We start from the raw sequence: 57,671 nt of genomic DNA, 5'->3' as shown, positions 1-57,671 counted from the left end.
TTGTAGTTGGCTATGGAACACAAAAGAAAATGCACGTGACCGGCTCTGTGGCACAAGTGGACGCTAAAGACATTATACGCGCACCATCTGGTGAGTTGACAAGCGCATTAGCCGGAAAATTACCAGGCTTAGTTGCCACACAAAAATCAGGACAGCCTGGAGCGGATGGTTCAACTCTCCGGATTCGCGGTATCTCTACGTTAGGCGATGCTGCTCCTATGATTATTGTGGATGATGTTCAAAGATCATTCAACAATTTAGATCCTAATGAAATAGAGAGTATCACAATACTAAAAGATGCTTCTTCAGCCGCAGTATATGGTATGCAAGGAGCTGGTGGGGTTATTCTGATAAAAACTAAACGAGGTCGTATACAAAAACCGCAAATTACTTATACAGGGAAAATTCAGTATAATCAGAATACAAACTATCCTAAATTTTTAAATGGACCAGATTTTATCAAATGGTATAATAAAGCCCTTGAAATGGATGGAATGGAACCTCTCTTCACGGAATCCGTATATGATAAAGTATTAAATGGAGATCCGGAAGGTAAATATGCAAATACTAATTGGTTTAATGCCTTGATGAAAGATGGCGCTATGGCAACCCACCACAACATCTCAGTAAATGGAGGCAATGAAACCACAAACTATTTTCTCTCCATTGGATATTATGATCAAGACGGAATTCTTGACAAATTCTCATTCAAAAGATATAATCTCCGGTCAAATATTGATGTCAACCTTAAGAATGGTTTTAAATTAGGGTTGGACCTGGGAGCTCGACAGGAAGACCGCAAAGGGGGATACTACTCTGTGGGAAATCAGGCATGGAATAATCCTATCAACATGGCACAACGTATGGTTCCAATAACTCCTACCGAATATGAGGGATTACCTGTGGCAGCGAATATAAGTGAGTCCGACAAATCCAATCCTATTGCCTATAATAACCTCACAGGATATAACAACTCAATTCTGAATGTATTGCTTTCTTCATTGACGTTAGCGTGGGATGTACCTTGGGTCAAAGGTTTAAATCTTAAACTAAAGACATCGTACGATAAAGATTATACTACTTCAAAATCATGGAGAGAGCAGTTCAAAATGAACAGCTACAATATAAGAACTGAACAATACGAGGTTGTAGAAGCTAATCACGGGGATCCAAAAGAAGCTGTATTGGCCAACAACAGTTCTCAGGCTGAACGATTAACAGTTCAACCATCTATAAGCTATACCGCCACATTTGGGAAACACAACATATCGGCTTTATTCTTATATGAACAATCCTCACACAAAAGTGAAAACGTTGGAGCAACCGTACAAGGTTTCGACCTGACCACATTACATGAAATAAATTTAGGAAAAGACATATTATTAGGGAAAAAGTCAGAAGGTGTCAGGGGTGGAAGTTATAAATTCAATCGTGCCGGCTACGTAGGACGTATCAATTATAGTTATGAAAACAAGTACTTGGCAGAACTGGTTGCTCGTTATGACGGATCAGTCCGATTTCCACCGGAAAACAGATGGGGCTTCTTTCCCGCAGCATCTTTCGGATGGAGAATATCGGAAGAATCTTTTTTCGCTCCCTACAAGAATAAAATTGAAAATCTGAAATTACGTGCATCTGTAGGGATATTAGGTAACGACCGTATTGGCGATTTCCAGTATTTAAATTTGATGAATCCAAATCCACCTACACTTTATATAGGAGATAAAGAGTATATCTCAATCTATACGGCGGGAAATATCAACCGGAATATTACCTGGGAAAAAACTGCGACCTATAATATTGGGTACGAGTTAATGCTAAACAAAGGTATTTTTGGAATGGAATTTGATTTATTCTATAAATTAACTAAGGATATCCTAATTTCGAGTAGTGCTATCTATCCACCCTCTCTGGGAGGAAACCATCCGAGCACTATTAACGGAGGAAAAGTCAGCAACAAAGGATTTGAATTGGTATTGACACATCAGAATAACATTAACGAATTCCAATATAATATAAAAGGAAATGTTGGCTGGTCTCGCAATAAGATATTAAAAATGAATGAAAGTCCAAATACTCCTGATTATCAAAAAAGGACAGGTCGGAAAATGGGAGAAAAGATAGGATTCATAACAGATGGCCTTTATCAGAATAAAGAAGATATCATCAATAGTGCGACTTTGGGACACTTAAGTAAAGATCAAATCCGGCCAGGAGACATCCGATACAAGGACTTGAACAGTGATGGAAAAATTGATCGGGCGCAAGACTATACATTCATAGGGAACAGTAATTTACCGGAACTCATGTATGGCCTTAATATAGGAGCAGCATGGAGGGATTTCGATTTTTCTATTTTCTTCCAGGGAGCTGCCATCACCGATGTATTTTTAAGTGGTGTATATGGCAATGGACATGTGGATGCTACAATACTTACCCGCCCCTTCTTCGGTAATGGAAATTCTCCTAATTTTCTGATCGAGAATAGTTGGACTCCGGACAATCCCAACTCAGAATTCACCCGATTGACAACAATTGCCGCAGAAATGGGAAACACAAATGGCTGGGCTTCCGACTGGTGGATCCGTAACGGTAGTTATCTACGCTTAAAAAATATCCAACTGGGATATACATTAAAAAACAATTATGTCCGCAACATTGGAATTGACAACATTAGATTTACGCTTACCGGAAGTAATCTCTTCACTTGGTCTGAATTGACAAAATACAATATAGACCCGGAAATGCCTGAGATTACAAATGGATATTACCCGCAACAGCGGACGTATGAATTCGGAATCAATCTAACTTTTTAACAGGTAAAACAATGAAAATCTTGAAAATAACAACACTCATTGCAATTGTTTTGATATTTACACGTTGTGCTGACTTCTTAGACCCTGATCCGCGTGAAAAATATACAGAAATGGACGCATGGAAATCGGTGGAAAACACCTATTTGTACATAAATGGATTTTATAAACCCATTTATGAATATGGCCCTTATGGACTCAAATATGCAGAAGTGAGTATGCATGATGGATTCTCCGATATTCTCCGTTATAACACTAACGTAATGGGAGGAGCCGGGGGAGATGTGAATAAGGTTGTTTACACCGGCGGCATCAGTCCTTCAAGCAATATTCTAAGTGACTACTCCTACGAATATAACCGAATACGGCGTATCAATGAATTTTTGTATGGTCTGAAAACATACACAAAATATGATGAAAAAATAGTAGCGTTAATGGAGGCTCAAGCTCGGTTTTTCAGGGCTTACCTACACTTTATGTTGGTAAGAAATCACGGAAGTATTGTCATTCGTGATTATATTGATGGTCCGAATGAAGCATTTAAAGCTCGAAGTTCAGAGAGTGATTGTTGGGATTTTATTGAGAGTGACTTAGATTTTGCCGCTGAAAATCTACCGGACGAATGGGATAAAGACAATTATGGACGCATAACCAAGGGTGCGGTATATGGATTTAAATCCAGAGTAATGCTTTATGCACGACGTTGGGAAAAAGCCGCAGATGCCGCCCAAATGGTCATTGACAAAGAAGAATCGCTATATGATCTATTGCCCGAATACGCAGAAGTATTCAAGCAATCCGATTTGTGCAAAGAAACCGTGTTGGGATACAGATTTCATGGTCAACTCAATCACTCAATTCAATTTGACAAGTTATATAGTCCCAGTGGTGATTTTGATCCAGAGAACAAAGAAATAAAAAGTATAGCTGTGCCCACACAAGAGATGATAGATTCATATTACATGGCTGATGGCAGTAAGTTTGACTGGGACATTCCTGAACATGCAGCAAATCCCTATCAAAACAGAGAACCCCGTTTTTATGCTTCCATACTATATAATGGAGCGCCATGGAAAGGTCGCACAATAGAAACATTTGTTGGAGGTAAAGATGGATTTAAAGAATTTGGGACGGAAAATCATCCTAACTCAACTACCACAGGATATTATATCCGTAAACTGCTGGATGAACAGGTTACAGATATGACAAAAAAAGGAACAACGGCATGGTCTGAAGTGCGTTATGCGGAAGTACTTCTAAATCAATCAGAAGCATTAAACGAATTGGGAAAATCAAGCGAAGCTTTGGCTCCCTTGAATAAAGTACGGAAAAGAGCCAAGCTGCCCAATATAACCGAAACAAGCCAACCAAATTTGAGGCAAATTATCAGGGAAGAACGTAAAATTGAGTTGGCTTTTGAAGGACAACGCTACTGGGATCTAAGGAGATGGAGGATCGCACTGGATGTATTAGGAGGAAAACGCATGCATGGGATGAAAATCACAAAAAATACAGACAACACCTTCACCTACGAAGTTGTGGATTGCGACGGGAAAAATCGTTTTTTCGAAGAACGCTACTACCAATTTCCTATACCATTATCCGAACTCCAAAATAATCCGGAATGTAAACAAATAGACAAGTGGTAACAAAAACAAAAGATAAAATGAAAAATATATTTAAGGTCATTGGAATCCTGGTGTTGGCCTTGGCATTTTCGTGTGAAAAAGCAGAGGAACTAATACCTACTTTAGGAAATGAAATAACCGGAATCCGTATTATGCTACCAAATGATAGCAATACCGATTTTGCCGTAACACCCAACGAAAATAATGAAATTTATCTGGAAGTGGATGGGGCTCGGAATACAGATCTTACTAAAATACGTATGTCGGTTAGTATTCCGAATAATGCAACTGTTGAATCAGAGGTGCCACTGGGAGAATACATGGATTTTTCTCAACCGGTGACCATCGGAATTATTGGAGCTGATGGTGAAAAAAGAACATATACGATCAAATTAAAAATCATCCCGACAGCCATCAAAGTATCAGAGTTATGGAAAAAAACAGGTTCAGAATTGGGATTTTCAGCCCATAATAACGGTGCTATCGGCATCAGCGGAAATTACATTGTTGTTCATGACAGATCCGGGTTCTCCTATTTCAACTTAACAGATGGAGCTAAAGCTGGTAATATGTCTTGGGAAGGAATCGACTGGCAAGACTTGGGATTCAAAATGCCACTTCATATGACGACTGATGATGCCGGCAACATTGCATCTTGCAATGCAGCCACTGCAGTGGGACAGGAAATTCACATGTTTTGGTGGAAAGGAGTTACCGCCAAACCTGAACTTCTCTTTAAATATGTACTTGAAAACATGCCAGGCGCCCAAATCGGCAGAAAAATATATGTCAAAGGAGACCTGACACAACATGCTTTCGTATATCTTGCAGTATCTAATAATAACACGATATTGCGATGGGAAGTAAGAGATGGGAGAACGGTTTCTGAAACACCTAAAAAAATCGATTTTGATATCGATTATACCATGGGAGTGCAAGCAAAAGTTGTTCCCATAGAGCTCGGAGAAAATACCAATTATTTTATCAATCGTTTTGTGAATGGGGTAGCTCAAGTGGCAATAACCTATATGGATGGGGTAACAAATACACCTATATATGAATCGGAGCATCATATCCAGGATGTATTCCATCAATGGTTAGGCGGGGGACACGCTTTTGATTATGCTGACATGAACGGGGCAAGATATATTTTTCTAATTGAACAGAATGCCAGCAGTTGGATGAGAGAAATCTTCACCGTAAGAGCTATGATGAAAGACCCCTCAAGTATAAACAACATTACAAGCCTGATACATACACGTGTATGGAATGATTGGGAAAAATTTCCACTTGATCCGTCACTTGGTTCAAACGGCAATTCTACGGGAGAAGTAAAAATTCTTGTAGCACCCGATGGAAACTCTTGTACCGTAGCTTTCTTATGCACCAATAGCGGCGTTATAGTATGGAATGTTGAATTAGAATAAATGACTTTTTCATACCTTAAAGAGGGAAACCAGTTTTCCTCTTTAAGGTATGATCAATGAGAAAAATCAAACCTAATGACAACAACTTATTCACGCAGGAATTTTTTAAAAACGGTATCGGCGGGTGGAGTACTGCTAGTCACACCCTCCGGATTACAAAGCATGTCGAAAGATAATGCACTGCAACGGGTATCCATTACCCAAAGAGAAGAGACACTAACGGCAGACATCGTCATTATCGGAGGAGGATTGGGAGGCGTGGCAGCGGCACTTTCATCGCTCAGAAACGGGAAAAGAGTGATCCTTACCGAGGAAACGGATTGGTTGGGAGGGCAACTCACACAACAGGGAGTTCCTCCGGATGAACACCGCTGGATAGAACATACGGGATCGACGAAGACATACCGGGAACTGAGGAACCATATCAGGGAATATTACCGGAGTAATTATCCTTTAAAAGAGAGTGCAAGGAACAACCCTTATCTGAATCCCGGTAACGCATCCGTATCCCGGTTATGCCATGAGCCGAAAGTCGCTTTGACAATTATTCTTGAAATATTGGCTCCTTATATAAGTTCCGGAAAACTGACGGTACTATATCAATACAAAGCCATAAAAAGTTCCGTAAACAAGGATACCGTTGAGGACATAACCGTAAAAAGCAGTGTAACAGCAGACATCAAAATATTGAAAGCTCCCTATTTTGTGGATGCCACGGAATTAGGAGATTTGTTACCACTAACGGGGACGGAATTTATTACCGGTTCGGAATCACGTAAAGATACCGGAGAGCTGCATGCTCCGGAGGAAGCCAACCCCAACAATATACAGGCTTTCACTATATGTTTTGCAATTGATTATCTACCTGAAGAAAATCATGTTATTGAGAAGCCTTCGGATTACACATTCTGGAGGGATTTCACGCCTCAGTTAAAACAGCCATGGCCTGGCAAACTCCTGGCAATGCATTATTCCAATCCCCGGACGCTGGAGAAAAAAGCACTTTGTGTGGATCCTACGAATAAAGGATGCGGAGATATCTTCAATCTTTGGAGTTACAGGCGGATCGTGGACAAGAATAATTTTGAAGATGGGTTCTATTCCGGCGATATTTCATTGATAAACTGGCCACAGAATGATTATTTCCTGGGGAACCTCATCGGAGCGTCCGACAGGGATTTTAACAAGTTTGTCGAGGAAGGAAAACAATTAAGTTTATCATTATTGTATTGGTTACAGACAGAAGCCCCTCATCCCGACGGAGGAAAAGGATGGCCAGGGTTGCGATTGCGGAAAGATATCCTGGGAACGGATGACGGGTTGGCAAAATACCCTTACGTGAGGGAAGCAAGGCGCATTAAATCTCTTTTTACTGTAACAGAAGAGCATGTAGGATGTGACAATAGGGCTTTGGTAGCTACAGAGAACAAAGATAAAGCGGCCTTTTTCCATGACAGCATCGGCATCGGATATTACCCTATCGACTTGCATCCAACAACAGCAATGGATAATTATATCGATATGGATGCTTTGAGATTTCAAATTCCGTTGGGAGCGTTGCTTCCGGTGAGAATGAAGAATCTTATTCCGGCAAATAAGAACATAGGCACTACCCATATTACAAACGGCTGTTACCGCTTGCATCCTGTAGAATGGAATATCGGGGAAGCAGTAGGAGAATTGCTGTCATTTTCACTGGACAATAACTACTCGCCGCATCAGATCCGGAAAGAGAAAAATGTGCTGAATGATTTTCAATTGAGGATCCGATCCCGTGGAATTGAAACTGAATGGCCTTCGGATGAAGAGCTGGAAAAAATGTAATTTCCAGATGAAACCGTTCAAAAACAGACCTAAATGAAACGACGATTTTTTTTACAATCATGCGGGGCAGCACTCCTGGCAGGGAGTCTCTCCCCTGAAATACAGGCTGTAATCCGACACAATCCGGGTAAAATAAAACCGATAGAGGGATCATGGTTCGAATTCCAACACCATAACATGGCTGAAGGAAAATATTGGGATGCGACTTTGAAGTCATTCACGGCAAAACAATGGGACATGAAGGTGAAAGAAATTGCCGATTGCGGTATCCGTTACATGGTTTTACTTGATGTGGCCATCAACGGCAAGACCTTTTATCCTTCCTCATTGCAGCCTCAACACGAAATGAATTGCGACGACTCGTTGGAAACGATTTTAAGCGCGGCAGATAAATATGACGTGAACTTTTTTATCAGCAACGACTACTTCGGGGACTATAAGAATCCTTATTTCCTGATGACGGATCCGGAAATCAACAAATTGCGGTTAAAGGGGATGGATGAAATTGCGGAAAAGTATGCGCACCATAAAAGCTTTTACGGTTGGTATTATCCCAATGAAACCGGCATCACAGGTTATTATGATGATTTCTTTATCGATTATGTGAACGCATCTTCCGCCGAGGCCGCGAAATTAACCCCTAAAGCAAAAACATTAATCGCTCCTTACGGTACAAAGAATGTGAAAGCCGATGACCAGTTTACACGTCAACTGGAGAAGTTGGATGTTGATTTTATAGCCTATCAAGATGAAATAGGAGTGGAAAAAACACAAGTGGAAGAAAGTGCCAAATATTTTGAACAGTTATACCGTGTTCATAAGAAAGCTTCACATGCACATTTGTGGGCGGATGTGGAAATATTCCGGTTCGAAGGAGAGGTATATCGAAGCGCTCTCTTACCTGCGCCGGCCGAACGCGTTATCCGCCAATTGGAGGCTGTATCACCGTTTGTGGAAAAAATATTGATTTACCAGTACACCGGTCTACTGAATAAGCCGGGCAGTCAAGCTTTTGCCGGCCACCCCGACTCTGAGATACTCTATAAAGAACTGGATAAACATAAAGTACTGGATAACAAATAGAATATAGAGAGTATGTCATCAAAAATATCAAGAAGAAAATTTATCGGAGCTGCCGTAACTGCCGTTGCGGGGCTGACGGTCGTGCCTTCCCCGGTGCTCGGGAAACGCACGGGACATATAGCCCCTACCGATCGATTAAACATTGCGGGTGTGGGCATAGGAGGAAGAGGCTTCGCCGTACTCAAAGAGATGCAAAGTCAAAATATTGTAGCGCTCGCCGATGTCGATTGGAAATATAGCAAACCTGCTTTTGATTACTTTCCAAAAGCAAAAAGATATTACGATTATCGTAAAATGTATGATGAGGTAGGTAAAAGCATTGATGCTGTTATGGTTGCCACTTCCGACCATACTCATGCAATCATTGCTGCAGATGCGATCACCATAGGCAAACATGTGTATGTAGAAAAGCCACTGACCCACAGTGTTTATGAGTCCCGTCTGCTGAATAAATTAGCAAAAAAGCATAAAGTAGCCACTCAAATGGGCAACGGGGGCGCTTCATCCCCGGGAATCCGTCAAATCATTGATTGGATATGGGATGGACAAATTGGGGAAGTGGGTAAAGTAGAAGCATTTACCGACCGTCCGATCTGGCCGCAAGGATTATCCCGTCCATCTGGGACAGAGAGAAAGCCGAACACATTGGACTGGAACCTATTTATTGGACCGACTTCCATGAGACCTTATCAAAGCATCTATACACCTTGGAATTGGCGGGGTTGGTGGGATTTCGGTACCGGAGCTTTAGGAGATATGGCCTGCCATATCCTGTTTCCTGTATTCAAGGCCCTCAATCTGCGATATCCTGCAAAAGTACAGGGATCTTCCTCCATGTTGATGTCGGAGAGTTGCCCTACGGCACAGATGTTCAAGTATGTTTTTCCGGCCCGTGACAATATGCCTAAAGCAGGTATGCCCGAAGTGGAGATCACATGGTATGACGGTGGCTTACAGCCGCCTCGCCCAGACGGGATACCGGCCGGTAATGAATTGAATATACAAGGTGGAGGGGTTATTTTCTATGGTTCGAAAGACACTTTGATTTGTGGAAGTTCGGGAGCTGAACCCTATTTACTATCCGGAAGAAATCCCCATTCACCGGAAACGCAGCGAGAGGTAGCCCTTTCCCATCAAATGGACTGGGTACGTGCATGCAAGGAAAGCTATGAAAACAGGATTGAACCTGCTTCCGATTTTGAAATTGCAGGACCATTCAACGAGATGATTGTCATGGGGGTTCTTGCAGTGCGGCTTCAAGGATTAAATCAGGAATTGGCATGGGATGGGGAAAAAATGGAATTCACTAACATTCCGGCAGATGCAACCATCAGTGCCGTGGTCGAAGACGGATTCAAAATCAAAGACGGGCATCCCGCATTCGATAAGACCTGGACAGAGCCTCAGAATGCACGGGAATTTGCGCGGGAGTTGATCAACCATACCTATCATAATGGTTGGAAATTACCACCAATGCCTTAAAAAAATGGAAGTAATTATGAAAAAAATGACACGGAGAAATTTTTTCGAAAAATCATTGATGATTGGAGCCGGAAGCTTCATTGCACCCTCGCTTCTGCAGCTTCAAACAGTTGAGGCTGCTCAAGGCCCCCGTTGGATCGGGAAGAACGACATCTCGCTTGCCCAATGGTCGTTGGTTGATGAGATAAATGCCGGTAAATGGAAAACCCTGGACTTTCCCAAGATAGCACGTCAGGACTTTGGATTGAATGGGATAGAATTTGTCAATACCCTTTTTGAAGTACCCACGTTTACTTATTTAAATCAGCTGAAAAAAAATGCGGAAGATAATGGGGTAGAGATGGTATTAATCATGATCGATCTGGAAGGTGAAACCTGTACCCCGTCAAAGGAAGAAAGAAAACAGACAGTGATAAACCATCGTAAATGGATCGATATAGCGAATTACTTGGGATGCCATGCGATCCGCACCAACTGCCGAGGAGCTGACGGTATCTCAAAAACAGAAGCATTGAAATGGTCCGCGGAGACTTATAATATGATGCTGGACTATGCCATCCCTGCCAATATCAGCATATTGATTGAAAACCATGGGGGCGTTTCCGACGATGCCGATTGGTTAGTCTCCCTGATGAAAGAGGTGAATAACAAATATCTCGGCATTCTCCCCGATTGGAGGCAACCGGGAGGAGAGATAGACAATATGGAATATCTACGCAAAACCCTTCCTTATGCAGGGGGAATGTCATTCAGGAATCAACCGACGGACAAGTTAAATGAACAGATGATTAAAATGACATACAAAACGGGCTTCAGAGGATGGTATGGAGTTGAATCCAATGGAAGAGAAAATATTCACAAGAGCATAGAATTATTGAACAAGTATCTCCTTAAGTAGATATTTATAAATTTCTCACAAACATTTCAAAGATGAACAGGATAATTTTCACTCTACTTGCAATTATCTTATATTTAGACACATCCCAAATTCGGGCACAAACGGCATATTATGATGCGGATCAATTTCCGTTGATAGGAAAAGCATCAGACGAGACCGAAACCCGGTATGAGCGCCTTCCGGCATATCTGAAAGATGCATGCCGACCACCGGTATGGGACTTAGGGAAAAACACATCAGGGCTGGCGATCCGCTTCAGGACAAACAGCACAGCTATTTCTGCCAAATGGGAAGTGGCAGGTGACAACCGAATGAATCATATGACCGAAACGGGGATCAAAGGTGTCGATCTATATACATGGGAAGGATATCATTGGCAACCCGTAAAAGCCGGGCTCCCCTCAGGGAAAGTGAACGAACAAACCATTATCTCCAATATGACGTCCCAGGAACGGGAATATATGCTATTTCTTCCGCTTTACGACGGAGTGGTTTCACTTTCGGTAGGAGTAGATTCCTCGGCTTACATTAAAAAGCCGGCACTTCCCTACCCTGACACGACTCATCCAATTCTTGTTTACGGAACCAGCATCACCCAGGGAGGGTGTGCCACAAGACCCGGAATGTCATATACCAATATCCTCGCCCGCCGGCTAAACAGGGAGGTAATCAATCTGGGATTCAGTGGTAACGGACAACTCGATTATGAGATTGCTGAACTGATGGCAACCCGCCGGGATGCGTCGCTGTTCATCCTTGATTTTATTCCCAATGTCAATGCCAAGCAATTGACCGAAAAAACAAAGCCTTTTTTCGATATCTTGCGCAAAGCAAACCCCGAGACTCCAATCCTTTTTGTGGAGACAGTTATTTTTCCCCATTCGTATTATGATAAAAACATCTATGGGGTAATAACAGAAAAGAACCGACTCCTGCGGGAAGAATATGAAAAGATAAAACGTGAAGGAGATAAAAATATATATTATCTGGCAAATGATGAGCTGATCGGCAATGACGGGGAAGCGACAGTGGATGGTATTCATTTTACCGACTTGGGTTTTCTTCGTTTCTCCGACAAGCTGCATGACACTATCCAACACATTAATATTCAATAATCCATAAAACAGAAAACGATATAAAATAACAAAAGAGGCTTTATATAAAAATCTATGACAACTTATTCACGCAGGAATTTTTTAAAAACCGCTGCCATAGGGGCTGCGGGTCTTACGATTGTACCCACTACCGTACTGGGAAAAGCAGGGGGTTATACATCCCCGAGTGACAAACTGAACATTGCCGGCATCGGTGTAGGAGGAATGGGACGGCGTAATCTGGCGAACATGAAGACAGAGAATATCGTTGCGTTATGTGACGTCGACTGGAAATATGCCTCCAAAACGCTTAACGATTATCCTAAGGCCAAACAGTTTAAGGATTGGCGGAAAATGTTCGACCAGATGGAAAAATCCATCGATGCCATTATGGTGGCAACCCCTGACCATACCCACGCCGGAGTAGCAGCGCATGCCATCACATTGGGTAAGCATGCTTATGTCCAGAAACCATTGACTCATTCAGTCTATGAATCGAGATTACTCACCAAGCTCACTGAGAAATATAAAGTAGCAACCCAGATGGGGAACCAGGGAAATTCATTCGACTGGTGCCGACAGGTGGCCGAATGGATACAATCAGGCGTAATCGGCGATGTATATGAAGCACATTGCTGGACAGACCGTCCTATCTGGCCACAGGGATTGGGTGAACCCAAAGGAGGTGTGCCTGTACCTTCGGCATTGGATTGGGATTTATTCATAGGTCCGGCAAAGAAGCGTCCTTACGATCCGGCATATACGCCCTGGAACTGGCGTGGATTCTGGGATTTCGGAACCGGTGCATTAGGAGATATGGCTTGCCATATCATGGATCCACTCTATTGGGCACTGGATTTAAAATACCCCGTGAGCGTTTCTGCAAGTTCTACATTGTCAAACTTATATTCTCCACCACAGGCACAAATAGTGACTTATAAATTTCCCGTGCGTCCGGCAAAGGGGAACGTCAACATGCCCGAACTCACCGTACATTGGTACGACGGGGGACTGCTTCCCGACAGGCCGGAAGAACTCGAAGACGGAGAAATGATGGGTGATTCCAATGGAGGGATCATACTGGTGGGAACCAAAGGAAAGATCATGACCGGCTGCTATGGAATGAATCCCACATTAATCCCCACAGCCAAGATGGCTGATTTCAATCAACCTGAGCCTACAATACCCCGTATCAAAGGGGGAAATGGTAATATCTGGGATACCAACGCCCATGAACAGGACTGGATCAGGGCATGCAAAGAATCTCCCGAAAACAGGACCGAAGCATCGTCGAATTTCCGCTTTTCAGGGCCTTTCAATGAGATGGTGGTGATGGGAGTATTGGCTGTACGCCTTTCCGGCTTACAGGGACTGCACCGCGAACTACAATGGGACGGCGAAAAGATGCAATTCACCAACATTTCCCCCAGTGACAAGATCAGTATTGTCACGCACGATGAATATGCGGTGATTGACGGTGATCCGAAATTCGACAGGCGGTTTGCTGAATTCAATGCGTTCGAAATGGCCAATGAATGGATTAGACATACCTATGAAAATGGTTTTACTTTACCGGACATGCCGAAGTAAATAGTCAAATGCACATTATACTAATTATTAAATAAAATGAAAACAATAAAAACAGGACTCATCGCAGTATGCTGCTTCTTATTCAATATCGGCTGCACGCAAGGCAATGTGGAAACAAAAGCGGAAAAGCAAGGATGGCATTTATCCATGCAATCTTACACGTTCCATCTTTTTACAGTGATGGAGTCGTTGGATAAGTCAAAAGAACTGGGGCTCCGTTTTATCGAAATCTATCCCGGACAACGATTAGGAGAAGGGTTTGGTGATGCCACATTCGGTTATCAGATGGATAGTGACCAACAGAAAAAACTGAAAGAAGAAGCAGCCGCCAGAAACATAAAAATCGTCTCTTCAGGCGTATGGACTGCCCAAAGAGAGGAATGGGAACAAATCTTTCCGTTTGCAAACAATATGGAAATGGAATTTATCAGTGCCGAACCGGCACGTGAAGATTGGGATATAGTGGAAAAACTGTCAAAAAAATATCATATCAAAGTGGCTGTCCATAATCATCCAAGTGAAAATTCCTACTGGAATCCAGAGGTGTTGTTAGGTAGTATCGGGGAACGAGAGGCCTTATTGGGAGCATGTGTTGACGTGGGACATTATAAAAGGATGGGATTGGATCCTATTTCCTCCATGCAGCAACTCGACGGCAGGATCATAGCATTACATTTCAAAGATATTGCACCTCAAGGCGAAGAACAAAACCTCGAAGATGTGATCTGGGGGAAAGGCATCCTCAATGTGAAAGCCATGATGGAGGAACTGAAAAGACAGAACTTCAAGGGATATTTCACGATTGAATATGAAGCTGACTGGGAAAACAATCTGCCACAAATAAAACAATCCATCGACTATTTCAACCAGGTGGCGGAAGAAATATTGTAAAACGGTCGACATGAGTTCTAAAAAACTTCATTACCTTTATTAAATGGTTAATTTTTCAAACTAAAACAATGCAAAAAAACAGAAGGGATTTTATAAGGAAAGCGGCACTTGCCGGTGCTTCAGTAGCGGCGATTCCCGCCTTATCAGCATGCAACGGTGCCGGGCAACAATCCTCAACAGATAGTAATTATCCCAGCATATACAAAAACAATGAACTGAAAAGTAAATTGATTGTACCGGAAAATAACGGGATACAAATTAGCGGCACGTTCCTGGATGAGATCTCCCATGATATCCCCCATCAGAATTGGGGAGAAGCGGAATGGGATCTGGATTTCCAGTATATGAAAGCCATTGGCATCGATACGGTGATCATGATCCGCTCCGGATATAAAAAGTTTATTACCTACCCGTCGGAATATCTATTGTCTAAAGGATGTTTTATGCCGTCGGTCGATCTGGTGGACATGTACCTGCGACTTGCGGAAAAATATGGTATGAAGTTCTATTTCGGCCTGTACGACTCCGGTCACTATTGGGCAACCGGTGATATGTCCCATGAAATTGAAGATAACAAGTATGTGATCGACGAAATATGGAAGAACTACGGTGAAAAATACAAGAGTTTCGGGGGATGGTATGTAAGCGGTGAAATAAGCCGTGCCACCAAAGGGGCGATCAATGCTTTTTACGCGATGGGCAAGCAGTGCAAAGATGTTTCCGGAGGATTGCCAACGTTTATCTCTCCATGGATCGACGGTAAAAAGGCGGTGGCTGCAAGCGGAACAGCTCTTAGCAAAGAGGAGGCGGTCTCGGTCCAACAGCATGAGAAAGAATGGGATGAAATATTCTCGGGAATCCATGAAGTGGTGGATGCTGTAGCTTTTCAGGATGGGCATATCGATTATGACGAGTTGGACGCTTTCTTTACGGTAAACAAAAAACTGGCCGACAAATACGGGATGCAATGCTGGACAAATGCAGAGACGTTCGACCGTGATATGCCGATCAAGTTCTTGCCGATCAAATTCGATAAACTGCGGATGAAACTGGATGCAGCCAAACGATGTGGCTACGACAAGGCAATCACGTTCGAGTTCTCCCATTTCATGAGTCCGCAATCAGCCTACATTCAGGCCGGGAATTTATATAACCGGTATAAGGAATATTTTAATCTCTAATATTTAATTCAAATTCCGCAGATAAACTGATATAGATATTCAATTAGAATACAACCTCTTATCAGTTATCATGTGACTTGCGGAAGTTGAGCATTCAATTTTTAACTGACAATGCAGAAAGCAGAGGGTATTAGCAGCTATGTGATTTTTCTTTCGGTAGTAGCAGCATTAGGCGGTTTCCTTTTCGGATATGATACTGCGGTGATTTCAGGAACAGTATCCCAGGTGACAGGACAATTTGGGCTTACCACACTTCAAAGTGGATGGTATGTGGGCTGCGCACTTGTAGGTTCAATCAGCGGTGTGATTTTTGCAGGAGCTTTGAGCGATTATATTGGACGTAAAAAAACGATGTTGCTGTCAGCGGTACTGTTTACCTCTTCCGCGTTGGGATGCGCCATTACCCCGGACTTTAATCAATTGGTTATTTGGCGTATTGTAGGAGGTATCGGCATCGGTATCGTATCGATTGTTTGCCCACTCTATATTTCAGAAATCTCACCTGCTTCCCACCGGGGCAGAATGGTATCACTCTACCAACTCGCTGTCACCGTAGGTTTTTTAGGCGCCTACCTGATGAATTGGCACCTGTCAAATTTATCCGGTGATTTTTCTTCTGAGAACTCCTTGCTACTTAAAATATTCGGTACTGAAAACTGGCGCGGGATGCTGGGAGCCGAAATATTACCTGCCCTGTTGTTCTTCATTATCATCTTCTTTATCCCGGAAAGTCCCCGTTGGTTGATCGTGAAAGGCAAGGATGACATGGCTACTGGGATATTCTCTAAAATTTATGTCACTGCATCGGAAGTTTCTTACCAAGTCAATGAAACCAAACAAATGTTGCAGTCGGAAGCAAAATCAGATTGGAAACTCCTATTTACACCGGGTATCTTCCGGGCGGTACTGATCGGCTCCGCCATCGCCATACTGGGGCAATTCATGGGTGTGAATGCCGTGTTGTACTATGGTCCCTCTATTTTCGAGACAAGCGGATTATCAAGCGGCGACTCATTGTTTTATCAGTCCCTAATTGGATTGGTCAATATGGGAACTACGGTACTTGCACTTTTGATCATCGACAAGATTGGACGAAAAAAACTGGTTTATATCGGTGTTTCCGGGATGATCGTCACCCTGGTCCTTATTGGCATCTACTTCCTGACAGGTGAATCATTGGGCATGTCGAGCATATTCTTATTGGGATGCTTCTTAGCTTATATTTTCTTCGCCGCAGGCTCCATCAGTGCGGTGATCTTCGTGTTCCTATCCGAGATGTATCCCACCAAGATAAGGGGGTTGGCCATGTCCATCGCCGGATTCTCTCTATGGGTGGGTACCTATCTTATCGGGCAGCTTACGCCCTGGATGCTCGAGAACGCCACCCCGGCCGGCACCTTCTTCCTGTTTGCCTTCATGTGCATCCCTTATATGCTGATCGTATGGAAACTGATGCCGGAGACCGCCGGTAAATCGCTGGAAGAGATCGAACGGTTCTGGTTGAAGAAGAAATAAGTTGCTACTTACACTGCATATTTCTTACCTAAAAAAGTTTTTTCATTAGACCAAATTCTGGTACGAAATAAATTGAATTGAGACAGGTAAGCGGCTCCATTTTATTTTATCTCTCTATGGGTTGGAATCCCTTCCACTCCAATGGAATAGAAAGATTGAATCCACTTTGCCTTAATTGTATTGTATCGGAAAATACAGATTGCTTCAACCGGGCTTCGTACTGCTGCAACTGTAATGGTTTACTAAAAAAGAATTTTTTGCATTTATCACTTTTTCGCTAAATTTTCCTGTTCAAACTCCAGTAATTTTTTCTTCCGCCAGATACCGCCGCCATAGCCTGTCAGCGTGCCGTCTGCGCCGATAACCCGGTGGCAAGGCAGAATGATGGAGATTTTATTTTTCCCGTTAGCGTTGGCAACGGCTCTCACCGCAGAGGGCTTGCCCAACAGTTCGGCTTGCCTTGCATAGTTTGTAGTACATCCATACGGTATTTTTAACAAACTTAGCCATACTTGTTTTTGAAATTCCGTACCCGCCAAATCCAGTGGAATGTCAAATTCCCGTCGTGTTCCCTTGAAATATTCATCCAATTGACTTCTAAGCGTGTCGAAATGGGGATTATATCCCTGTACGAGCGGAGCTTTAAACAGACCAATTAACTGTTTATACTCCAAGTCAATCAATTTATAATCAGAAAATTCGAGCATACAGATACCTTTATCGGTTGCACCTGCCACCATCAATCCCAAATCTGTTTCGATATGGGTAATATTAACAATACGCTTGTCCTTGCTATTCTGTGGAGACGAACCGATAATATTTTTGAACATGCTGTTGAAACCGCTCAGCGAATCGTAGCCTGAATCAAACGCGACATCCGTCACACTTTGGTTCGACTGAAAACGTTGAAAAGCATTGTTCGCCCGGTACATTCGTTGATAGGCATGAAATGTCTGTTTGTAGTTTTTCAGAAACCACCGGCGAACCTGATTGGGTTCCAAGCCCATCTTTTCCAAGTCGGTATCTTTCAATTTGATCGTTGAATTATCTTCCATGTACTTTAACAACTGTTTGATCTCCTGCGGCGGATCGCCTATTTTTTCTAATGGCTTGCAGATCTTGCACGGCCTGTAACCATTTGCCATTGCTTCGCCGGGAGAGAGGTAAAACTCCACATTTTCCTTTTTAGGTTCTGTAGGACAGGTCGGACGACAAAATATACCTGTTGTCTTTACCGCAACCACGAACACCCCCTCGAAAGAAGGATCCCGTTCCATAAATGCCTTATAAAATATCTCTTCCTCCATTTTAGACATATATAGCGCTGTTTTATTAAAAACAAATTTTCGTATTGATTTCACAGCAAAAGTAATACTATATACGCCCAAATGCAACCGAAAAATTGACAGTCTCTTTTTTGGTTTTGTTCAGTTCGGTTATTCTTCCTGAACTTTCTTCAACAGCACATCGTATGCTCCGGAGAAGTACTTACCGGAAAATGTTTTAAAGCAAGTATCTATAAAGCGTTGATGGATCTCCCCAGATCGTCCTTGCTATGCTCGGCCAGGGATATTCGATACAAAGGTTTCCGACCTGTTGATTACCTTCAATTTCATTCCGTAGCTCATCCATCTATACCCGTTTGATCCCGGGAAGGGGCAATGAGGCGTAAGTGGGCTTGGTCGGCGTGACAAAAGGGATGGCTGATATCACGATAATGCCATTCTCATCACCCCTATTCGCCAGATGGCGGTCGATATAATTTGGGGTGATATTGAGTTTGGCATTCCTGAACCAGGTGAATTCTGCCTTCTCCATATCAAATTCCACCACCTTATCCCATTTACGGTACCAGGTGAAATTATTCTCGGCTATTTTCGCCCAGAATTTTTTGGGCTTACGGATTGATTTGCGGTAAACCTTAAAATATTGCTCTAAGGATTTGATTGAATAACTACTTATCGTAAGCTGGATTTTCAACAGCTGCAAATAACTAAAAAAAATCCATTTACACTTTCATTCTATTATATTTTATCCATTTTAGCTATAATTTATATTATTTAAGAGTATATCTACTTTTATGGATGAGAATATAGGTCTAAAAAGGTCACTTTTTTAGCAGATTCCTAAAATTAACTATACGATGAAAAGTCAGAAAATTAGCATCGTGATTATTATTTGCCCCTTCGGAGTCATCATCGTATGCCGTTCGGGAAAGAAAGATGATATCATCCCCCTCGAACAACCAATCGACGTATTGAAATCCATGTTTCTCCACATCGGGATGATCAAGAACTACCTGATGAACCATCCATTCCCTCAAATCAGAAGAACTGCACAACGCTTGTTTATTCCTTACTCCGGCCGGATGCCTCTCTTTATATTCAGGAGAAATATAGTTAGTCAACATCCAATATCTTTTCGATCTTTCGTCATAACGGATGGTGAATTTTTTACTCCCACCCGGAAGCTGAATAAAATCCCTGTCCGGGTCAAAGGAAGCGGTCTTGCCATCCTGAGAGATCCTTACTACGGCTGCCTGCTCCTCAATTCCCGCGGGAATATCCACACGCAATATATCCACTACATTGCCATCAGGATCTACCACTGCATTTCCTTCCAGCCAGGCCCTGAAATTTCCGTTCAAATAGTCAGAGTTAAAAGAAAGATAATTGGTTTTCTGCCAACTTTCAGCATCCAAAAGATCGGCGTCGACCGGTGCCGAGACGACCATGGCACTATATCGCTTTCCCCATTCGGATGTGGGTGCCGTGGCATATTCAACCGCTCTCCAGATACGGCCATTCTGGTAAACCATAGGCATTGGGGCGGTATGGTATTCACCTTCCAGAATCAAGCCATTGGATTTCAGGTAGGGTATTGTCCATGTATATCCATCATCATCCGATTTGCGGATGATCAGGTTCCCATGATGTTTGTTTGTCCCCATCAAATATAAACTACCGCGATGAAAGAAGAGATTAGACCAGAACTGCCCGTCAATTTGAGTTATCTTTTCCCATGTCATTCCTTTGTCTTTCGATTGAAAGACGAGCGTCTGTGCAGAGCGGAACTCCGAAGAGCGGGGACCGAACTCATCGTGCGTAGCGATATAAGTGCCGTTGGGGAGGACGCACAAGCTCGGCGAACCAATATAACGTCCTGTTTCCTTCCCAATATGATTGACCACAACACCCGGCGGTTTAGCGGTTTCCTGTGCCAAAGCCGGGAGAGCAACCGACAATACTAAAATCAAACCATTTATTTTAGCTTTCATCGTCCAATCCAATTTTATTCATTACAAAGATATCTTATATTGTCCATTTATCAGCATGATTCCATACCAAACCGCTCCATCATTTCCATGCACATGCGCCCATTGTGGTAAGGGCATTTCCAAAACCCCGCCTTATCGTCTCTCCGGTTAATACTCCCATCGGGAAGACGACTCCAATACCATTCTCCTCCCTCTTTATCGACGATGTGGGTGCGGATATATTCCCACACGCGGGCGGCTTTCTCCTTGTAACGGACATCTCCCGAATTCTCATATGCGTACATATACCCGACCACGGCTTCTGCCTGTACCCACCAATGTCGCTCGCCATCAGTATGGTCTCCCACCCGTTCGTATGCCATGCTTCCGTCGATCTCCAATCCTTCCGATGCCGCATCCGCAATTTTCAGGGAAATTCCTTTGATCCTTTCCAATAGCTCCTTGTCACCCAACACCTCCGCAGCTTCGAATAACAGCCAGGAAGCCTCTATGTCATGCCCGTAGGAAATAGCCTTGTACCTGGCATTCCACTCCTCGTCGAAGAACAGGTCCAGGTGATTTGTTTTCCGGTCGAGAATTTTGGTCGCGAAGATGTCTATCAACCGCCGCTGGGCAGCGACCAGCTCTTTGCCCTTCCATATCCTGAGCAGGTTGGAATAAGGTTCCAACACATGCAGATGGGTATTCATCGTCTTTTTTTCATTCGCATCCTTCTCACTCAGGCGCATATCTTCTATGGGTTGCCAATCCCGGGTATATGCCTCAAGATATCCTCCCAACCTGTCGTCATGACATTTTTCGATCAGCCGGAAAAAATCTTTCGCCAGTTCCAATGCCTGCGGATTGCCCGTCGCCCGGTAAAACTCGGAAAAGCCATACAGCATAAATCCCTGCACATAGGTTTGCTTTTTCCTGTTCACCGGGTTTCCCTTATAATCCAGTTCCCAATAAGCGCCGCCATATTCCTTGTCGATGAAATGATCGATAATATAATCGAATGCCCTTTGCGCAATCGACAGATACTGTGCATCTTTCAATAGCCGGTAGGCTGTAGAGAAGGTCCATAGTATGCGGGCATTGAGGATAGCTCCTTTGTTCGCTTCGGGATGTAACTGATCACAACCATCTATCTGTCCGTAGAAACCACCTTGCTCATCATCCTGCATCTTGTCAATCCAGAACGGCAATATATTTTCTGTCAGTTCTCTTTTAAAACCGTTCATAGTGGATGCCTCCTCTTTTCCAGCTCATTCGTAATGGTTTTCACCCCCTTTTCGGTCAAAGGATAAAAGTAGATGAATATCACCGAGAGGAGAGCGCCCACAGCCGGAAAAATACTCATGAACAACTTGATCCCGTTGATGGTTTCTGTATTTTGCAGCTGATTGGCTTCAAATCCGAAGTAAGCCAGCAGCCAGCCCGTCAAGGCCGTACCGATGGCCCATCCCAGTTTCTGGCTCATTGAAGACGAACTGAAAATCAGTCCGGTAGCGCGGTTGCCTGTTTTATATTCCGAGTAATCGGCGCAATCGGCGTACATCGACCATAACAACGGAAAAATACTTCCTGCACAGATACTGATCAAAGCCTGAAGGGTAAATATCAAAGCGAGGCTATGGCTGCCCAGTCCGTAGAAAATGATACTGAGTGCCGTAGCGATTGCCATCGCCCCCATATAGGTGTAGCGTTTACCTATCCGGTTGCTCACCGGCGCGGCAAGGATAACGCCAAGCAGGTTGGCGGCCTGTCCCAGTGCAAGGTACAATCCGCTAAGGACAAAGGGGATATTCAAGAGTTTCACCGCACCGAATATATCCTCTTCCACATAATACTTGAAGTAATAGATGGTCGCACCGTCGCGGATGGAATTGAAGATAAGGGCTGAAATCCCGGCTCCCAGCAGTATCCACCACGGCCTGTTCCGGAGAAGATCCCTCAGGTCGTCTTTCAATGGGGCCTGTTTCTCCCGGATGGGCTTCACCCGCTCCTTCGTAAATGCAAAGCAGAGCAGGAACAGGATGGCACAGGCAATGGCGACCACTATCACCGCCATGAACCATCCGTGCTGCTGGGCTTCCACCTCTTTGCTGTGACCGCTGAAATGATTGACCATCGGCATGAACAGGAGCAACGTCACAAAACTACCGATGTAGGCAAAGGCCATACGGAAGGTAGAGAGCACATTCCTGTCCTTCGGATCGGGGCTCATCACGCCCAGCAGGGAAGCATAAGGCACATTAATTCCAGAGTAAACAATCATCATCAGCGAATAGGTGACATAGGCATAGATCACCTTATCGGCAGAAGAGAAGGCCGGCGTGAAAAAGGTAAACACCCCGATCACCGCGAACGGAATGGCCAAAAACAGCAGGTAGGGCCTGAATTTACCCCACCGTGTCTCGGTGCGGTCCGCTATCACCCCGACCACCGGATCGAAAAACGAATCCCATACGCGTGTGATCAGGAACATCGTCCCCACTGCCGCGGCTTCCATCCCGAACACATCGGTATAGAAAAACAGGAGGTACATCCCGAATAATTTCCAGAACATCGACGATGCCGCATCGCCAAATCCGTATCCTATCTTCTCTTTGAGTGTTATCATTTCTCTTATTTCGATTTATTTAAAAACCGCAGGTTTTTGTCGATTTGTTTATGCAACGTCTGTACCGACGCAAAGGAGAACAAGCCATCTTCGGGCGTCCGGAGGCAATAATCAACCAGCCGGTCCACGGTGGATGTGGCTACGTGCATCCGCGTATCGCACGAAGCATAATAGATAAATACCGTCCCGTCGCTATCGGCAATCCACCCATTACTGAACAGGACATTCGACACGTCCCCCACACGCTCTTCACCCTCGGGCGCCATGAAATAGCCACCCGGAGAAGCAATCAATAGCGAAGGGTCTTCCAACGAAGTCATATACAAATATAATACATATCTCAAACCCGCGGCACATGCCCTTACGCCATGTGCCAGATGAAGCCATCCTTTCGGTGTTTTAATGGGTGCCGGCCCTTCCCCGTTCTTCAACTCTTTAATCGTATGATAAAAGCGCCGGTCTACAATTTTTTCTTCGGTAATCACGGCTTTTGTCATATCGTCCACCAACGCCCATCCGATACCCAATCCGCTGCCGGCATTGATAAAGCCATCTTGGGGACGGGTGTACAATGCATATTTCCCGTCCACAAATTCGGGATGAAGCACCACATTGCGCTGCTGGCTTTTCGACTCCACATCGGGCAACCGTTCCCAATTCACCATATCTTTCGTGCGCACCACCCCTGCCGCTGCTTTCGCTTTCGACAGGTCGCCCGGCTCGGCCGTATCATCGAACCGCTCCACGCAGAATAACCCGTAAATCCATCCATCCTCGTGATGTGTCAGCCTCATATCATATACATTGGTGGCAGGATCATCATTCTCGGGAATTAATACAGGATAGTCCCAAAAACGGAAATTATCAATGCCGTTGGGACTTTCGGCGATGGCAAAAAATGATTTCCGGTCGACGCCTTCCACACGAGCCATAAGCAGGTACTTCCCATTCCATTTGATGGCACCGGCATTCATCACCCCGTTCATCCCTATACGTTCCATCAGGAAAGGGTTTGTCTCCGGATCCAGGTCATACCGCCAAAGGGGAGGGGTATGGGCCGCCGTGAGTGCCGGATTCTTATATCGCTCGAACCAACCGTTGCTATCCTGTAACGGTTCGTTTTTCAATATAACCAGTTTCTCGTAAGCAGCCGCTATCACCGCCCAACGTTTTGTATAAAGATCGTCCATTTCTTATTTCTAACTTCTTATTTACAACTTCCCCATTATTACTTCAGATCAGGCATCTGATCCCGGGTAATCACTCTTTCGTCGCCCAACAACCCCGACAGATAGGAGGCTCCGTTGTGGTTGTCCGAGCGGGTATAATCACCGTTCCATGGCATAAACCACGACCAGATATCACCATTCTCGAACATAGCATCTACCATAGGAATGGAACCACATTCACTGAGTGCCAGTATCTTTTTCCCGGTGTATATCTCTTTCACCTTGTCGAAGTTCACATATTGCGAACCGTGTTGCTTTTCTCCGGGATAGATATCCATACCGATGATATCCACGTATTCATCTCCCGGGTACCAGTCAAGTGCATTATCTGCTGCATCGCTGGTCCATACCCAGATCAGGTTATTCAACCCATGATGCTCCGTGAGCCTGCTGAACATCAATTTCCATAATACTTTACATGGCGCTGCACCTTTCGCACCCCACCAGAACCATCCGCCGGAGGCTTCATGCAGCGGACGCCACAGGATGGGAATATTGGCATCCTTAAACTGTCTCAAATAAAGAGCTACCGCATCGATATCCTCTACCATGGCCTTATATTCGTCAGAATTGCTGTCACTGATTTTGGATATGTCGAACGATGTCTTTTCAGTATAGAATTCATTGGACTGTTTCAATGGATCCCTCCAGTGCCACATGATGGAAACGATTCCGTTGTTCTCCCACCAGTTTTGCACGTTGACAGCCATCTGGGTATAACTACCCAGCCCTCCGGTAGTGGTGTAATTGATCAGGTCGAAGCCTGCCAACGCCGGCCATTTACCCGTATTATCGAACATCCATTGGGCTTCTTCGATGCCCGTACTATAATTGGCCATCGCACCGGAGATTACTTTTTGTCCAAAATTATCTTTCAGGAAATCATAAAGCTTCACTACCTCGTCGGATGGATTATCCGTAACAAGTTTTTCAGTAATGTTGAATGGGGTATCCTCTGAGGCTTCGATAATTTCAATATAGTCTACGAAAATCCATCCCCAGTCTTTACGAATCGCAATCGTATTTTCTCCTGCATTGAGGTTTATTTTATTGACAGATACTGTTTGCCATTCTTCACTTCCGCCAAAATGAATCTTGGATATCTGTTTCCCGTTCACTTCAAGGTTGTTTTCTTTGGATCCTTCCTTCGCTGCATAACCGATATTTATTCTGTATTTTCCAGCTTCGGACATCACCACCTTGAATAATATATCTCCATTTTTCATGTCAACGTACCCACTCCCGGAAAAACCGGCAAAATTGCTCGCTTTTTCAGCACCCCCGCTGAGGGTTGCCTCTTCCGCCTCATATCGTTTATTGTTGGAAGGAGTCGAAAATGAAAAAGCAGCTGCCGGTGCACCTACACCCGACAAATTGGTAACAGCTCCTTCGGCAACAGAAATCTGGTAGGTTTTGAAATTTTTTTCTATGTCGATGCTGAATATCAGTTTGCGTTCCGTTACCGTCACCTCCGCTTGCTGGCCGTTTACGGTAATCCCGCTGTTATCGGCAATCTTTATTCCGGTATTGTATACCATACTGACTTCCGCGCCAGACAATACATTTTCGGCTTTATCTTTCGGTGTGGAGTAAAGGAACTTGGGCGCCCTTTCCGGGGCTTCCACTTCCGGCTCTTTATTATCGCATCCTCCTGCCACAAGCAAGAGCGCAGGCATCAATACTAAAAAGATCTTCTTCATGTTGTCCTATATTAAGTTTTTATTTCTTTGCCAGCACCTTAATCTCCCAGATGGAAATATGGGCCGACTTGGCTTCTGCCCTTTTTACATTCACCCGGATATAGCGGGCTGTCGCCTCTTTTTCCGAGATCCTTGTCTGGTAAGCCTTTTTGGCTTGTTTGGTGTAATCAGCGTAAGTCGACCATTCATCATTGTCGTCCGAATACTCTATCTTATAGAGGTAATACTTGTCGAAGTACTCGAAATCGACCTGTATTTTGCTGATTTTTTCCCGTTTGCCCAGATCTATTGTGATCCATTTGTCTTCTCCCAGTTCTGCCTCCCAACGGGAATCATTGCGCCCATCCACTGCCATCGTCGGTGGAAAGTCGGTTGTCAACGAGTTGGTGATGACGGTTTTATTCAGTGCAATATTTTTGAATTCCGATTGATCGAGTCCCAATGAGCTGAGATCGTCCAAGGGTTCTACCCTTGTGATTGCACCTTCATTGTCGAAGAACAGTTCGGCCACGCAGGAAAAACGACTATTACAGGAAGGATAGTTGTGTTGATTTTGCCGATGATAAAACATAAACCAGCGCCCGTTCACTTCGATGGCAGATGTATGTCCCGGTCCGAAGATTTCCTTGGAAGGGTCTGTTTCCAATATCGGTTTTTGGGCCAGTTCCCGATATATTTTGCCCGGTTCGTCAGCTATGGCGTACCGAACGTTGTAGGTCTCGAGCCAGCAGTGTCCACCCGCCCACATCATGTAATACTTCTCGTCCTTATAAAAGATATAGGGTCCTTCGGTAAAATCGGTCAGTTCCCCTTCGATGGGATCGGTACTCATCACCTTACGCATATAGGTAGGCGAATTCACATCGTTGTCGAACACCAGTAGGTTTTTCCATGAACCGATCCCCATGATTTTTTTGCTTTCCGGGTCCTGAAAGAGTTCCACATCGAAATCCCTTATCTGGAATGTTTCCTTCCACGGTCCCAGCGGAGAGTCGGCCTCCATCATATAGGCAAGGTAATCCACCCCCTGCTGGTGCACCATATAATATTTTCCGTTGGCACCCTTTACCATGCTCGGCGCCCAAAAGAAGCGGTCGTTGATATGGAGGTATTCGATATCCCAATTGACCAGGTCATCCGAAACCCAGATGAACGGCTCTCCATTATGTTCCTCATAGCCGTCGGATGTGATGGAGAGATAATACTTGCCATCCATATAACGGATGCTCGGATCGGCGAAATAGCCCGGGATAACGGGATTCTGCGCCTGCAGGGAGAAGGTCGCAAGCAGGGCAGTCACCAAAAAAAGTTTTTTCATTGTACAATAATTGATCATAGCTGTTTATTAATGTTGGTACATATCCGGCAATTCCGTTTCGAAAAGGATGTCCATTCTGTTTTTGAATTGAATGAAATCGTTTTCCGAAGGATGTCCGGGATAAGGGGCATAAAAATGTCCCGGGATATCGAAGGCGTTGCGCCATACCAACACGTAAACCGGCTTATTCGGCTCGATCGCCTTGTACAATACCCGATTGAACCAATCGGCAATTGGGATTCCCTCAGCCCCCGTCTCACTGAAGATATAAGGCTTACCGTTCCGTTGCGGTGAATCATGCAGCATCGCCAATATTCTCTGTACATTGGCAATATATTCCTGCGTTTTGGCCTCACCATCACGATGGTAGAAATCCAGGCCCAGTATATCTACATACGCATCACCTGGGTAACGGTCGAAATAAGCCTGCTCATCCACCACGAAATCGGGTGAATAGACATAAAGGATATTATGTAATTGTTTCGTATCACGCAGATAGTCCACGGTAAAGTGCCACAAAGCAATATAATCTTCTTTCGTGCACAATGTTTCACCCCACCAGAACCAACTGCCCGTGTGCTCGTGGTAAGGGCGGAAAAGTACGGGGACGGCTGTACCTTCTTCCGTTCTCAGTGAACCGATAAAACCGGCCAGGTTGTCGAGCCATTGCATGAAGAGCCCATGTTTCTCTCCACCCGGAAGAATGGAGCGTACCACTCCCTCGGACGAGACGTCCCATGCCGACCCACCGGTAAAGGGGTTCTGCAGGTGCCACCCCAACGTGTTCACTCCTCCTCTTTCGAACGATTGGATGATCTGCTCCCGCATTTGAGAGAACGGAACCCTGTCGATATTCAGTTCGCTGCCAGTCTCGATATGTCCCATATCCCAACCATATACGGCGGGATAGTCACCGGTTACTTTTCTCACATCCGACTGCCCGCTATCATCCATCCAACCAATACCGTAGGATGTATCGTCCTGATGGCCGAACATCACGCTTCTGCCTTGCATTTCTACCATATTTGCATAAAGCGCCCTGGTTTCTTTCGTCGCATTCCTATCCACCATTTCCAGTTGTTGATCCGGCTGATAACCGGTACAGGCGTAAGCCGCAAGGACAAATAAACAGAGTTGTACTACTCGTTTCATTCAAAAAAATTAGAAGAGGGCGGTGCCTTTTTTCGGGAAGCACCACCTTCTATTGGTAAAATATTACTCTTTCGTCGCATCCAGCGGAACCGAAGTAAAGATAAAATAATCCATATTCAGTTTCGCGTTGACACCGCTCGCGATATTTCCACCTCTGGCGTACACACTGAAGTTGAACGGTTGCGAAAGGTTGAAGCTCGCCGCTGATCCGCCCCATACATCCCAGGCAGTGATATCGAAGAGCATCGAACGCCATTCCCATTTGCTGTTGGTAGGTGCGAATTTATAATTATCACCGTAAGATGAGTCAAGCTTCTGATTAGCCAGCTTATTGTCGCCTTGTAGGATCTGGAATCCGGCATACCCTTCGGTATCGCCGGTATTTACCAGAAAGTTCAGGTAAATCGCGTTGCCATATTTGCCCGGGTCGAGACCTTCCACATCCAGGCTCATGATATTCCCTAACCATGCCCAAGCGTCACTACCTACCGTATAATTATAAGTTACGTATTTCTCTCCCTGATGGTAACCCGTCAGACCGGTTCCTCCATTGAAAGTAACAGGCAAATCTCCTCCTGCAGGTGCTTCAGCATCCCAGATAAGGGTAGGGTTCAATGGACCGTCGGTAATCATTACTTGGTCGATCATGATCTCGAACGGCTCTGAAGATCCTACATTGCCACCCCTGAACCAGAGGTCTATCTTGTCCACCTGGCCTTTGATATTCGACCAACCCATTGCTTCCAGGTCATAAGATCTCCATTCCCAGCCATTGGTGGTGATCTTGTAGTTATCGGTATATTCTCCTCCCTGTCCGGTGAAATGTTTATCGGATTCTGACCCACCGATGGTGATAGCAGGATTCATATACCCGCTCTTTCCATTTGTATTAACCAGGAAAGTAATATGCGGACTAGTGAATGTCGTTAAATTGAATCCGTTTCCACTGTTGTTATTCGTCAGTTTGATATAACAACCATCCCATCCGTTTCCTGCATCCGATTTTATCTGGAATGCTTTTCCGAAGAAACCGTTATCAACCACACCTCCTGTATAAGGAGTACCTCCCCATCCGTCAGCGGTAGCCGGGGCAGTCTCAAAGTCCCAAAGAAGAATGGTTTGTTGTGGGGTATAAGTGGTCTTCGGTTCTACCACACTGATCACCGGAGAGGTCAACGTTTGCCCTGTCTTGGTAACGGCAATCAGGCTTCCGCTTTCAGGCAATGTCAATCCGGCAGTGGCATAAGTGGCAGAGGTTTCCGATGCCGCAGCTTTAGAAAGTGTCACACTTTCAAATTTCAGGGATTGAATCATATCCATATTCTCCCCAGTAATCGTCACCGTCTTTCCCCGCTCTATTTCCACGGGCCACTGATTGATAACCACATCCAGGTATTGAGGGGTAAAAACCTCTTTGGAGATATTCTCCCTTTTATACTTGTTCGCCACCGTAATATTGGCCACTTCAGCCATACGGGGCACCCGGATCACAAGGCTTTCCTTATCCTGGTTGACGATGGTCGCAGACGCATTTCCGATAAACACGGAGGTGACGAATTGCATATTCTCACCGTACAGGGTAATTTCATTTCCTACCCGTTCGGTTTTCGGATTAAAATCGACAATTTCCGATACCGGCAGGTTGATATCATAGTTTTTCGAAAACTCGTCTTCGGTACAACCGGCCAACAAAGAGACCAGTACGATACCATAGAGCAATTTTATATAGTTTTTCATTTGCATATCTTTCATTGTTTATGATTAATAGTTCGGGTTCTGCTCAAGACCCCAGTTCTGGACCTCATCAAGTGGTATCGGCAAAACAGGGATGACAGTATTGTCTTTGCCGGTGAATGCATGATTCCTGATCCGGTTGGCAATACCTTCATGCCGTACCTCCATATCGGTACGTCCTTCATTACCGATCAAATCGGTATCTTTCGCTTTGGAGACCGTATCGACCAGTTTTCCAGTACGTACCAAATCCCACATACGGTTTGATTCCATCGCCAGTTCCAGGCGGCGTTCATGCAAGATGGCATCCAATAACGCCGTTCCGGACACATTTACGTTGGGTACGTCGGGTGTAGTTACAGGCATTGTATATCCGTCGGGACTACCACTTACGTATCCTTTGCAATAGGAACTGTTACGAGCCCTTTCCCTGACCATATTCAGATATTGGCGGGCTTCGACTTCCTTTCCGGTATGATAGGCAGCCTCTGCATGGATCAGCAACACATCGGCATAACGCATGATCAGGATATTTTTATTGGCAGCCTTATCCAACGACGGTTTAAAGGGTAGTGCCGCTTTCCGGTTCAGGTAATTGCTACCCTGCTCTGTGCGGTTAAATTTCATTTGTACGCCGTACAAAATTTCATTATTGAACCCAATACCATATACTGTACTCGAAAGACGGGGATCCGAAGGGTTGAATGCATCTACCAGGTTCTGTGTGGGGTTATGGAATCCCCAACCTGTATTGGCTCCCGTATTCGACTCCCGATTTCCCTGGAACAACGGATAGGCATTTCCTACCGATGCAGGAGCATCGCTTGCTGTTCCGTCTGCCGCCTGTATCTCGAAGATCGATTCGGAGCTGTTTTTGTTCTCATACTCGAATAATAAAGCGAAATTGGGTACCAAACTGTACTCACCGGAATTGATGATCGCCAAGGTAAGATTATATACATCGTTCCAGGTATGTTCACATTCGGCGTCGACACCAATCTGGTACATCAACGATTTAGCAAGGAATGCCCGTGCAGCCCCTTTCGTGGCACGTCCCATATCAGCGGCAGGATAGGTACTTCTTTCCGGCAACAACTCAATCGCCTGCCGCAAATCGGCATTGATAAATTCGAAAGTCTCATGGAGCGTTGCCCGGACTGTCTTCCCGAAATCGGACGGATTCAACGGAGCGGAGAACAAGGGTACTCCTCCAAAGTGGCGTAGCAGATAGATATAATGGTATGCCCTCAGGAAATAGCTTTCTCCCAATAGTCGGTTTTTTAAATTTTCAGGAATAGTCGCATCGGGTAAATTCTTGATAGCATAATTGCTGCGCGATACTCCCCAAAAACCATGGATCCAGAAAGCGGTAGCAAGGGAACTCCCCTGCTGGAGCCTATAATCCTCCAAATCGATAAGTTGCGGCATATCGGGTAGATTACTTCCCTTTACCGCATCATCGGTAGCAATACTTGCCAACATGAAATCATAATGGTGATCCATCCAGTCTCCGTCGGGACCGCGCCCTTCAGTTTGCGAAAGAATGTCGTAAATACCGTTGATGACCTTGATCGCATTCTCTTCGGTATTCATATAGTTACCGCTGTTTTCCTGTCCCTGTGGTGTAAGATCGAGAAAATCACTACAGGAAGTCAGCAGTAAACCGGTTAATAAGAATAAGGAAAATATCTTCTTCATTTTTATGTAATATTTAACAAATGATTAAAAAGTAAGATTCAACCCTACGGTAAATATTCGTGGCGTTGGATAGCTTGCCATATCCACACCTGCATTCAGCGGATTACCCCACAGGTCGCCCATTTCGGGATTGAATCCTGAATATTTCGTAAAAGTAAGCAGATTATCGGCCGACACATAAATACGAGCCCTATTCAAGAATGCTTTTTGTGAAATATGACCCGGTAATGTATAACCCAATTGAATGGTTTTCAATCGTAAATATGAGCCATCTTTTACATATCGATCAGAGAAACGGTCGTTTTGATTAGGATCCCCTGTATGCACACGGGGAAGGTCGGAGTCGGCATTTTCCGGTGTCCACCGGTTCATCATCGCCTTCGAATTGCTCCACTCGCGCATGTTCGTACTGTACATTACGGAATACATATAATTGGCTATCTTATTACCTTGCGAACCCTGAAAAAAAGCATTCAGATCGAATCCCTTATAGGCTGCTGCCAAAGTAAATCCATAAGTGAAATCGGGATGGGGTGTGCCCAAATGTACCCGGTCCTCGTCATTAATGACTCCATCATCGTTCTGGTCGACGAAAATAACATCTCCCAGTTCGGCATTGGGTTGTATTACCTTTCCTTGACTATTGACATGACCACTCAATTGCTCTGTGGTCTTAAAAATCCCGGCAGTCTGCAAACCGAAAAAAGAAGCGATTTCTCTTCCTTCTTCGGTCTTACTGTACTGTCCATAGAGCGGTTCGCCACCACCCAAAGATATCACCTTATTCTTGATGAACGAGATATTGAAACCCGCAGTCAAAGAAAACTCTTTTCCAATCATGGTATCGTAATTCAGATGGAATTCCAATCCGCTGTTGCGCACGGAGCCGGCGTTGGTCTTTGGTCTTGACATTCCGGCATAAATCGGTATGGGGGTATCGAGGATCATATCGTTGGTATTGCGGATAAAATAATCTATATTTCCGGATAATCCGCCATTAAACAAACCATAATCGAGTCCCACGTTATATGATTCCGCAGTCTCCCACGATAATTCTTCATTCGCCAGTTTTCGCTGGATGGCTCCATCCACCTGGGAGCCGCCAAATACAGCCGTATAGCCGGTATTCATCAGCGACAGGTAGTCAAAATCCCCGGCGCTGGCCTGGTTACCCACATGTCCCCAACCGGCACGCAGTTTCAGTTGTGAAAGTGGAGAATTATGTTTCAGGTCTTCCATAAAATCCTCTTCCATGATATTCCATCCCAGGGAGAAAGAAGGAAAGTATCCCCATCTTTTCATGAACTTCGAGCTTCCGTCTGCACGATACGTCCCTGTGAAGAGGTATTTTCCGTCGAAAGTATAATTCAACCTGAAGAATCCGGACAACAATGTGTTATGTCCGGCACCACCCGATGCTTCCAGATTCTCCTTGTTGGACGACATACCGATATACCGCAGATCAGCATCTTCCGGCACGTCATATACCTTGGCAAAGAGATTGCTGGATTTCGACTTTTGGGCTTCCATACCCAATGTTGCATTAATACTATGTTTACCAAAAGTATTCACATAACTGAAATAATTATTGGTGTTCCAATAGACATTCTCGCTTCTGTTTTCGGTGAGGCTGCTCCTATCCCTTTGCTGATCGGCAGTAATATAATATTTAGGATAATAGTTGCGGGATTTGCCGAAAGCGAAGTGCTGCCCATATTGTGCTCTGAAAGACAACCCCTTGATGAATATATCGTTGATCTGCAGGAAGGCATTGGCGATGTAACGGTCTTCGGAATTCTTCCGAAATTTGTTTTCATAAGCCGATTGTGCCGGATTTCTTCCATAAGAGAAATAGATTTCACCAAACTGGTTCGTATATGAATCCCATGCCGCAGAAATCGGATCCGCTTTCAGTGACTGGGTAAGGGATCCTGAATAGAAATCGCCATCGTTACCCGATTTCTCATAAGTAGTATAAGAAGCATTGATTCCTATATTTACATTTTCGAACAATTTATATTCGTTATGGAGATGGAACATGAATTTATCGAGATAGGTATTTTTGATAATCCCCTCTTCCTTTGAATAAGTGGTACCGATATCATATTTATTCCGCTCCGAACCGCCCGATACATTGATATTATAATTCTGTGTATTTCCGGTACGCATGATCTCATCTTGCCAATTGGTGCCTACACTTTTATTGGCAATAGCATAATCTAAAATGGACTGCATCTGCAGTGACGGCATTTGGTTGGCATTTTTGTAGGCTTCCAGTTTCAGCTCTGCATATTCGGCTGCATTCAACATATCCAACCGTTTGACAGTTTCAGTAGTTCCCCCAAAAATATTCACGTTCACCTTCGTTTTCTGTTCAAATGCTCCCCCTTTCGTTTTCACCAGAATCACACCGTTTGCCCCGCGCGAACCGAAAATAGCCACGGCGGAAGCGTCTTTGAGTATCTCCATCGATTCGATGTCATGCGGCGCAATATGGCTGATATCATTCACCGGAAATCCATCCACCACGAATAGAGGATCGGAATTATTCACACTACCGGTACCACGGATACGTATCTTCGTACCGGCGCCGGGTTCTCCCGAGTTGTTGATTACACTTACACCCGGTGCACGTCCCTGAATGGCCTGGGTAACGTCAACCGCGGACAATTTGGTCAATTCATCGGCTTTCAATGAAGACAAGGCTCCGGTCAAGTCACTTTTGCGCATGGTTCCATATCCCACCACGACCAGTTCATCGAGCATCTCGGCATCCTCGTTCATGACGACGGACAAACGAGTCTGATTGCCGACACTGACTTCGACTGTCTTATACCCAATACTTGAAAATACAAATACCGGATTTTCTGTAGTTACATTCAAGGAAAAATTCCCGTCGATATCGGTAACGGTACCGTTCAAGGTTCCTTTCTCCATAATATTCACACCAATCATCACAGAGTTGTCCTGACTGTCCGTCACGGTACCGGTTACGCTGCGTTGTTGTGCCATTAACGATAGGCTCATGCCAAGAGCCAGAAATAACATCATCACGTTTTTCATACGATTATTTCTTTTTCATTACAGTGTGTGGGGCTTCAGGTTTATATGCACACTCCACACGAGACAAATTATAAGTTAATAAAAGTTACTTATCGGCTACAAAAATATAGCTACTACGGCAGATATACAAGTATTATCTTATCCTATAACAATACTATTTTAATCATAACGCCACGACTGTATACAAAGCGCACAAACAGGCAGATAGTCGGAATTATTTAGAGAAAATTTGACTCGTATTGACTATAAACAAGATAAATACGAAGGGAGATATATCCCAAAATGGTATTATTTTAATCCAAAATAATACAATATACTCTCAATAATAATGAATAATTATCATTAAAATCATATCCATAATGATTATGGGAGTTACCGTAATCATCGAAGGGATGGCTATTTAACTAAACAATCACTTTGGTTTTCCTGAAATTCTCACGGAATTCTTTGGGAGAGCAGTCTTTTCTTTTTTTAAAAATACGATTGAAATTCGACAAATTATTAAACCCACAATCGTAGCAGATTTCGGCAATGGTATTCGTTGTATCCACCAATAATCTTGAAGCATGCCCCAAGCGAATATCAATAATGTAATCGGAAACTGTTTTCCCGGTTCTTAATTTAAAAAATCGGCTCAATGCCACAGGTGTCATCCCAATGATATTCGCAAGGTCTTCTAACCGTATCTCTTCTTTATAATGGTTATTGATATATTCATATATTTTTCGCACGCGGCGGCTGTCGGAATTTTCATCGATATGAGCAAACGAGGTACTGGCCAAGGTGCGGTAATTATCGCAGAGCGAGAGTTCATACAGCATGGTTAGCAATTTTATCACGGCATGAAATCCCGATTTCTCGGCGGAGAGCGTATCAAGCACCGGATAGATCTTCATAATGGTCTCCATCGGGAAGTTAATTCCTTTCTGCGCCTCATTAAGCATCTTCCGGATACTGTCGAACTGGTTCTTATGAATTAAATTGCCAAAGAAAAGATCTTTGGAGAATTGAATGGTTATTTCGCGGATCTGTTTGGATGTACATTGATGTTGTTCCCATACATGTTCCAATTCCTCGCCCGCAATAAGCGTAAGGTCGTATTTGCCGATAACCTCCACCGAGTCACCCACAATACGCCTTACTCCTTCGGCATTTTCAATATAATTAATTTCAAACTCACTATGGGAATGCAACGGGTAGGTGAATTCCGATTTCCGCCGGTCGGCAATATAAAAGCAATCCTTATCCGATAAAGGAGTAATCTCATGCATGATATGTCTGCTATCCGGATTGGCCATCGACACCTATCGTTAAGATCCCATAATAATAGTATAAAGATAGTATTAATCGAACATTTTTTTAAACTTATCGAATACGGTCTTTTTCGCAGCTTTAGAGGGAATAAAATTCTCGGACCTGTCCATTTCCTGTAGCCATTTCCGTTCCTTGTCGTTCAAGTTCTCCGGCACGTACACATTCACGTTGACCAATTCATCACCTTTGCCAAATCCATTTACCGACGGCAAACCTTTATTCCGTAACCGCAACACTTTTCCGGGCTGCGTACCCGGCTCAATTTTCACTTTAGCCATTCCATCGATAGTAGGCACTTCCACTGTTCCTCCCAGTGCGGCCATCGGGAAAGTAAGAAACAGATTATATATCACATCGTTCTCATCACGGATGAGGTTGGGATCCTGTTCCTCTTCCACAACAATCAACAGGTCACCATTGATTCCTCCCCTACGGGCAGCATTTCCTTTACCCGACATGGAGAGTTGCATTCCTTCGGCCACACCGGCGGGTATTCTAATGGAGAGGACTTCTTCATCTCGTACAATACCTTCGCCGTTGCAATAGGAACATTTTTTGGTGATAGTGGTCCCTTCCCCGTTGCAGGTAGGGCAAGTAGAAGAAGTCTGCATCTGGCCGAGAATGGTATTGGTCACACGTGTCACCACACCCGAACCCTTACATGTGCTACAGGTGGAAGTTGAATTCCCATTCTCTGATCCGTTCCCATTGCAATGGGAACAGGAGACATATTTCTTTACTTTGATCTTTTTCTCTACGCCGTTGAGGATTTCTTTGAGGTTCAACTTCACTTTCACACGAAGATCAGAACCACGGTTCACTCTCCTGCCCCGCTGCGAACCACCGAAGCCGCCAAAACCACCGAAACCGCCGAAATGACCACCGAAGATATCTCCAAACTGAGAGAAAATATCGTCCATCGACATACCTCCACCGAAACCGCCCGATGCAGCTCCTCCTACACCAGCATGACCAAACTGGTCGTAACGCGCCCGCTTCTGCTCATCACTCAGCACTTCATAAGCCTCCGCAGCTTCTTTGAATTTCTCTTCCGCCTCCTTATCTCCCGGATTTTTATCAGGGTGGTACTGAATGGCTTTCTTACGGTAGGCTTTTTTTATCTCTTCGGCAGTAGCCGTCTTGGATATTTCCAATATTTCATAAAAATCTCTTTTCGCCGCCATCTTAGTCCCCCACAATTACTTTCGGAAAACGGATAATCTTATCGTTCAGCCGGTATCCTTTCTGGATGCAATCTACTACTGTTCCTTTCTGAGACTCTTCGGGAGCCGGAATAGTTGTGACTGCCTCAAAGTTGTCAGCATCAAACGGCTGACCGATAGCTTCAATTTCGGAGACTCCATGTTGTTTCAAAAAAGCGGTAAACTTGGTATAAATCAAATCCATCCCTTCCAACATGGCTTCTCTATCTTCTGTTTTATGCAATGACTCAAGGGCACGTTCAAAATCGTCTACCAACGCAATAATATCCAGCAAGACACGCTCTCCACCATTCTTTATCAGGTCGGATTTCTCTTTTAACGTACGTTTCCGGAAATTATCGAATTCGGCGTGTAGACGGAGATAGCTGTCATTCAGCTCGTCATACTTTTGACGAAGGTCGTCATCATCGTTCTTATCTGCCAATTTGTCCACTTCTTCATCTATTATATCTTGCTGATCTTGCTGGTCACCAACTTCCTGCCGGTTCATCTCTTCATCCCATTCTTCAGGATCCATATTGAATTGATTGTTATTATCCATATAGTTATTTTTTACTTACACTAAAGCTTGGGACCAAGCGCCAAGAATCAATACCTGGCATCCGAGTCCGCTCTTTCACTTCTCTTACTGCAAATAGTTTGCCAAAAATAAAAAACAGGATACCGATCGGATTTTAAAGAAAGAGGTCGCACCATTCATCGAATACCTCCACCTGGTGTGTGCCATGATTGGCGAGGCTTTGCCTGACTTTTTTCAGTGGTTTTTCTTTTCCCAACTGTGATTTCGAATAAAATTTATCAGCAAAACAGATAATTTTCTCTTCCAGACTTTGTGGTCGCATATCCCTATGGGGAACAGGTAATTTCCGGTTGATAATGGTCTCCAGGCTCAATCCGGTACCGGTATGCCTCTCGCACACCAAACCATGTCTCGGATAACCTTCTTGGGTAAGCAACTCACATCCCAGATAGCCGTGGCAAATATAAGGGTAACTGCCTTCACAAGCGATATGGGGTGCTTTTGTCATAAAGATGCCGATATCATGAAGCATTCCCGCTTCCTCAATAAACCGGACATCCACTGCCAACTCAGGATGTTTCTGAACGATAAAAAGGGACTTGTTTGTCACATCTGTCACGTGCGACATATAAATATCATAGAGTTTAGTCCCTACCTTGTAATACTTGTCGATAATTGCTTGTGCGTTCATAAAATCAACCGCCAAATTACCGTAATGGCAGTACTGCAAAAGTAATACAAAAAGGTTATATTCGAAAAATTCCGGCAAAAGCCTGAAAATTTGGAACAGCATTCATTTTATCAATGAATTATTTAAATCACAATGGTACTACATATTTTTTCATGGCCATATCCTGAAATGATTTAGGTACGGCAGTCTTTACTTCATCGATAATAATATTGATCATGCGTTCACGAAGAAACTCCTGGCGGGTGATCAGGCTAATCTCACGCACCGGCGTGGAATTCTTGAAAGGTCGTACATTTTTTTTCTGTTTCTCGCTCATATTGCCGAGGGCCATCTCAGGAATAACCGTAATCCCTTCGTTCTGGTCCACAATACTGATAAGAGTATCGATACTGCCCGCTTCATAAGAAAAAATAGAAGTATTATTACTACGTTTTTTTTTCAGATTACAAAGATGCAATATCTGAGTCCTGAAGCAATGCACTTCATCAAGCAGCCACAGTCTCGCGGCATTCAAGTCACTCTCATCGAGTGCGGTTTTGGCAAACAGTGCTTTTTCCAGGGGCGACACATAAGCGAAGAACCGTTCATAATAGATCGGATATTCCTTGATGGAATTCTCTTTTAAAGGGGTTGCCAATATACCTCCATCCAAGGAATCGTTAGCAAGTCCTTTCAGGATTTGATCGGTTGTCAATTCGGAAATAACGATACGAACATCATGCCTGTTTTCCTGATGTACCTGCATCAGCTTAGGCAACAAATAAGGAGACACGGTAGGAATAATGCCCAAACGGAATACACCTTTGACAATGCCCTTCTCTTCCTGTATGATCTCTTTGATCTGATTTACCTGGGCCACCGCAATGCGAGCCTGTGTAATGATACGTACACCGATTTCGGTAGGTTGCACAGGAAGCTGGGAACGGTCGAATATTTTCACGCCCAACTCCTCTTCCAGTTTCTGGATCATCATACTCAATGTAGGCTGGGTTACATAGGATGCCTCAGCTGCTTTAGAGAAGTGACGGTGGTTATCTACCGCGATAATATATTCTAATTGCTGGATATTCATGTGATTATTTTATTTCTTTTTATCGACACCGTATTTATCCGGACTATTTGTAATTGGAGAAATACTTCATGAACTGAACCCGCTCATAGAGTACCGGGCTTTTGATGTTCGCATAATTTAATATCCCTTTAAAATCTTCTATACGCTCATAATTACTCTGGGACATCCATTCCTCCATACAGAACAACATATCATGCACTACATGAGGTCCCTGTTCATAAAGTACACTACACAATTGAATAGCACCTGCTCCGGCAAGAATTCCTTTCACGGCATCTTCCCATGAATGCACGCCATATGAGCAAGCAATATCGAAATCAGGTACACGGCCTGAAACGATAGCAGTCCAGCGCAATGTATCACTGAAATCGGAAGGGGTGCTAAAAACGGGACCGGAAGTAAGCTCAAGTTTTTTAATATCTATATCGAGTTGATAAAAACGGTTAAAAAGCACTACTCCTCCGGCTCCCAATGCTTTCAGTTTACTTACCAGTCCCGGAAGGTTACTAATATTTTTAGCCATCTTGATCACGATGGGTATCCGGATAATTTTCTTCAATTCTCTTACAATATTCACATAAGACTCTTCGAGATAGGCGTCTCCCAATTCTCCCGCATTCAACACGAACAGGTTCAACTCAATCGCATCGGCTCCGGCATCCTGGATACTTTTGGCAAAATCAACCCAACGGCTCAACTTATAGCAATTGATACTGGCAATGATAGGAATATCACATTCTTGCCTGGTTGAACGGATCAGATCCAGATACTTCTCCATATGATTCATCTCAATATACGTATTGATGTAATCAGCCGCCTCGGGATAATCGGCGATCTGGGAGAGCTTTTCGGAATGATTCTCGATCTGCTCTTCGAAAAGAGATTTCAATACAATTGCACTCACTCCCGCCTCTTCCAACTCTTTGATTTTGTGTACTGAATTGGTAAGGCCGCTGCTTCCGGCTATCAACGGATTCTTTAATCGTAATCCTGCGAAGGTTGTTTCTAAATTAATCATGAACTCACGATGTTTTTCAAAAAAATTTATACTCAACAAAAATAGGTATTTTATCGATAAAATCAATAGCTTATATTGAAAATAAATTGGGGACCAATAAAAGAGTGGCTCACTGATCTTAAAAGATCAGCAGATCATCGGTCACCAAAAATCAGTGTTCCTATCCGTACCATAGTACTTCCTTCTTCAATGGCAATCGGATAATCACTTGTCATTCCCATAGAGATTTCCCTGAAACTGGAATCGTCAGCGAAATAACCGGTCTTGAATTCGTCGAACAGCGATTTCAGTTGCCGAAACTCTTTACGTACCTGATCTTTATCATCCGTAAAAGTACCCATCCCCATCACACCGGCAATCCGAACATGAGGACACGCTTTCCATCTGCCCTCTTCGAGGAAGAGACGGCACTCATCGGGAGAAAAACCGGACTTGGTCTCCTCTTCGGCAATATGTATCTGCAACAAACAAGAAATAACCCGGGTATTGATCTCTGCCTGTTTCTCGATTTCCAATAATAGCCGCTCACTGTCGAGACTATGGATCAGGGAGATAAACGGAGCAATCTGTCTGACTTTGTTCCGCTGCAAGCTGCCTATAAAATGCCATTGTATGTCTCCTGGAAGTCGCTCTTTTTTGGTAAGGAGCTCCTGCACCCTGCTTTCACCAAAAATTCGCTGCCCAGCATCATAGGCTTCCCGGACCACCAGTGCAGGATGGAATTTGGAAACCGCTACCAGTGTCACGCCGGAAGGGATAGCTTCCCGTAAAGTTTCTATATGCGATTGTATGGTCACTCTTCCTCTTTTTTACTCTTTCCTTCACCATAGGGAAACACATCCATAATTGCCGTCTCCACGACCGAAGCAAGACTATAATCGATCATGGTCTTTTTCATTTCGGCTTCTACGATCTCAACAGCTTCCTTCAATTCGGAAGCCTGCACCAACATATTAACTGCAGTTTTCTTCTCAGACCCGCTCTTTTCATCGAGGGTGATGAAATAGAGTTTCGCTTTATAGTAGCGGTCACCCGTCTCATTGAAAAACGATTCTGTATATTTCACCCGTTTGATATCGGAAACTGAAAACTCACCTGAGATAAACGGTTTAATCTCTTCTATGATCCTCGCCTCCGCTTCGGTGAACGATAAAGCATCCACCAAATAAGGTTCTGTCACTGTTTTTTGCATGCCGGTCTCCAGCATTTTGTCATATCTTATCTTACACTCAAACCAATTATACATATATTTTTTATTTTTCGGCTGCATCCTTTCGCAACACCGTGCAAAGTTATGACTTTCCCTCAAAAATGAAAAATAAACTATGAGGTACTCGTATAAGCACAATTTATCCCAAAAAAAATTGATACTTTTGCAGATTATCGTATAAAAATGATTGGAACCCTCGTAAATACAGCGGCTGTAATCGGTGGTGGAATGATCGGCCTGGCGCTCAAAAAACGAATGCCGGAACGTGTCACCTCTATCTATTTTCAGGCAATCGGACTCTTCACCCTGGCTATCGGAGCATCAATGGCTATCGAGATGGAGAAGATACTTATTGTGGTCAGTAGCCTTGCTATCGGCTCCCTGTTGGGAGAGTGGGCAGATGTGGAGAAAGGTACCGAGCGGATGAGCAATTATCTGAAGTATCGCTTTCGCATCGGCAGTGAGCAATTTTCAGAGGGACTGGTCACCTCCTTTCTCCTGTTTTGCGTGGGCTCCCTCACTATTATTGGCACGATACAGGAAGGGACAGGAGGTTCGCCGGATTTGCTTTATACCAAATCATTGATGGATTTCTTCTCTGCCATATTACTGGCTTCCGCCTTTGGCACGGGCGTCGTACTATCCGCCATTCCGCTTTTCATCTTCCAGGCCTCTCTCACCCTGCTGGCCAAATACGCCGCCACCCTCTTTACCGACGACATCATCCTCGGACTCACCTCCATAGGGGGGATATTACTGATTGGATTAGGGATCAACATATTGGGGCTTAAAAAGCTACGCATCATGAATATGCTCCCATCACTGGTTATTGTCGTATTGTTGATCTGGATATTCGGTTAAACCGACGGTAATTCCTCTTCATTGTTAAAGTCTCTTGTCAAAAAGTATAACGCAATGTAGCACCGAAGCGGGTGGGATATCCGCGCTGCACAAGGATATTCATTTCACCGGTTGTCACATCCTTTTGTTCAAACAAGAATGAGTTGTACTTCGTATCGAAAAGATTTTCCACCCAACATTCCAATCCCAAAGCCCCTTTCACCACTGCAATACTGGCGTTGGTAATCCCATAAAAAGATTGATAAAGATCCTCTGTTCCGGCATCATTTTTATTCGATTCCGTCCAATAGATTTTCCCTACCCCCCGGTATTGTATGTTTCCCACCAGACGGTCGATAAACGCAGTGCGGGGAAAATGGTGTATATAACTGGCTCCCAGGCTCAATGTATGCTGAGGGGCAAAAGGCACATGATTGTCGGCATAACTTATTTGCTTCGTTTTATCGTCTACTACCTCCTCTATTTCATACTTGACAAAACGGGAATCGGCAAATCCATATTCCGCAAAGAAAGAGAGATTGTCCATCGGCACATATTTTGCACTTAACTCAACCCCCTTGCTTTCCGATTTACCCGCATTGGCGATCGTACGTCCCGATGTGCCTTGTTTCGCCAATTGGGTGATCTGCAAATTATCGACATGGGTATAAAAAAACGCATAGGTAAGCGAAAGCTTTCGGTCCAACATCTCATAACGTCCGCCCAACTCATAAGTCCAACTGGTTTCAGGATCATAAGAGAGTTGTTCTTCAATGGTTGGCTTCGGCGTATCATCACCCGTACCGGAAGGAGGTCCCATCGGCGATTTCGACATAAGGGATTCTGCAAGTGCATCCTGTAATATTTCCGAGAAGACCTGTTCATTATACCCCCCGGTTTTATATCCCTTTGAAGCAGAAAGATACACCTGTGAAGTAGGAGACATCTGGTATTGCAACGCAAATTTGGGAAGTATCTCCCAGAAATCCTTACTGAAATTTCCTTGTAAAAGAGTATCTCCATTTATCTTAATTTCTCCCATTCCCGGCACCGGCGGCTTTACAGTAATATCTGCTCCATGGCTCTCGGTGAAATAATCCAGTTTGGTATGTTCATAATCAAAACGGATACCCGCTGTGGCTGACAAACCATCCAAACCAAAGAGATTATTGAGTGTGGACTGGTGGAATAAAGCTACACCTTGAGAAGGTTTAGTGTATACCCCGGGCAGATCGATCCGGTCATTGTCATAAGTGATAAAAGGGGGTAAGTGGCTTTGCAGAAACCCGATCATCCCATCCTTCAGCGCTACCGGCGTATCAACCTCACGCTTATCATAGAATCCGAATGCCCCGATAACCCAGCGATAGACTCCCTGCGTATCCGATTTCACGGTCACCTCCTGGCTTACAGAATGCTGTTTCTGCTTCTGATTGATAGAGAATACAGACTTTGGAGAGTAATCCTGGTCCATCTTCATATCGTCTTTCAGATATTGAAATCCGGTAGTAGAATGGATACTATACCCGTTACCGGTATAATCGAGCGACAGCCCGTTGGTAAACAAGTGACGGTCGTACGATGACGGCTCATTGAAACTGACAGCCGTGGAATCCTCATGCATATAGGGAAAAGCGCCTCCGGAGACATAGTCGTAATTAGCAAAGAGCATCGCCTTAAACGATGGGGAAGCCTGCCATTCCAGTTTGAATTTCCCGCCTGCATTTTCAGAATCATCGACTTTTTTCCCGGTATAGCTATTCGTAAAATACCCGTCGTCCCGTTTATAATAACCGCCCAGGGAAAGTCCGAAATAATCTGATAGTTTCCGATAGTCTGACCCTTTCACTGAGAACTGTCCGTAATTACCCCCGCTCACCATCAGTTTAGTACCTTGAAAAGAGAGAGGGGAAAGAGTGTACATATTGACTATTCCTCCAATAGCATTTCTCCCATATAGCGTACCTTGCGCTCCACGAAGCACTTCAATCCGCTGGACATCTTGAAATTCAAAGTCGAATGCCGAAGGGTTGAAACTGGGAACATTATCCACGTAGAGACTCACCGTCTGCGATCCGAGACGCGCTCCTACACCACGGATATAAATTGGAGTGGAAACTTTCGATCCGTAGGATGGGATAAAAAAATTAGGAATAAAAGCACTTAATCGGGGTAGCGATTCGATATGTGCATCCTGCAATTGCCGGGGAGACACCACCGATACGGCTGTAGGCAGGCTCTTCAATTCATTGGTTTCTTTCACCGAACTACTCACCACTACCTCATCCAGGTAATATACTTTTAGTGTATCATTGGGATTAATCTCCTTCGTGAGGTTTTTATCATCTGCAAACACAAAAGTGCTACAAAAAATAAATATTGCCAAAAATAGTTTTTTCATTATTGATTTTCTTTATAGTAAACTACATTATATTTTCCAGAACTATAAATCCGTTACAATCATTCCTATATGAAAATGTACGGGTGCAAAGGAACAGGAAAATAGAATACCTGTCAATCACCACAATTAGTGATTTTTTTAATTAATCGAGAAAAACACATAAAAAATACTGGTTTTGGTGCAACGTTTTCCTGCTTTTTTCATCTATATGAATATAATAGTGTAATTTCTATGGGTTCAAAAGACGAAAGTATGAAGGAATTTATATTAAAAACTTATGGAAAAATCATTGTCCGGGTCTTGTCTATATTAGGTCTACACTCCTGGGAGATCGCTCCTATAGCAGAATATGGCACACCCAGGGCCGACTTCATGGTCAGTGGCAATGTCACTGACAAAAGTTTTCAACCCTCGGTCAAAGACATGGCTGTTGCCCGGAAATCCGATATGGCTCCTCATGACAATAAAATTACAAGGACTGAAGGTAAACTTAAAAAAGTTTTATGAATCCAAAAAAGAGACTCATCCTTTCCATTTATCAACAACATAAAGCTGTGCAGATGAAACAGCACAAGCTTTCCTGTCTTTTCTGGGAATGTACTTTACGTTGTGATTCCAATTGTGTGTATAGCGATGATTCCACGAAAGAGGCTGTATCTCCCGATATGCCGAAGGAAGATTTCCTGAAGATTCTCGCAGATATTCGTCCGCATATAAACCCAAACAAGACTATGATCGTACTGACAGGCGGCGAGCCGTTGATGCGCGAGGATTTAGAAGAGTGCGGTAAAGCTATTTACGAGATGGGGTATCCATGGGGGCTGGTGACAAACGGTTGGGATTTGGAGGAAAAAAAGCTCCAATCTCTGCTAGAAGCGGGATTACGCTCCATTACAGTAAACCTGGATGGTTATACGGAAGAGTCGCACGATTGGTTCAGAGGGAAAAAAGGGTCTTGGTTGCATGCCCTCAATGCCACGTCTAGAGTGGCCTCCACTCCCGATTTGGCACATGATGTGGCCACCTCTGTCAACAAAGTGAATATCAACGAATTGACTAAACTTCGCGAGCTTCTTATTTCACTGGATGTAACCCATTGGAGATTGTTTACTGTTTTCCCGAAAGGAGGTGCTAATAATAATCCCCTTCTGCAGCTCTCTCCTGAAGAATTTCGCGAAATGATGAATTTTATTCGTGATACACGTAGGCAGGGCAGGATCAAAGTATCTTACGGATGTGAAGGATATCTTGGCGACTATGAGATGGAGGTGCGAGACAATCCATTCTTCTGTCAGGCAGGCATCAACATCGCCTCGATACTTGCCAATGGTGATATAAGTGCCTGCTCCGGTCTTAGTGGTAATTATGTACAGGGGAATATTTATCAGGACGACTTCTGGACCACATGGAATACCCGCTTCCAGATTATGCGCGACCGTTCCTGGACAAAAACAGGAAAATGTGCATCATGTAAATCATATAAATACTGCCAGGGAAACGGACTCCATTTCCGCGATGAAAAAACCGGAAAGTTGCTGCAATGTCATCTGGAGATGCTGGGGATTAATCCGTGCACACAAAAAAGATTAGTCAATAACAAAAACTTAATAAACAAAACAGCTATTTTATAAAAACACCCTGTATCCTTGCCATTATAGAACTCCAACCACTGTTTTCTTGTTATTATAATAAAACAGGTAGCAATGGAACGAGCATTATTAATTGTTGACGTACAAAACGATTTCTGTCCGGGCGGTACCTTGGCTGTAAAAGATGGCGATAAAGTGATTCCGGTGATCAATGCTATCATGGACAAGTTCAACTTGGTAATATCATCACAGGACTGGCATCCGGAAGAAACAGTGCATTTTGAGAAATGGCCTGTACATTGTGTGGCCAACACTAAGGGAGCCGACTTCCATCCCGACTTGGATACCGGTAAAATAGACCTGAAACTGTTAAAAGGTACCGATAATAAAGATGACGGCTATTCCGCTTTTGAAGCGACTAACAAATCCCTCACCGGGCTGCTTCATGAAAACCATATCCGTCAATTGTATGTCTGCGGCCTCGCCACCGATTATTGCGTGAAAGCTTCTGCCCTCGACGCGGTAACGCAGGGATTCCACACTTATGTGATCACCGATGCCATCGCCGCGGTCAATGTACAACCCGGGGACGATGAGAAAGCATTGCGTGAGATGTATGCCAAAGGATGTGTACTGACAGAGTCACGAGAAATCCAATGATATTATCGTATCTTTGCACCCTATGGGAAAAGATAATTCACTACGCACAGTAAAAGTTGTCCGTTATATCCTGCCTTTGCGTGAAGGCGGGTCTCTCCCCGCGTTGGCAGAGGCGGACGACGGGTTCAAATATGTGCTTAAGTTCCGCGGCGCAGGTCATGGCACCAAGATGCTGGTGTCGGAATTGCTGGGCGGAAAAATAGCCTCTGCGTTGGGATTGCAAATTCCGGAATTGGTTTTTGCTACCCTCGATGATGATTTCGGTCGCAGTGAAGGCGATGAGGAAATACAGGACCTGCTCAAGGGAAGCGAAGGGCTCAATCTGGGATTACATTATCTCTCCGGAGCAATTGCCTATGACCCTACCGTAAAGATTGATCCTTTCCTGGCGTCTAAGATCGTTTGGCTCGATGCATTTACGACCAATATCGACCGCACATTCAACAATACCAACCTGCTGTGGTGGCATCGTGAATTATGGGTGATCGACAACGGCGCTTCGTTCTATTTCCATCATTCGTGGAATGATTTCGAAAGGCATGCCCTTAACCCGTTTCCCCATATCAAAGACCATGTATTGCTACCCCAGGCATCGATGCTCGATGAAGCCGACCAGTTCGCACATGAAGCCCTTTCATCCGGGCTGCTGGAGGGGATCACCGCACTTATCCCGGATGAATGGCTGGTATGGAACCATACGCAGGAGACACCGGATGACATCAGAGGCGTCTATCTGAATCTTTTGAAAACGCGTCTGCAACATTCCCAAAACTTTCTAAAAACCGCCAAAGATGCAAGAGGATAAGCTGTATCATTATGCCGTTATACGACTGGTGCCAAGGGTTGAAAGGGAAGAATTTTTCAATGTCGGGCTCATTCTTTTCTGCAAGCGGGAAAAGTATATACGTTTTGAATATCATCTCTGTCCCGAGAAATTCAGGCTGATGCATTCGGAAGCGGATTATGACGATGTAATCGACAACCTTGAGACACATAAACAGATTGCGCAAGGCAATCCCCAATGCGGCCCCATCGCGCGACTGGATATCCCCGACCGCTTCCGCTGGCTGACGGCCGTACGCAGTTCCATTATCCAGACGTCACGCCCGCACCCCGGTAAAACCGGAGATCTGGATAGAACATTCGAGAGATTGTTTGAGGAACTGGTGAAGTAAGTCTCCTATTTTGCCAAATTACTGAATAAAAAACTGCCAACTGACCGAATAAAATCCGGCCAACCGGTGGAATGAAAATCGGCCAACTGACCGAATGAAATCCGGCCAACTAACCGAATAAAAATTCATAAAGCATTTGCAACCAAAGAAAAACATATTATATTTGTATCCGGAATATTCAATATTATCTAACAAGAAAAAGAGTATGGATACACCATTGGCTTATATACCGAGAATAGCGGACAACATGCTACAAGAACAACTCGCAGCAGCAGGGGTAGTCTTGGTTCAAGGCCCGAAATGGTGTGGAAAAACTACTACCGCAGAACAGCAAGCCAAGAGCGTGTTATATCTGGATGCGCCAAAGGCACGTCAGGCCAATTTGCTATTGGCCGAAACAGACCCGGAAATTCTTTTCCAGGGAGATACACCCAGACTGATGGATGAATGGCAGCTGGCTCCGAAATTATGGGATGCGGCACGATTTGAAGTGAGTCGCAGACGACTACCCGGACAATTTATTTTCACCGGATCAAGTGTTCCGCCGGATATGTCGCAATTAACCCATTCAGGAACCGGCAGATTTGCATGGCTCACAATGAGGCCAATGAGTTTACATGAATCCGGGGATCCGGGGAGTCAAATGGGGTCGTCAGTCTCGAAGCATTGTTCAAAGGAGATGTGGAATCAGCCATTGCAACTGACATATCCTTACACGAATTGGCTTATCTGATTTGCCGGGGAGGTTGGCCGGGATCTCTCAGTTTAACCTCAAAAGCAGCGCTACGTCAAGCCATAAATTACGTGGAGGCCGTTGCTAACAGGGACATTTCCCGGGTAGATGGAGTAGTACATCTGCGTAATGGCAGCTTTGGGCTGATAGAGATAAAACTGGGTGGCGACAGTTTAATAGAGACCGGAGCGAACACCCTCAAGCAACTGGCTGATAAAATAGATACCACGAAAATGAGGCCCCCCTCATTTTTGATGGTGCTCACCGGGGTAGGCCAATATGCTTACCGCAGGAAAGATGGTGTGTATGTAGTGCCGATCGGCTGCCTGAAAGATTGAGAAAACGATATTAAAGAAGCCTTACTTAACCCTTAAAAATAAAATAAACCGCTAATACAAGAAAGACGAATCCAAGAAGGTGATTCCATTTTAATTGGGTACCGAAAGCGAGGAAGGAGAAAACGACAAACACGACTAATGTAATTACCTCCTGTATCACTTTCAGTTGCAAGAGAGAGAAACTGCCCCCGTTCCCTTCAAATCCGATACGGTTTGCCGGCACCTGAAAACAGTATTCGAAAAAGGCAATCAACCAACTGAACACAATCACGCCGATAAGCGGCAGTTTACTGAACCATGCATTTTCAGCCAACTTCAAATGACCGTACCAAGCGAAGGTCATAAAAACATTCGAACAGATCAAAAGCCCGATAGTAACCAGATAGTTCATTGTAATAACCTAAAAAGAACGTTTTCGTTAAGCCAAATGAACAGAGCCAAGCTTGCTTGAGCTATGCCATAGCGAGAAAACGACTGAATTAATTCGAAGTAAAAAAATTGCGCAAATGTACGCACAAGTTTCTTATCTTCCAAAGCTAATCTCGGTTGTCGGCTTCACACCGATACCGGGCAGGTCGGAGGGGATGATCTTGCCGTTCTCCAACGTAGACCCGTCGAAACAATCATTTCCTATCAGAAGCGCGCCGTCGAGGTCGGCAAAATCCATCCCGGCATAGAGTTGCGACGCCGCCGATATGGCGCAGGATGTCTCGGTCATACACCCGATCATCACCTTCAACCCCAATGATTGAGCCAGTTGGCGCATCTTCCATGCTTCATGCATGCCGGTGCACTTCATCAGTTTGATATTGATCCCGGAAAATACGCCCTTCATTCGCTCCACATCGGAGAGTCGCTGTATCGATTCATCGGCAAAAATAGGCAGGGGACTCTCTTCGGTGAGGCGGGCGATATTGTCCAGGTCATGTTTCGGCATCGGTTGCTCCACCATCACAATCCCTTTTTCCTTCAGCCAGAAAATCATGTCGAGCGCCTGCTGCCGGTCTTTCCATCCCTGGTTGGCATCCACTGCCAGCGGCAGGTCGGTCTCCGAGCGAATGGCTTCGATCATCCGCTTGTCATCGGAACCACCCACCTTCACCTTCAGGATATTGAACCGTCCCAGCGCTTCACGGGTCTTTTCACGTACCACCTCATCCGTATCGATACCGATGGTAAAGGTAGTATCCGGCACATTGTATTTGTCCAATCCATATATCTTATACCACGGTGTGCTTTCTATTTTTCCCGCCAGATCATGCAAGGCAATATCCACGGCCGCCTTCGCCGCGGTATTTCCTTCGGCGATACCATCCAGATAAGCGATTACCTCTTCCATATCACGGGAAGGGGTGAAAGCCGAAAGATCCACCTTCTTCAGGAATTCGATGACCGAAGCCTGCGTTTCACCCAGGTAGGGAGGCAGGGATGCCTCACCATATCCTTCCAGACCATCGTAATCTATTTTCACCAGCACCACAGGTGTGGTGTTACGCGAGAACCCGGAGATGGTGAAGGTATGGTTCAATTGCAGGTCGTAGGGTGTCCAAGATAATTTCATATTTGCGTTTGATTGATTTCTTCTTGCCGGTCTACAGTCGGAAAATAATGATGGAGCCGCCAAAGTTGCCGCAGCCATGGCTGATAATTTCAGGAAATGACGACGATTTTGCTTCATACGCTCATTGTTTGTAAAATTCATTGTCAAAAATTCTCTCAATGCCCGGGGTTCCCACCTCTCCAATAATCCGTTTGGTGCGAAGGTAACGGTTTGCGTTGAACTCATCGTATAGTGGGTCATCAGGATCGAGGCTGCCGATATGGATATAGTCGGAAGCATGGATAAACCGGTTGTGGCCGATATAAATACCTACATGGATTACCCGTTCTTTGGACTTTCCATCATTCGCCTTTGTGCCGAAAAAGAGCAGATCGCCCGGCAAGGCCCCACTGAAATCGCCCTGATCGTCAATCAGTTTTCCACTGTGAACCTGTTGGGATGCATCACGCGCCAGAATAATCCCGTGCATGAAATAGACTGTTTTGGTGAATCCGCTGCAATCCATCCCCTTGGGAGAAGTGCCACCCCAAAGGTAGGGTATTCCCGTCAACCGATAGGCAGTATTGACGATACTCTCGCCGGTCAACTCGACACCCTTCAACCATTTTCCCGTTTCCAAAGCGTCTGATTTCCGGACATAGCCTTCCCGCCCGTCGGGATATTCCACCTGATAAAATTTACCTTGAGTACCTTTTATTGTCAGCATATTACCCGCCACCAAATCGGAAACCGGGAAGGCATCATGCTTCGGTTTACTTACCGACTGGGAAGAAAAGGCTGTGATGATTACTTTCGGCTTTTGCAGATATTCCTCTAATTCCGGCTTTGTCATCACCTTCACCGACCCATTTATCCAACCGATATACTGGTCGGGGGTCTGGATTCTCCTCCAGCCGTCCCTTTTCTCCAAAATCCTCACCGGCATCCCCAGCAATCCCTGTGATACCAGTTCCGAACCGTAACGGGGCTGGGCGCGCAGTGTGCCTACCGAATTATAGATCACACCCCATGTTGCATCACCCAGTTCCGAAGCGGGCAAGAGGCGGATACTGTCTTTCAGTTGGCCATACAGGCTTCCGGCCTGCACGATCAGTTCATCATAAGCATCGCGATTAGTTGTCTCGCCTTTCAGTATCACTGTATCTTCCCTTTGTGTCGCCACTATATCCCATATCTCTACCCGGCTATCAGGTACATATTTCTCCTTTACTCTTTTTATAACAGATGAAATCTCACTATTTTGCGACATAACTGACAGCGTTGAAAAGACCAGACCCAATAAAAAAACCGTTTTTCTCATTTTAATTGGCGGTGATTGAATTTGTGCGAAATATACGACTTTTTATCGAACTACAAATTATATCCTGAAAAAAACCTATAAAATACAGAATATCATTATCTTTGTGTTTATCACATTGAAAATCACATATTATGAAACGAGGAAAGCAGCATTCCATTCCGGTGGTGATCATGATTGCCCTTTTCTGTACGGGGCTGGTCACCTGCGCATCAAACAGCTCAAAAAAACACCCACAGAAATCCAACAGCAATATGATAGAAAATCAGCAAAAAAACAACGAAGCAAAAAAACTGGCCCGGGAATTAAAGAAAAAAGGTATTTCCGACGAACGGGTACTGTCGGCTATCGCCAATGTCCCGAGACATTCCTTTATCGATAAAAAACTATCCGCTTATGCATACCAGGACCGTCCTTTGCCGATCGAGAGCGGGCAGACCATTTCCCAACCGTTCACGGTAGCTTGGCAGACACAACTACTGCAATTGAAACCGGGAGAAAAAGTATTGGAGATAGGTACCGGAAGTGGATACCAAGCGGCAGTACTATGTGAAATGGAGGCGGAAGTGTACAGCATAGAAAGGTACTATAATTTGTATGAAAGCGCCAAAGAAACCCTGAACGGATTGGGCTATTATCCGAATCTCTTCTTTGGTGACGGCTACGAAGGGCTACCCGAACATGCTCCCTTCGACAAGATACTAATCACGGCCGCACCCGAGAAGGTCCCGGAAAAACTGTTGCAACAACTGCGTGTGGGTGGATGGATGGTCGCTCCTGTAGGTGGGAGGGAAGGACAAAAGATGACCGTTATAAAACGGGTAAGCGAGCGTGAATTCAAGGAATCGGAGCACGGTGATTTCATTTTTGTACCGATGCAGGAGGGGACAATAAAGCAATAATCCCTGAGAAGGAGTGCAAGATAAAAGGGGTTGAAAAAAAGGACGTAAGGAAGACTATAAAAAGCTGCCGCGGGATTTCTCCGACGGCAGCAGGAAATTGAGCAACAGGGAAGTTTTATTTACCGACCGGTAAACGGCTCAACTGCCTTATATTTTCCGGATCGGAATAATCGTACTGGTAAATACCATCTTCCGCGATCATCATCAATACGTTATTAAAGGGAATCACGTCAAATCCCACTATATTCTTGAAATGTGCAAGGACATTGTCCTTATGCATAATGGTCCTCGGATCCTCCGCGTTATAGACCCTCAGGCCGCCGTCACAGACAAAAAGCGTTCCGTTGTCTATTCCCAGTCCCCGCGGGCTTTCCATATTATAGGTCACGATATGTTTGGGCTGCTTGACATTGCTCACATCCACAATAATCAATTCATTGGCAGTCTGCCCACAGAAAGTGCCTGAACAGATGGTGACATAGGCGATATCGTTTTCCACCACCACAGGGTCACAACCGAATACATGAGTAATCCTGGATTGATATTCCGGTTTCAGCGGATCTTCCAGAGAATAGATGATCATCCCCGTAGGCGTCCCCATAAACATGCAGTTTTTGTAGCTGAAGATGGTCTCCACATCAAATCCTACATACATATCCTGCCCTATCTTCCTGGGTGTTTCATCCGACAGGTCGAAAATACCGAGGTAATTGCTCATCACGGTATACAAGTTATCCTGATAAATGGCAAACCGCGACATGGAACCCACAGCTCCCACGCCTCCTCCGCCGGAAGGAGCACTACTGTATGCCATGTCTTCGCTTACACCGCCCCAGCTCCACCAACGGGGTTTATAAGTACGGACCAGTTCTTTTTTCTCCACCGTTTTCCATCCGATAACAATACCGTTCGACCTGTCCATCGATTTAGCGTAATCGATGCCATACCCATTTTCCGTCGGTGGAAATGCTTGCGGGAACACCTCTTCTTTCCGTCCTTTGAACTCCGGCTTGGCGGGATCGTCGATATCGAACCAGACCAGATCAACATAAGAATCGGCATACAACACACCATTACGAACATGCATATCCGCATTTCCCAACAATTCGACAAAAGCGATGTTTTTCGGATTCGAGGGATCACGGTTATCAATCACATGTATCCCTTCCTCCGGCTGGGAGACATAGAGGAAATCGTTATAAAAAACAATTTTCCCCTGTTTTTCAATGGACCTGGGCTGTTCCACATCCACCGCGCTCCTGAACTCGGCGGTCGACATAAAAACAGGCTCATTCACTGTGTAGGTCACGTATTCATCCACATAATCCTTACATCCCGGTAAAACAAATACACCGGTAATCAATAACAAGAAAGTCAGCTTTTTCATGATTACACAATTTTCTATAATTAAAAGTTAATAATTAAGAATTAAATTTCCGAAACACCTAACCACTTAGGCACTCATTTTTCATTCTTCACTTTTCACTTAAACCGTAATCTTATCCCCATATTCAGTCCGAATATCAACGGATTTTCGGTACGGGCGCTCATCGGTTGGTTATTGTTGAAATAGTAGACAATCCGAGGCTCACCAAACAGGCTCAGATTGCCCTGCAACCGATAACTGAACCCGGCACCCGCCTGTGCGGAAAACTGGAAACCATCGATGCTGCTACCTATTTTGGCATGGTACACGATGCCGCCATTATGTTCAATCTCCTGCTTGTAAATGGAACGGAGCCCTTTTTCAATGCTGGCCCCACCCAACAGATATACATCCCATGCGTCATTCTGCCATACGGTATACCTCAAGTTCAAGGGTATACCTATATAATGCTGTTGCAATGTGCCCCGGTAAATGAATTGATCATTTCGCCTGTAACGTGAGAATAGATACGTATACGACAATCCGGTCTCCAGGGTCATGTCTTTGGCTATCGGGAAATCGGCCGTCAGACTGAAAGATACAGGCAGACGATGGACGACATCGGTATAATCGCCCGGTGTAAGCAGATTGTAATCGCCGCCGGAACCTACACCGCTCCCGTCATTATAATCTCCACCCGGAAAATTGTCGTACACATTATCGGTACCATGCCCCCCCAATGAGAAATCCAGAGGAACGCCTCCACTACCCAACGCGGCCATTAATGAGTGTGGTTTTTCAGTTTGGTCAGGTTCTGAAAACCCAACCTGCTCCGCAAAACCTGTTGTTTGTACATTTTTTCCAAGTTTTGGTATTTCCTCCGGCTTTTGGTTTTTTCCCGACTTTGAAGTCTTTTCCGGCGCTGGTGTTTTTTCCGGTGACATTTCGTCCGATTGTATAACTTCTCCCGATTTGGGGAATTCTTCCAGTCTTAGGAGTTCTTCCTGTTTAGAAGTTTTTTCCTGTTTGGGAATTTTCCCAGTTTCACCGTTTTTTTTCAATATTCTCCTGCTACTACCAACAATCTGATCCGGATCCAATTTCTTACCTGTACTGCTTTTTATATCATCATGGATAATATCCGGTACAATCTCCTCCTGTGCTATTTGTTTGGGGGATTGTGAGTGTTCTGTAGATTGTGGGTTCTCCGTAAGCAAAGGTCCGTCATCCACAGGATTCCACAAAAACAATATCGCCAGCACTACTACAGCCACACCCGCTGCCCGCCAAGACCAAGAGCCAGAAACAGTTTTTTTGCGTGGTGGGAGTTTTTCCGCCAGCGAATCCCACACGTCGGGACCGACAGGCATCTGATGCTTGCGCAGCTTCTCGCCGACTTTCCTCGAAAAGTCATCCGGCTTATCTATGTATTGATCATCTGACCGCATCTTCTCTCCCTGTTATCTATTATACTCCAGTAACTGTGTAACTCTCTTTTGCAATAATTGCCTTGCCCTGAAAAAGAATGACCGTGACGTACTTTCGGGTATATCCAACAATGCCCCAATTTCCTTATGGCTAAACCCTTCAACAGCAAATAAATTAAAAACCGCTCGATGAATATCCGGAAGTTCGCTGATGCAAAGCATTAAGTCATCGGCTGTGATATCTGTCATATCGGGTAGCTCCTCATAATACTCCATCTCGAAATTCGACAACAGCTCTTTTTGTTTTAACCGATTCTTTTTCCGCATATAATCGAGTGCAGTATTTACAAAAATCCGCCTGATCCACCCTCCGAAAGATCCTCTTCCCGAGTATTGTTCTATTTCCACAAAAATTTTCAGGAAGCCTTCCTGCAACACATCCTTAGCATCTTCCACGTCGGATACGTACCGCCTGCATAGCGCCATCATGATAGGAGCATACTGTTCATACACTTCTTTTCGTGCCCACAATTTCCCCTGCTTGCATGCAAGTATCAATCGATGTTCCGACATAAAAATTCCCTGTTTACTATAATGACGTTTGTATGAAATGAAACGTTGCAGATATACAACAAATTTTTGATTATTTTTTTAATTCAACTGGTAATAAGCATTATAAAATATCAACGCCGAATAAAATGTGAGAATTCGATGGTATGGAAGATAAAAACTAGCTGATTGCCAAGTAAGATGGTGTCCGGTGGTGATAAACAATCAGCAGATTCATCAATCTACCAAATCAGTAAATCAATAAACCTGCTAATCAATATATATGAACAACTAAGAGGAGCGTAAATTATTCACTGCCCTTGCTATAGTTTGGCGCTTCCCGTGTGATCATCACCCCGTGGGGATGACTCTCCGCATAACCTGCAGAGGAAATACGGGTGAACTTTGCCTCATGCAGCCTTCCGATATTCGCTGCTCCGCAGTAACCCATACCGGAACGTAGCCCCCCTACCATCTGGTAGATTACCTCCTGCAAGGTACCTTTGAATGGCACACGTGCTTCAATTCCTTCAGGAACAAGTTTCTTCACATCATCTTCCACATCCTGGAAATAACGGTCTTT

The 57,671-nt window shown here is 44.5% G+C and carries 49 protein-coding genes (1 of these 49 only partly in view); 21 read left to right on the top strand and 28 right to left on the bottom strand.

Features of this window, described 5'->3' with window-relative positions:
• The 12 genes from B4G81_RS10455 to B4G81_RS10400 form a co-directional block, all read left to right on the top strand.
• Positions 1-2,816, top strand: the 3' portion of a protein-coding gene (locus tag B4G81_RS10455) for a SusC/RagA family TonB-linked outer membrane protein (RefSeq protein WP_294082258.1). 352 nt of this gene lie to the left of the window's left edge; the window shows 2,816 of its 3,168 coding nt (coding positions 353-3,168); the start codon falls outside the window, past its left edge; its stop codon occupies positions 2,814-2,816.
• Positions 2,817-2,827: 11 nt separating this feature from the next.
• A complete protein-coding gene (locus B4G81_RS10450) occupies positions 2,828-4,462 on the top strand; it encodes a RagB/SusD family nutrient uptake outer membrane protein (protein ID WP_294082257.1) in 1,635 nt (544 codons plus the stop codon).
• 17 nt (positions 4,463-4,479) lie between these two features.
• On the top strand, positions 4,480-5,868 hold the full coding sequence (locus B4G81_RS10445) for a DUF5018 domain-containing protein (RefSeq protein ID WP_294082256.1): 1,389 nt from the start codon (positions 4,480-4,482) through the stop codon (positions 5,866-5,868).
• Between the two features lie 75 nt (positions 5,869-5,943).
• Complete coding sequence (locus B4G81_RS10440) at positions 5,944-7,692, top strand: FAD-dependent oxidoreductase (protein WP_294082255.1); 1,749 nt, start codon at positions 5,944-5,946, stop codon at positions 7,690-7,692.
• Positions 7,693-7,725: 33 nt separating this feature from the next.
• Entirely contained in the window at positions 7,726-8,775 is a 1,050-nt protein-coding gene (locus B4G81_RS10435; RefSeq protein ID WP_294082254.1) for a DUF4434 domain-containing protein, read from the top strand.
• A 12-nt stretch (positions 8,776-8,787) separates the two neighbouring features.
• Positions 8,788-10,257, top strand: coding sequence for a Gfo/Idh/MocA family protein (locus B4G81_RS10430; RefSeq protein ID WP_294082253.1), 1,470 nt, complete (start codon positions 8,788-8,790; stop codon positions 10,255-10,257).
• Positions 10,258-10,282: 25 nt separating this feature from the next.
• Positions 10,283-11,155 carry a sugar phosphate isomerase/epimerase family protein gene (locus tag B4G81_RS10425; RefSeq protein WP_294082252.1) on the top strand — a complete coding sequence of 291 codons (873 nt, stop codon included), beginning with the start codon at positions 10,283-10,285 and terminating at the stop codon, positions 11,153-11,155.
• A gap of 32 nt (positions 11,156-11,187) precedes the next feature.
• Positions 11,188-12,270 (top strand): SGNH/GDSL hydrolase family protein, encoded by a 1,083-nt coding sequence (locus B4G81_RS10420; protein WP_294082250.1) that lies wholly within the window; start codon positions 11,188-11,190, stop codon positions 12,268-12,270.
• A 54-nt stretch (positions 12,271-12,324) separates the two neighbouring features.
• Entirely contained in the window at positions 12,325-13,839 is a 1,515-nt protein-coding gene (locus B4G81_RS10415) for a Gfo/Idh/MocA family protein (protein WP_294082248.1), read from the top strand.
• Positions 13,840-13,875: 36 nt separating this feature from the next.
• Complete coding sequence (locus tag B4G81_RS10410; protein WP_294082246.1) at positions 13,876-14,730, top strand: sugar phosphate isomerase/epimerase family protein; 855 nt, start codon at positions 13,876-13,878, stop codon at positions 14,728-14,730.
• Positions 14,731-14,798: 68 nt separating this feature from the next.
• Entirely contained in the window at positions 14,799-15,911 is a 1,113-nt protein-coding gene (locus B4G81_RS10405; protein ID WP_294082244.1) for a DUF4434 domain-containing protein, read from the top strand.
• A 111-nt stretch (positions 15,912-16,022) separates the two neighbouring features.
• Positions 16,023-17,426: a sugar porter family MFS transporter gene (locus B4G81_RS10400; RefSeq protein ID WP_294082242.1), complete on the top strand. Its 1,404-nt coding sequence runs from the start codon at positions 16,023-16,025 to the stop codon at positions 17,424-17,426.
• A 266-nt stretch (positions 17,427-17,692) separates the two neighbouring features.
• On the opposite strand, the gene B4G81_RS10395 is transcribed toward B4G81_RS10400, so the two are convergent.
• The 20 genes from B4G81_RS10395 to B4G81_RS10300 form a co-directional block, all read right to left on the bottom strand.
• The gene (locus B4G81_RS10395) at positions 17,693-18,742 is read right to left on the bottom strand and encodes a bifunctional transcriptional activator/DNA repair enzyme AdaA (RefSeq protein WP_294082240.1); all 1,050 of its coding nucleotides are present in this window, start codon (positions 18,740-18,742) and stop codon (positions 17,693-17,695) included.
• A gap of 316 nt (positions 18,743-19,058) precedes the next feature.
• Positions 19,059-19,406 carry an acetyl-coenzyme A synthetase N-terminal domain-containing protein gene (locus B4G81_RS10390; protein ID WP_294082239.1) on the bottom strand — a complete coding sequence of 116 codons (348 nt, stop codon included), beginning with the start codon at positions 19,404-19,406 and terminating at the stop codon, positions 19,059-19,061.
• A gap of 127 nt (positions 19,407-19,533) precedes the next feature.
• Entirely contained in the window at positions 19,534-20,703 is a 1,170-nt protein-coding gene (locus B4G81_RS10385; RefSeq protein WP_294082237.1) for a sialidase family protein, read from the bottom strand.
• A gap of 50 nt (positions 20,704-20,753) precedes the next feature.
• Positions 20,754-21,926: an AGE family epimerase/isomerase gene (locus tag B4G81_RS10380; protein ID WP_294082234.1), complete on the bottom strand. Its 1,173-nt coding sequence runs from the start codon at positions 21,924-21,926 to the stop codon at positions 20,754-20,756.
• On the bottom strand, positions 21,923-23,308 hold the full coding sequence (locus tag B4G81_RS10375; protein WP_294082232.1) for an MFS transporter: 1,386 nt from the start codon (positions 23,306-23,308) through the stop codon (positions 21,923-21,925). The genes B4G81_RS10380 and B4G81_RS10375 overlap by 4 nt, the downstream gene beginning before the upstream one ends.
• Positions 23,309-23,313: 5 nt before the next feature.
• On the bottom strand, positions 23,314-24,498 hold the full coding sequence (locus B4G81_RS10370; RefSeq protein WP_294082230.1) for a glycosidase: 1,185 nt from the start codon (positions 24,496-24,498) through the stop codon (positions 23,314-23,316).
• Between the two features lie 38 nt (positions 24,499-24,536).
• Complete coding sequence (locus B4G81_RS10365; RefSeq protein WP_294082228.1) at positions 24,537-26,237, bottom strand: glycosyl hydrolase; 1,701 nt, start codon at positions 26,235-26,237, stop codon at positions 24,537-24,539.
• 19 nt (positions 26,238-26,256) lie between these two features.
• A complete protein-coding gene (locus B4G81_RS10360) occupies positions 26,257-27,555 on the bottom strand; it encodes a family 43 glycosylhydrolase (protein WP_294082226.1) in 1,299 nt (432 codons plus the stop codon).
• Positions 27,556-27,582: 27 nt separating this feature from the next.
• Positions 27,583-28,707 (bottom strand): glycoside hydrolase family 26 protein, encoded by a 1,125-nt coding sequence (locus B4G81_RS10355; protein ID WP_294082223.1) that lies wholly within the window; start codon positions 28,705-28,707, stop codon positions 27,583-27,585.
• A gap of 63 nt (positions 28,708-28,770) precedes the next feature.
• Complete coding sequence (locus tag B4G81_RS10350; protein ID WP_294082221.1) at positions 28,771-30,444, bottom strand: IPT/TIG domain-containing protein; 1,674 nt, start codon at positions 30,442-30,444, stop codon at positions 28,771-28,773.
• Positions 30,445-30,468: 24 nt separating this feature from the next.
• Entirely contained in the window at positions 30,469-32,139 is a 1,671-nt protein-coding gene (locus tag B4G81_RS10345) for a RagB/SusD family nutrient uptake outer membrane protein (protein WP_294082219.1), read from the bottom strand.
• 24 nt (positions 32,140-32,163) lie between these two features.
• Positions 32,164-35,202 (bottom strand): SusC/RagA family TonB-linked outer membrane protein, encoded by a 3,039-nt coding sequence (locus tag B4G81_RS10340; RefSeq protein ID WP_294082218.1) that lies wholly within the window; start codon positions 35,200-35,202, stop codon positions 32,164-32,166.
• A gap of 404 nt (positions 35,203-35,606) precedes the next feature.
• The gene (locus B4G81_RS10335; RefSeq protein WP_294082216.1) at positions 35,607-36,500 is read right to left on the bottom strand and encodes an AraC family transcriptional regulator; all 894 of its coding nucleotides are present in this window, start codon (positions 36,498-36,500) and stop codon (positions 35,607-35,609) included.
• Between the two features lie 45 nt (positions 36,501-36,545).
• Positions 36,546-37,700: a molecular chaperone DnaJ gene (gene dnaJ, locus B4G81_RS10330; protein ID WP_294082214.1), complete on the bottom strand. Its 1,155-nt coding sequence runs from the start codon at positions 37,698-37,700 to the stop codon at positions 36,546-36,548.
• 1 nt (position 37,701) lies between these two features.
• Positions 37,702-38,280 (bottom strand): nucleotide exchange factor GrpE, encoded by a 579-nt coding sequence (locus B4G81_RS10325; RefSeq protein ID WP_294082212.1) that lies wholly within the window; start codon positions 38,278-38,280, stop codon positions 37,702-37,704.
• A gap of 133 nt (positions 38,281-38,413) precedes the next feature.
• Positions 38,414-38,950: an HD domain-containing protein gene (locus B4G81_RS10320; protein ID WP_294082367.1), complete on the bottom strand. Its 537-nt coding sequence runs from the start codon at positions 38,948-38,950 to the stop codon at positions 38,414-38,416.
• A gap of 127 nt (positions 38,951-39,077) precedes the next feature.
• Positions 39,078-40,022 carry a hydrogen peroxide-inducible genes activator gene (locus B4G81_RS10315; RefSeq protein WP_294082210.1) on the bottom strand — a complete coding sequence of 315 codons (945 nt, stop codon included), beginning with the start codon at positions 40,020-40,022 and terminating at the stop codon, positions 39,078-39,080.
• Between the two features lie 43 nt (positions 40,023-40,065).
• Positions 40,066-41,040 carry a dihydroorotate dehydrogenase-like protein gene (locus B4G81_RS10310; protein ID WP_294082208.1) on the bottom strand — a complete coding sequence of 325 codons (975 nt, stop codon included), beginning with the start codon at positions 41,038-41,040 and terminating at the stop codon, positions 40,066-40,068.
• A gap of 134 nt (positions 41,041-41,174) precedes the next feature.
• On the bottom strand, positions 41,175-41,837 hold the full coding sequence (locus B4G81_RS10305; RefSeq protein WP_294082206.1) for a YggS family pyridoxal phosphate-dependent enzyme: 663 nt from the start codon (positions 41,835-41,837) through the stop codon (positions 41,175-41,177).
• Positions 41,834-42,286, bottom strand: a complete 453-nt coding sequence (locus B4G81_RS10300) for a DUF4494 domain-containing protein (RefSeq protein ID WP_294082204.1) — start codon at positions 42,284-42,286, stop codon at positions 41,834-41,836. Before B4G81_RS10300 ends, B4G81_RS10305 begins: the two co-directional genes overlap by 4 nt.
• A gap of 147 nt (positions 42,287-42,433) precedes the next feature.
• On the opposite strand from B4G81_RS10300, the gene B4G81_RS10295 reads away from it, so the two are divergent.
• Positions 42,434-43,111, top strand: coding sequence for a DUF554 domain-containing protein (locus B4G81_RS10295; protein ID WP_294082201.1), 678 nt, complete (start codon positions 42,434-42,436; stop codon positions 43,109-43,111).
• Positions 43,112-43,148: 37 nt separating this feature from the next.
• Here the strand turns inward: B4G81_RS10295 and B4G81_RS10290 are convergent, their stop codons facing one another.
• Positions 43,149-45,491 carry a TonB-dependent receptor gene (locus tag B4G81_RS10290; protein ID WP_294082199.1) on the bottom strand — a complete coding sequence of 781 codons (2,343 nt, stop codon included), beginning with the start codon at positions 45,489-45,491 and terminating at the stop codon, positions 43,149-43,151.
• Between the two features lie 252 nt (positions 45,492-45,743).
• On the opposite strand from B4G81_RS10290, the gene B4G81_RS10285 reads away from it, so the two are divergent.
• The 7 genes from B4G81_RS10285 (at position 45,744) to B4G81_RS15345 (ending at position 49,986) form a co-directional block, all read left to right on the top strand.
• Positions 45,744-45,998 (top strand): hypothetical protein, encoded by a 255-nt coding sequence (locus tag B4G81_RS10285; protein ID WP_294082197.1) that lies wholly within the window; start codon positions 45,744-45,746, stop codon positions 45,996-45,998.
• Positions 45,995-47,122, top strand: coding sequence for a TIGR04133 family radical SAM/SPASM protein (locus tag B4G81_RS10280; protein ID WP_294082195.1), 1,128 nt, complete (start codon positions 45,995-45,997; stop codon positions 47,120-47,122). Before B4G81_RS10285 ends, B4G81_RS10280 begins: the two co-directional genes overlap by 4 nt.
• Before the next feature lie 72 nt (positions 47,123-47,194).
• Positions 47,195-47,740 carry a nicotinamidase gene (locus B4G81_RS10275; RefSeq protein WP_294082193.1) on the top strand — a complete coding sequence of 182 codons (546 nt, stop codon included), beginning with the start codon at positions 47,195-47,197 and terminating at the stop codon, positions 47,738-47,740.
• A gap of 22 nt (positions 47,741-47,762) precedes the next feature.
• Complete coding sequence (locus B4G81_RS10270; RefSeq protein WP_294082191.1) at positions 47,763-48,545, top strand: HipA family kinase; 783 nt, start codon at positions 47,763-47,765, stop codon at positions 48,543-48,545.
• Positions 48,532-48,915, top strand: a complete 384-nt coding sequence (locus tag B4G81_RS10265) for a DUF3037 domain-containing protein (RefSeq protein ID WP_294082188.1) — start codon at positions 48,532-48,534, stop codon at positions 48,913-48,915. Before B4G81_RS10270 ends, B4G81_RS10265 begins: the two co-directional genes overlap by 14 nt.
• Before the next feature lie 205 nt (positions 48,916-49,120).
• Positions 49,121-49,648: an ATP-binding protein gene (locus B4G81_RS15350; RefSeq protein ID WP_414703188.1), complete on the top strand. Its 528-nt coding sequence runs from the start codon at positions 49,121-49,123 to the stop codon at positions 49,646-49,648.
• Positions 49,636-49,986 carry a hypothetical protein gene (locus B4G81_RS15345; RefSeq protein WP_414703191.1) on the top strand — a complete coding sequence of 117 codons (351 nt, stop codon included), beginning with the start codon at positions 49,636-49,638 and terminating at the stop codon, positions 49,984-49,986. The genes B4G81_RS15350 and B4G81_RS15345 overlap by 13 nt, the downstream gene beginning before the upstream one ends.
• Before the next feature lie 25 nt (positions 49,987-50,011).
• On the opposite strand, the gene B4G81_RS10255 is transcribed toward B4G81_RS15345, so the two are convergent.
• The 3 genes from B4G81_RS10255 to B4G81_RS10245 form a co-directional block, all read right to left on the bottom strand.
• Positions 50,012-50,377 carry a DMT family protein gene (locus B4G81_RS10255; RefSeq protein ID WP_294082186.1) on the bottom strand — a complete coding sequence of 122 codons (366 nt, stop codon included), beginning with the start codon at positions 50,375-50,377 and terminating at the stop codon, positions 50,012-50,014.
• 132 nt (positions 50,378-50,509) lie between these two features.
• The gene (locus tag B4G81_RS10250; RefSeq protein ID WP_294082184.1) at positions 50,510-51,664 is read right to left on the bottom strand and encodes a dipeptide epimerase; all 1,155 of its coding nucleotides are present in this window, start codon (positions 51,662-51,664) and stop codon (positions 50,510-50,512) included.
• Positions 51,665-51,668: 4 nt separating this feature from the next.
• A complete protein-coding gene (locus tag B4G81_RS10245; protein ID WP_294082181.1) occupies positions 51,669-52,847 on the bottom strand; it encodes an NlpC/P60 family protein in 1,179 nt (392 codons plus the stop codon).
• A 131-nt stretch (positions 52,848-52,978) separates the two neighbouring features.
• Here B4G81_RS10245 and B4G81_RS10240 point away from each other — a divergent pair, with 131 nt between their 5' ends.
• Entirely contained in the window at positions 52,979-53,746 is a 768-nt protein-coding gene (locus B4G81_RS10240; RefSeq protein ID WP_294082179.1) for a protein-L-isoaspartate(D-aspartate) O-methyltransferase, read from the top strand.
• Positions 53,747-53,861: 115 nt separating this feature from the next.
• Here B4G81_RS10240 and B4G81_RS10235 read toward each other — a convergent pair whose 3' ends face one another.
• The 4 genes from B4G81_RS10235 to B4G81_RS10220 form a co-directional block, all read right to left on the bottom strand.
• Positions 53,862-55,133 (bottom strand): LVIVD repeat-containing protein, encoded by a 1,272-nt coding sequence (locus B4G81_RS10235; protein ID WP_294082177.1) that lies wholly within the window; start codon positions 55,131-55,133, stop codon positions 53,862-53,864.
• Between the two features lie 95 nt (positions 55,134-55,228).
• Positions 55,229-56,560: an outer membrane beta-barrel protein gene (locus B4G81_RS10230; RefSeq protein WP_294082175.1), complete on the bottom strand. Its 1,332-nt coding sequence runs from the start codon at positions 56,558-56,560 to the stop codon at positions 55,229-55,231.
• A gap of 12 nt (positions 56,561-56,572) precedes the next feature.
• Positions 56,573-57,112, bottom strand: coding sequence for an RNA polymerase sigma factor (locus tag B4G81_RS10225; RefSeq protein ID WP_294082173.1), 540 nt, complete (start codon positions 57,110-57,112; stop codon positions 56,573-56,575).
• Positions 57,113-57,395: 283 nt separating this feature from the next.
• On the bottom strand, positions 57,396-57,671 hold a 276-nt coding region (locus tag B4G81_RS10220; protein ID WP_294082172.1), incomplete at its 5' end, for an IMP dehydrogenase.

Origin of the sequence: Proteiniphilum sp. UBA5384 (assembly GCF_002410825.1) — a bacterium.
Lineage (GTDB): Bacteria > Bacteroidota > Bacteroidia > Bacteroidales > Dysgonomonadaceae > Proteiniphilum.
This window is presented reverse-complemented; position numbering and strand designations above follow the sequence as displayed.

Excerpts from the sequence above, each read along its gene's own strand:
- B4G81_RS10450 (WP_294082257.1), top strand. The coding sequence starts at position 2,828 with ATGAAAATCTTGAAAATAACAACACTCATTGCAATTGTTTTGATATTT.
- B4G81_RS10445 (WP_294082256.1), top strand. The coding sequence starts at position 4,480 with ATGAAAAATATATTTAAGGTCATTGGAATCCTGGTGTTGGCCTTGGCA.
- B4G81_RS10440 (WP_294082255.1), top strand. The coding sequence starts at position 5,944 with ATGACAACAACTTATTCACGCAGGAATTTTTTAAAAACGGTATCGGCG.
- B4G81_RS10435 (WP_294082254.1), top strand. The coding sequence starts at position 7,726 with ATGAAACGACGATTTTTTTTACAATCATGCGGGGCAGCACTCCTGGCA.
- B4G81_RS10430 (WP_294082253.1), top strand. The coding sequence starts at position 8,788 with ATGTCATCAAAAATATCAAGAAGAAAATTTATCGGAGCTGCCGTAACT.
- B4G81_RS10425 (WP_294082252.1), top strand. The coding sequence starts at position 10,283 with ATGACACGGAGAAATTTTTTCGAAAAATCATTGATGATTGGAGCCGGA.
- B4G81_RS10420 (WP_294082250.1), top strand. The coding sequence starts at position 11,188 with ATGAACAGGATAATTTTCACTCTACTTGCAATTATCTTATATTTAGAC.
- B4G81_RS10415 (WP_294082248.1), top strand. The coding sequence starts at position 12,325 with ATGACAACTTATTCACGCAGGAATTTTTTAAAAACCGCTGCCATAGGG.
- B4G81_RS10410 (WP_294082246.1), top strand. The coding sequence starts at position 13,876 with ATGAAAACAATAAAAACAGGACTCATCGCAGTATGCTGCTTCTTATTC.
- B4G81_RS10405 (WP_294082244.1), top strand. The coding sequence starts at position 14,799 with ATGCAAAAAAACAGAAGGGATTTTATAAGGAAAGCGGCACTTGCCGGT.
- B4G81_RS10400 (WP_294082242.1), top strand. The coding sequence starts at position 16,023 with ATGCAGAAAGCAGAGGGTATTAGCAGCTATGTGATTTTTCTTTCGGTA.
- B4G81_RS10395 (WP_294082240.1), bottom strand. The coding sequence starts at position 18,742 with ATGTCTAAAATGGAGGAAGAGATATTTTATAAGGCATTTATGGAACGG.
- B4G81_RS10385 (WP_294082237.1), bottom strand. The coding sequence starts at position 20,703 with ATGAAAGCTAAAATAAATGGTTTGATTTTAGTATTGTCGGTTGCTCTC.
- B4G81_RS10380 (WP_294082234.1), bottom strand. The coding sequence starts at position 21,926 with ATGAACGGTTTTAAAAGAGAACTGACAGAAAATATATTGCCGTTCTGG.
- B4G81_RS10375 (WP_294082232.1), bottom strand. The coding sequence starts at position 23,308 with ATGATAACACTCAAAGAGAAGATAGGATACGGATTTGGCGATGCGGCA.
- B4G81_RS10370 (WP_294082230.1), bottom strand. The coding sequence starts at position 24,498 with ATGGACGATCTTTATACAAAACGTTGGGCGGTGATAGCGGCTGCTTAC.
- B4G81_RS10365 (WP_294082228.1), bottom strand. The coding sequence starts at position 26,237 with ATGAAGAAGATCTTTTTAGTATTGATGCCTGCGCTCTTGCTTGTGGCA.
- B4G81_RS10360 (WP_294082226.1), bottom strand. The coding sequence starts at position 27,555 with ATGAAAAAACTTTTTTTGGTGACTGCCCTGCTTGCGACCTTCTCCCTG.
- B4G81_RS10355 (WP_294082223.1), bottom strand. The coding sequence starts at position 28,707 with ATGAAACGAGTAGTACAACTCTGTTTATTTGTCCTTGCGGCTTACGCC.
- B4G81_RS10350 (WP_294082221.1), bottom strand. The coding sequence starts at position 30,444 with ATGAAAAACTATATAAAATTGCTCTATGGTATCGTACTGGTCTCTTTG.
- B4G81_RS10345 (WP_294082219.1), bottom strand. The coding sequence starts at position 32,139 with ATGAAGAAGATATTTTCCTTATTCTTATTAACCGGTTTACTGCTGACT.
- B4G81_RS10340 (WP_294082218.1), bottom strand. The coding sequence starts at position 35,202 with ATGAAAAACGTGATGATGTTATTTCTGGCTCTTGGCATGAGCCTATCG.
- B4G81_RS10335 (WP_294082216.1), bottom strand. The coding sequence starts at position 36,500 with ATGGCCAATCCGGATAGCAGACATATCATGCATGAGATTACTCCTTTA.
- dnaJ (WP_294082214.1), bottom strand. The coding sequence starts at position 37,700 with ATGGCGGCGAAAAGAGATTTTTATGAAATATTGGAAATATCCAAGACG.
- B4G81_RS10325 (WP_294082212.1), bottom strand. The coding sequence starts at position 38,280 with ATGGATAATAACAATCAATTCAATATGGATCCTGAAGAATGGGATGAA.
- B4G81_RS10320 (WP_294082367.1), bottom strand. The coding sequence starts at position 38,950 with ATGAACGCACAAGCAATTATCGACAAGTATTACAAGGTAGGGACTAAA.
- B4G81_RS10315 (WP_294082210.1), bottom strand. The coding sequence starts at position 40,022 with ATGAATATCCAGCAATTAGAATATATTATCGCGGTAGATAACCACCGT.
- B4G81_RS10310 (WP_294082208.1), bottom strand. The coding sequence starts at position 41,040 with ATGATTAATTTAGAAACAACCTTCGCAGGATTACGATTAAAGAATCCG.
- B4G81_RS10300 (WP_294082204.1), bottom strand. The coding sequence starts at position 42,286 with ATGTATAATTGGTTTGAGTGTAAGATAAGATATGACAAAATGCTGGAG.
- B4G81_RS10295 (WP_294082201.1), top strand. The coding sequence starts at position 42,434 with ATGATTGGAACCCTCGTAAATACAGCGGCTGTAATCGGTGGTGGAATG.
- B4G81_RS10290 (WP_294082199.1), bottom strand. The coding sequence starts at position 45,491 with ATGAAAAAACTATTTTTGGCAATATTTATTTTTTGTAGCACTTTTGTG.
- B4G81_RS10285 (WP_294082197.1), top strand. The coding sequence starts at position 45,744 with ATGAAGGAATTTATATTAAAAACTTATGGAAAAATCATTGTCCGGGTC.
- B4G81_RS10280 (WP_294082195.1), top strand. The coding sequence starts at position 45,995 with ATGAATCCAAAAAAGAGACTCATCCTTTCCATTTATCAACAACATAAA.
- B4G81_RS10275 (WP_294082193.1), top strand. The coding sequence starts at position 47,195 with ATGGAACGAGCATTATTAATTGTTGACGTACAAAACGATTTCTGTCCG.
- B4G81_RS10270 (WP_294082191.1), top strand. The coding sequence starts at position 47,763 with ATGGGAAAAGATAATTCACTACGCACAGTAAAAGTTGTCCGTTATATC.
- B4G81_RS10265 (WP_294082188.1), top strand. The coding sequence starts at position 48,532 with ATGCAAGAGGATAAGCTGTATCATTATGCCGTTATACGACTGGTGCCA.
- B4G81_RS15350 (WP_414703188.1), top strand. The coding sequence starts at position 49,121 with ATGGATACACCATTGGCTTATATACCGAGAATAGCGGACAACATGCTA.
- B4G81_RS10255 (WP_294082186.1), bottom strand. The coding sequence starts at position 50,377 with ATGAACTATCTGGTTACTATCGGGCTTTTGATCTGTTCGAATGTTTTT.
- B4G81_RS10250 (WP_294082184.1), bottom strand. The coding sequence starts at position 51,664 with ATGAAGCAAAATCGTCGTCATTTCCTGAAATTATCAGCCATGGCTGCG.
- B4G81_RS10245 (WP_294082181.1), bottom strand. The coding sequence starts at position 52,847 with ATGAGAAAAACGGTTTTTTTATTGGGTCTGGTCTTTTCAACGCTGTCA.
- B4G81_RS10240 (WP_294082179.1), top strand. The coding sequence starts at position 52,979 with ATGAAACGAGGAAAGCAGCATTCCATTCCGGTGGTGATCATGATTGCC.
- B4G81_RS10235 (WP_294082177.1), bottom strand. The coding sequence starts at position 55,133 with ATGAAAAAGCTGACTTTCTTGTTATTGATTACCGGTGTATTTGTTTTA.
- B4G81_RS10230 (WP_294082175.1), bottom strand. The coding sequence starts at position 56,560 with ATGCGGTCAGATGATCAATACATAGATAAGCCGGATGACTTTTCGAGG.
- B4G81_RS10225 (WP_294082173.1), bottom strand. The coding sequence starts at position 57,112 with ATGTCGGAACATCGATTGATACTTGCATGCAAGCAGGGGAAATTGTGG.